The following is a 57,671-nucleotide window of genomic DNA, read 5'->3' as shown; positions in this document are numbered from 1 at the left end:
AGACCTCCCTGTACCACCAAGCTCTGGATATATTCGTTGTTCCACGCAAGGATCTGAATGTGACCCGTGCCGTGACGCCCTTGAAACCGGTGGAAGCATTGGCTAGTAGTCGTCCTGTTGTCGCCAGCGATCTTCCAGCGCTCCGGGAAATCGTGGAAGACGGTGTAAACGGCAGACTGTGCCCGGCCGGAGATCCGCAGATTCTTGCCAGCACTTTGCTGAGCCTGCTCCAAGATGAACCTGCCCGCCTGAGATTTGGGCGTGAAGGTAGGCGGGGAGTGTTGGAAGGTAGAACGTGGGCTGCGAATGCGCAACGGTGTGAAGCCAAATACAAGGAACTACTTATGAAACTGAACAAGAAGGAAACTTCGCAATGACACAGACACCGGAAACTGTGCCAGTTCCAGAAGCTGTCGCGAAGGATCTCTCCCTTGACTTGAGCCAACTGAGCCGCGTTGGTGCCCGTCCTGGATTCCTGGACTATCTAGTTCAACTTTGGGACTTCCGCAGCTTCATCATTTATGATGCTAGGGCGCGAGTAAAAAGTGGTACGCGCCGTGACAAATTAGGTAGTGTTTGGCTCCTACTAAATCCCATTTTTAATGGAGCGACGTACTTTGCGGTTTTTGGACTACTACTGGGTACTGGTAAGGGTATTCCAAACTTTATTGGTTATCTAATTGTCGGTATGTTTTTGTTCCAAATGACATCCGCAGCTATCACTGGTGGTGCTCGTTCTATCCAACAAAACCGGGCACTAGTCCAAGGTTTTACTTTTCCGCGTGCAGCTCTCCCTCTCGGAGTAAACATCCGTGAGGCGCTGGTCAACGTGCCTCTGATCATAGCCATGCTTCTGCTGGTGCTGCTGATACCACCTACAGAACCAATAACTTGGCGTTGGCTACTTATAATACCTGTTTTAATTCTGCAGTTCATTTTTAACCTTGGTTTAGGGCTTATCCTCGCTCGGTTGATTGCACGTGTTAATGACGTCGCTCACTTACTACCTTTCGTTTTAAGGGCGGTAATGTACTTGTCGGCAATCTTCTATTCTTATGAGCGTTTCATTGACAAACCAGTCGTTTTGAATGTTATGCAAGCGAACCCAGTCTTCATCATCATCGATATCAGCAGGGACAGTCTTTTGTATGGCAACACTCCTTCGTTGCATTCATGGACCGTGCTTACAGCATGGTCGTTAGCTGCACTAATAATCGGTAGTATCTACTTCTGGAAAGGTGAGGAGTCATATGTCCGTGGCTGATTTGCTGGCGGGTCTCCACCCTGTCCCCTGTGTCGTAGTAGACAAGGTTGCTGTGCGGTACCGTGTTCCTTCAACGGAGGCTCCAAAGGACATCAGGTACCCCCACATGAAGCTCATGCGCATGCTCAACCCCCTATCTAACACCGTAACGGTTCATGCAATCAAGGAGTTGTCCTTGGTTATAAATAGGGGAGAGTCGGTTGGGGTCATAGGCCGGAACGGATCGGGCAAAAGTACCCTAATGAAGCTTGTTAGCGGTCAAGTTCGACCATCCATAGGTGCAGTTCACGCATCCAGTACCCCTATCATGCTCGGAGTGAATGCGGCTTTGGTACCTGAACTTTCTGGAGATCAAAATGTAGTTCTTGGTTGTCTGGCCATGGGACTTAGCCACGCGCAGATCGCAGAACGTTTTGATGAAATTGTGGAAGTATCTGGCCTCGGGAAGTCCATCCATCTGCCGATGAAGTCATATTCTTCTGGTATGGGTTCCAGGCTCCGATTTGCCGTTGCGGCATCGGCTAATCCTGAGATTCTTCTTGTCGACGAGGCATTGAATACAGGTGATGCACAGTTTGCCGCTCGGAGTAAACAACGCATGGATCAGCTACGTTCCGAGGCTGGCTGCGTACTTCTAGTTAGTCACAGCCTGCCGACTATCCGACAAATGACTACTAGGACAATCTGGTTGGACAAGGGGGAACTGATCATGGATGGTTCGTCAAAAGAAGTTACGAAAGCGTACATGGTTTTTACGAAAGATCTAGCCAAGGGGAACCATGATTCCGCAACTAGGTTCCGTGCCGAAACGCAAGCGTCTTTGGAAAAAATAAACATAGTTGATACGTCGCGTAGGAAGAAAAAGGGGGCCTGCTAAATGTATTCACTTGCAGAAATACGTATTGCTCTTTGGCATCTGACGAACGGCGGCGTAAACCAGGTTCAAGAGTGGCAAGCTCGACGCCGTTCTGAGTTGGGATTCGCTTCCCCGAGGGACGCCAAGGGCGTCGAAGGAGGCTGGATAGGGAGCGGACGTAGGCGACGTCTAACCTTCGCAGATGCAGTTCTTCCGCAGGACTCAGTGAGGCGAAAGGATTTGAAGGTAGGCGTAATACTCGATTCATTTTCTGCTCTGGCTTTTGGCTTCGAGTGGGAATCCGTGTCATTAGATCCAAGGCATGGATCTCATCAGTTGGATGGTATGGACTTGGTATTTGTTGAGTCTGCTTGGGCGGGTAATGACAAACTCTGGACTGGGAAACTAACAAGTAAATCGGGTCCGTCTCAGGAACTTCGTGGTCTTTTGAATGCTTGTAAAGAGAAGAGTATTCCGACAGTTTTCTGGAATAAGGAAGATCCGCCGCACTACGATGATTTTCTTCCGGCGGCTAAGCTGTTTGATTTCGTATTCACTTCGGATGAAAGTCGCATCGAATGCTATATTGAGGATCTTGGTCATGATCGAGTAGACGTGCTATCTTTCGCGGCACAACCGGCCGTGCACAATCCTGTGAGGCCATCTAAAGGATGGCACGTTCGTGACGTTGCTTTCGCAGGTATGTATTTTTCTCATAAATTCCCAGAACGCCGTGAACAGATGGATTTTTTGCTTGGCGGCGCAATGGACGTCTCGACGAAGATGAAAACGGGACTAGAGATATTCTCTCGATTTTTGGGTGGAGGTCCGCAATACCAATTCCCGGTACCGCTCGATTCACGTGTTGTAGGTTCGCTGACCTACCAGCAGATGTTGTCAGCGTACAAAGCGTATAAGGTATTTCTCAACGTAAATTCTGTCGTAGAATCTCGCAGCATGTGTGCCAGACGAATTTTCGAAATCTCGGCAGCGGGGACTCCCGTGATTTCCGCTCCAAGTGAAGCGATAAGAAATTTCTTTAGCGATTTGGAGGTGCCCATTGCTGTCACACGAGAGGAAGCTGGCCACCTCACTCGAGCGCTCGTCTCTAACAGCGAACTAAATGACCGGACCGTACATTTGGCTCAGAGGCGTATATGGCGTTTTCATACATACTCCCAGCGCGTGGAAATGGTCTTAGAACGTGTTTTGCCGAAGCGGACCAAAAGCATAGCCTTCCCTAGCGTTTCTGCGCTGGTTTGCACCATCAGACCTGCGCAGCTTGAACAGATATTCAAGACTGTTGGCAGCCAAGAGGGTGTCCGTCCGCAGCTAGTTGTGCTGACCCATGGCTTTGAGATCCCGATGGAAGATATTCGGCATTTGCAAATGACGTACGACTTACCTGACGTTGTAGCCCTAACTGCTCGTATCGATGTGTCCTTAGGTGAGTGCTTGAACCGCTGCGTTGCCGCTTCTAGCGGGGAAATTCTCACAAAAATGGATGACGACGATTATTACGGACCCAACTATCTCGCCGATCAGCTGTATGCATTGAGTTACTCGCGAGCCGACATAGTTGGGAAGCAAGCGCACTATATGCACCTAGAGTCGTCGAACGCGACTATTCTAAGATTCGGTCACAAGGAGCATAAATTTACAAGCTTCGTAATGGGCCCCACGATCATGGGCAACCGTAGCGTGTTCATGCGGGTACCCTTTCCAGATGTGCGTTCGGGTGAGGATACTGGCTTTCTCAGGAAAGCAAGAGAAGCTGGAATGAAAATCTATTCCGCAGATAGATTCAATTTCTGTCAAGCACGTAACTCGAGCGGTCACACGTGGAAGCTACGCGAAGTCGAAGCTCTCGCGACGAGCGAGCTAAAGTTCTATGGCCAAGCCACGGAACATATAACTATTTAGTGGAGAATCATGAAAAATATTAACACGGTGGCAGTTATCGGATTGGGCTATATAGGGCTACCGACAGCAGCGATCCTTGCTACCCATGGCTCCGAAGTAATTGGCGTTGATATCAACCAGTCTACAATTGCGGCTGTAAACCGAGGAGAAGTGCCTTTCGTCGAGCCAGACTTGCAAGCACATGTTTCCAGCGCGGTATCGCTGGGGAAGCTGCGGGCTACAAGTGAGACACCATCGGCGGGGACGTATGTAGTTGCTGTTCCTACACCCTTCAAAGCGGATCGATCGGCTGACCTTAGTTTCATCGAGGCAGCGGCAGCAATGATTGCCGACCAATTGGTTGGTGACGAACTCATTATCTTAGAGTCGACTTCACCTCCTGGAACAACCCAGTATATGGCTGAATACATAATTTCCCTGCGGCCGGATTTATCACTTGACGGGGAAGGTGGACGAGCTGTAATTCATGTGGCGCATTGTCCTGAGAGGGTATTACCAGGCCGAGTCATGATTGAACTGGTCACAAATGATCGGATCATCGGCGGCCTCACATCAACTGCGTCAATTCGCGCTAAGGACCTTTACTCCACGTTTTGTCAAGGAGAAATGCTTCTTAGTGATGCCAAAACGGCAGAGTTGGCCAAGCTTGTTGAGAATTCTTACAGAGACGTTAATATTGCATTCGCAAATGAACTATCAATGATCAGTGAAGAATTAAATGTTGATGTATGGGAACTAATTCGATTGGCAAATCATCATCCCCGAGTAAATATTCTACAACCTGGTCCTGGTGTTGGTGGTCATTGCATTGCTGTGGACCCGTGGTTCATAGTTGCTGCTACGCCGGAACGGGCGAAACTCATAAGGACTGCTCGGGAGGTAAACGATTCTAAGCCCGACTGGGTTTGTGACAAAGTTCTAGCTGCTTTAAGCGATATGCCGATATCAACTCAAATTGGAGTACTTGGGTTATCATTCAAGGCAAATATAGACGACATTAGAGAGTCACCGGCGGTGCAGATTGCTATACAGCTTGCTACAAAACTACCGGAGCGTACTATCAACATTGCTGAACCTCACATTGAAAAGCTCCCGAGGCAATTCGATGAACTAGATAATGTAAAATTGGTTGACCTAGAAATAGCGATAGAAAATTCGAACATTATCGTTATACTAGTTGATCATGACGCAATTAAGTCTTTGGACCTTAGAGCAAAAACGGGGCGTAAAATTATTGATACACGTGGTATCCTAAGTCAAAATATTGCAGGACTAAATCTTGAACTGGTAGTGTAGGTACAATGCTCTCATTTGCACTGTTGAAAAAGAGTCGGCTGATTCAATTCACAACTGCGTCCGTAATATTTTTCTCAGTATTTGCTATCCTATATGTTTTCGCGGACTTCAGAATATTCTTATTTTTTGTGATTATATATTTATTGTTGATGATTACCGTTTTGATGACCAGAGTTGTCCAGCTAGAGTGGAGGACTACAACTACGGAAAAATCAGAAACTAAACGCAGACTTGCCAACGAGTCGCTACTGAATGAAATGAGACTCGAAATTCAGCGTGAGCTCCACGAAGAACTTAGACTAGGACGAGCGAAGTTACCGGCTAATTCAAGGTCAGCCAGGGATTCATTCCGGCGGTCCACCAAGATAGGGCCATCGGATGGTCCCGTTGTTGGTCGCTTGGCAGCAGCCGTAGCAGAGACAAATGAATATGACAACAGACTATTTGAGCTCTTGAATCCGGGGAAACAATGTGTTGTTGCGGGCATTTTGTCAGCAAATCTGAGACACGCGCTCGAGGATCACTATTCGGTTTGCGAAGTCCTTCCAGGTGTAGTTCAGCAACAACTTAGCGATTCGAATGCTTCAATGCTAGTTATCGATCAGCATGCCTTTCAAGAGGGGGCATGGTTTGGAGCTGACTCAGCATCGGAGTCTCTCTTGAACGCACAGATTATCGAATCGATCGAACTTGCGAAGACTCTTGACATGATTGTTTGCTACATATCTACGGGTGCCGTGGCAAGACCATACTCCAATAGTATTAGATCTGTAGCGGACGCAGTCTTCGGGGCGGATGCCGAGGATACGGATTGGTCGGAATCTATTGGAGTCCGCTTCGTGACAATAATCGATAGTTATGTATCAGCAATTGATGGCAAGTCCAAAGAGGTTTTTGTATGAGTAATCCTAAAATGAAACGCAGAAGAATATTACTTTATGGTGATATTGATCTGAATACAATTGACGGATCAGCTATATGGCTGCTGTCGATGGTAGAAGCTTTGTCTTGCACCAGTTCACATGTCACCGTGTTACTCAAAAAAAACGCTGAGAGAAATGGATTCTTAGACAGGATTGAGAGTTTATCGAATGTCAGCATAGTGCAGCCTTTTGCTGAGCATGACCACCTTTCAAAGACGGAACTATCACCACGTGATGCGGCTCAAAAGCTGCTTGAAATCGACAGAACACTGCATTCTGATGTTGTCATCTGCAGAGGATCCATAGTTAGTGGTCATGTCGCGGGTTCTCCTGCATTAGCAGCGAAGTCATGGCTCTACATGACTGATATACCTCATCCAGCCCAGCAAATTAATGCCCGACGTTTAGAGCAAATTCGAAAAATTGCGAATTCCTGTAGGAGGATGTTCGCCCAGACTCGAGATGCTCAGTCATACCTAGAGTCAATTGCACCAGAAGCATGCGGAAAGACCCTAGTCCTCACACCGATGGTTCCTGACGAATATTTTAGAGTGAATTTCGATTCACCGTGCGGGGAGGCGATCCGTCTGGTTTATTCCGGCAAGTTCGCCAAGGATTGGCGGACTTTGGAGATGTGTGAGCTCCCCAAGCTCTTGTCTAATGAAGGAATAGATAACGAGCTGACGATGATTGGTGACAAGTTTCAAAGAGACCCGCACGATGTGGAGTGGGCATCACAGATGGAAGCATCTATCCAAGGGGACGGATTGACATGGCTCGGTGGCATGTCGCGTGACGCCGCTGTTAAAGTTGTCTCAGGCCATGACATTTCCTTAAGCTGGCGTAGCCAAAAGATGGATGATAGTTTTGAGATTTCTACTAAAGTTCTCGAGGCTGCTGCACTGGGTGTACCACCCCTAATTAATAGAAATGCCGCTCATGAGGAACTCTTTGGGGTTGAGTATCCCCTATATGTAGAGAAGGACGATGTTAAAGAGGTGGTAGATGTTTTGGCTGAGCTCGGCCACGTACCTACCACGCTTCGAGAGCACGTGAGGGAATGCGTGGGTGAATATTCCATCAGCGCATCTGCACGGAGGTTAGAGGCGTATTTCACGGCTTCGGAGCCTAATTATGAGTCAGTACCAAGACACGTGGGAAAGGTTCGTGTTGTCCTTGCAAGTCATGATTTAAAATTTGCAGGCGAATTAGTAGATATGTTATTCGTTAGGGATGACATTGAATTAAGATTTGACCGATGGCCCTCCCTGCATGTGCATGACAAAGAGGCGTCTGAAGCGCTTGCTGAGTGGGCTGACGTGGTTATCTGCGAATGGGCGGGTCCAAACGCTGTATGGTACTCCAACAATAAGCGAAATAGACAAAAGCTCATTGTCAGATTGCATATGTTTGAACTTAGAGGACCTTGGCTCCAGAAGATTGCAGTTGAAGCGATAGATACCCTCATCTGCGTTTCGAGTCTATATGAGGAACGGGTTCGGAAAATGGAAGGATGGGCTCGGGCTAATATAAAAGTGATACCAAATTCTGTAAATAGTTTAGATCTCAATCGTCCCAAGTTGGCCCATAGTGAATTCCGTTTGGGCTTGGTTGGAATCGTACCTATTCGTAAGCGCTTGGACAGAGCCGTTGAGCTGATGCAAGGACTTCTCGAACGAGACGAACGATTCACTCTCCATGTCAAAGGTCGTATGCCTTGGGAGTATGACTATGAGTGGAAAAAACCCACTCAGCAGATGGTCTACAGGGAAATTTTCAGTGATATCGGTGCTGATAAGAGATTGCTCAGGTCGATAGTCTTTGAGCCATTTGGCGCTGATATGGGATCGTGGATGCGCAAAATTGGATTTGTGCTGTCACCCAGCTCAGATGAAAGTTTTCATTTGGCTCCTGCCGAAGGCATGGCTAGCGGTGCGGTTCCGATCTTCTGGGATCGTCCAGGGGTGGACGGAATCTTCGGGGATCGCTGGAAAGTACAGGACACCTCTGAAGCAGTAAATCGAATTCATGCACTCGCTTCGAACGAAAGTCAACGTTCGCGGGAAGCAGAGGCGGCCGTAATTTTTAGTCAGCGATTCGATGTCGATAGTCTTGAAAGCATGTGGCTAGCTGAAGTTCTGGAGCTTCAAAAATGAGTCTCCATTTCTTGGTTATTGTGTGCACTTTTGCCCTACTTGACACTTGCCGGCTCTCTGAATGCTATTGGCAGAACTGCAAGTTGACAGTAATCGATGACTTTGTATCGGATTGAATTAACTTACGCTAAAATGATTTGAGTTCTTCCAACACCAGGTAGTTTAGAATACACGCTGTAGTAAACTAGTCAAATAGGATTTGTAAATGTCACGTAGAACTCTTGAGGGTTACACTGGGATCAAACAGACTACTTTCAGTTCTATTGATACATTTGAGGCAGCGTATTCTCCCACTGGAGTTATCACTATCGATTATGACGGTTATCCGCTGGACGTTCTGAACGTGTTTCGCGGCGCTAAAACCACGCTGATTGTTTTCCACTCGTCATTGAATGAGAAGATGCAAGTGCTACCCGTATTCTCCGGTCAGCGTTTGGCCGAAGACCACAACATGAACCTGATTTCGTTGTCTGATCCCTCACTCTGCTTTGATGACTCGCTTAATTTGGCGTGGTTTCTTGGAAATAGAAAGCAGTCCCTTATCAGTGATATTCCAAGAATCATTGGGACTATTATGAAAACACATTTGGGGTCAAAGGCTATTTATTTCGGTTCATCTGGTGGCGGATTTGCCGCTTTGCTGCATAGTAGGTTGGAACACGGTGCGGTAGCAATTGTGGCAAACCCTAGAATTGACCTCAATGCTCGACCGAAACAAGATCTTGGCTTATATTTGCGGAGCTGTTTTCGGGCCTCAGGAAGAACTGCGGGTCATAGAATCATGCGTGAGAATATTGTTATGAATGTGTCTTCATTATACAAAAAAAATAGTGAGAATGTTATTGTTTATATACAAAATGTTAGAGATAGGTACTACCTGCGCGATAATATGCTCCAATTTGTTCAATCTACGAGCGGTAATGTAAATTTGAATTTGTTATTGTCGGACTTCGGTGTTGGGCATAGACCGGTTCCGCGACAAGTTCTGGACGGCGTTATCTCTGCGGTGGTTAAAAGAAATGATTCATTAGAAATGAATCTTTCAGAAATTGGATTCCGTAATAGTCCGTCTCTTCTGACTGTCGATCAGTGGATTTCAGATTTGCTCGAAGAGCCACTCGAGTCTTAGGACTTCAACATCCCCAGAGACTGGGATGCCACGAATTCCTTGGAATCGGCATTCCTTCCTCCGCGTGGCGATAATCCGGCTCTTGGTGGTTCGTGGGGATTCGGGTTCCCGGGTGAATGTCATGCCATCGTCCGGGCGGCACTTCTTAGGTGAATAACTGATTTGTAGTTGTTTCGGTTGCGGTAGCCGCGGGCGGTGCGTTTGATGTGCTTGATGGAGGTGTTGTTCGCTTCGACTTTTCCGGTAGTGGCGCCGGTGACGATGAGGACCTCGCTCTCTTTCCATCACCGGCAAATGGTCCGCCAAAGCCTGGTCGTCTCCGGTTACTTCGATGCTTGCACCAACTCTTCGAGGCGGTCTTTGGCCAGCTCGGCATCTTCTAATGAAGCAGTTTGCAACAAGACCCGCACTTGTTCTTTTACTGGCTCTCCGCGGTTCGTGGTGAAATCCACTATTGTCATGGATGATTCACCGCTGTTCTGGCGGCGCTCCTGAGCATAATACGAGTCGTGTAGTTGGCGCTATTGACGGCTCTCCGTGGTTCGTGGTGAAATCTGGTTTCGTGTCACTGAACGGGCTCTCCGCGGTTCGTGGTGAATTCTGGTTTCGTGTCCTTGAACAGAGGTGGCTCGTAGCCCTGTTGTGATGGATGTTCTTGACGCATTCATCGATGACAGGACTACGAGCCTTGACCGAGCTTACTTTGGTGCACCCTGATGCTGCCACCACGATCTTCAACCTTGAGGACTACCGGGTTCTAGGAACCCAGATCCTTGACCATGGAAAGCGCCGAATTTACGTTGAAAGCACCGTCGAGTCAGGCTGCCCTGGCTGCGGTGTCATTGGTGGCCGCCGCCATTCGAGGCGATGGCAACGAGTGCGTGACATCCCCGTGGCCGGCCCGGTCGAAGTCCTCTGGTGCAAGTACCGATACTTTTGCGATGAGGCATTCTGTGAGCGGAAGACTTTTTCGGCTCTCCGCGGTTCGTGGTGAAATCCACTATTGTCATGGATGATTCACCGCTGTTCTGGCGGCGCTCCTTAGCATAATACGAGTCGTGTAGTTGGCGCTATTGACGAAGCCGCGGCCGGTCCGCTTGATGTGTTTGATGCTGGTGTTGTTGGCTTCTACTTTTCCCGTGGTGGCGCCGCTGACGATGAGGACTTCGATCTCTTTCCACCACCTGCAAATGGTCCGCCAAAGCCTAGTCGTCTCAGGTTGGTTGGATTCCTTGACGAGGCGTTCAAGGTGGTCTTTAGCGATCTCGGCGTCCTCCAACGACCCCGTGCGCAGCAGTGTTCGCACTTGTTCTTTTACGTCCCACGCGGTCTTGAGTTTCCCTGTCGGATCGTCGGTGGCGAAGACCTTCTCCAACCGCACCCGGGCTGGCTCGGAAAGTGAATCACCGGCTCGTAGGAGCAGCATTCGGTGTGCCCAGGCTGGGTCCACGGCTCGGCCACGACGCCCACGCACCTGATGGGAAAGTTGCTGCCTGACTTCTGTCAACGCCTGGTTGGCGAGCTGGATGAGGTGGAAATGATCCACGGAAACGGCGGTGCGGGGCAGCCACATCCGCAGCGCTTTTCTAAAAGCTGCTGAGGGATCGATCGCGACAACTTGAACGCCGAGGCGCCACTCCAGGGGCCGCTGGATGAGCCATGCACCGACCCCGGTGTGGTCTCGGCCGTCAACAACACCAAGGATCTGCCCGGTATCCAGGTCAACAATCGTCGTCATCCACGGTTCAATCCGCTGCCACGCGTTGGTCTCTGTGTTCTTGAAGAAGCGGACGGATCGGAAGCGGTGTTCATCAATGCCGAGCATCCTTGGCCGCAGCAGATCGACGTTGGGAAGTTTGGTTGCTGCCACACTCAACGCCTTCTGAACCAACCACCACGACACCCCGTGGGCAGTGGCGGTTTCCGTTGCGGCGCGGCCAGAGTCAATGACTGCTCGCACGAGAGCACTACGGAGTCGGCTCGTGGTGCGTGCCCTGGCCGGGACCTCGATCGTGGCTTCAAAGAACGTTTTGCGAGGGCACAATGTTTCGTCGCAGAACAGTCGCCGCTTGGCCCAAACAACCTCCACCGGACCGGCGATGGGGATGTCCTTGACTCGTTGCTGCCGGCCAGAATGGCGACGGGTGCCAATGACCCCGCAGCCAGGACACCCGGATTCGGCGGTGCTTGCTATCTGAATTCTTCGTTGGCCAAAACTCAGGATCTGGGTTTCAAGTACACGGTAATCGTCCAGATTGAAGATCGTGGTGGCAGCATCAAGGTGCACCAAAGTAAGCTCGTTCAAGGCTCGTAGTCCTGTCAAAGATGAATGCGTCAGAACATCCATCACAACAGGGCTACGCGCCACCTCTGTTCAAGGACACGAAACCAGAATTCACCACGAACCACGGAGAGCCACTTTTTCTGAGTCCACGCTCGAGGTCCCTGCCCGGGCTCGCTCCACCCGCCGGCTCCATGGCGCACTCGTTGCTGCGGTCATCTCTTCCGGGCGGGCCGCAGCGGAGACAGCCATCGCCCATGGAGTCTCTTGGTGGCTAGTGCAAAAAGCATTGACCACAGCGGCGACGAAACTTCCCAACGTTGACCTCCTGCGGCCAAGGATGCTCGGCATCGATGAGCACCACTTCGGCGCCGTCCGCTTCTTCGAAAATACGGAAATCAATGCGTGGCAGCGGATCGAGCCGTGGATGACGACGATCGTTGATCTGGATACCGGGCAGATCCTAGGTGTTGTTGACGGGCGCGACCACACCGGGGTCGGGGCTTGGTTGATCAAAGGACCCTTGGAATGGCGACTCGGCGTTCAAGTCGTAGCTATTGATCCCTCGGCAGCATTCAGGAAAGCGCTACGGATATGGCTGCCCCGCACCGCCGTCTCCGTTGACCATTTTCATCTCATACAACTCGCGAACCAGGCACTGACAGAGGTGAGGCAGGCGCTCTCCCATCAGGTGCGGGGTCGTCGTGGCCGGGCTGTGGATCCTGCCTGGGCGCATCGGATGCTGCTCCTACGCGCCGGCGATTCCCTCTCAGATCAGGCCCGGGCACGGTTAGAGCAGGTCTTCGCCACCGATGATCAGACCGGGAAACTCAAGGCAGCGTGGGATGTGAAGGAACGAGTACGAACGGTGCTGCGCACCGGCTCCTTGGAAGACGCCGAGCTGGCGAAGGAACACCTCGAATATCTCGTCAAGGAATTCCGTCAGCCTGAGACAACACGGCTGTGGCGGAATATTTGCCGGTGGTGGAAAGAGATCGAAGTCCTCATTGTCACCGGCGCGACCACAGGGAAAGTCGAAGCCAACAACACCAGCATCAAACACATCAAAAGGACCGGGCGAGGCTTCGTCAATAGCACCAACTACACAACAAGGATTATGCTCAGAAGCGCCGCCAGAACAGCGGTGAATCATCCATGACGACAATGGAATTCACCACGAACCACGGAGAGCCACTGGACGAAGGTGGCTCGTAGCCCTGCTGTGATGGATGTTCTTGACGCATCCATCGATGACAGGACCACGAGCCTTGAACGAGCTTACTTTGCCGCACCCTGATGCTGCCACCACGATCTTCAACCTTGAGGATTACAAGTGGCTCTCAGGCTGCGCAAAATACCAGCCATTGACGAGCTCGCAAAGAATTTCAGTAGGCGCCACTTGGCTCGGTAGCTATTTAGTCATGAATAAGAAGGGGGTACTTACTGCAGATTTGAGGGCATCGCTGCGGGCTGCCCAGATCTGGAGGATTCCAGTACTGCTTCTGCTACAAGGAGAGTGTCTTGTCCTTCGGCCATGGTGACTACGTCATTGCGCAAGCCCAGCACGGCGTCACGGAATGCTTCGTGTTCAGTGCGTAATGGCTCAGGCTTGGCGATGGCCAGGCGGGTCACATTGCCCTCGGAAACACCACGGAACGCTGCCATGGACTCCCATTCAGTAGCGACTATCCCGTTCTCGAAAAATGTTAGATCAGCTGTGACAGTGTCAGCTACGAATGCACCTTTTTCACCGGTGACAATCGTCAGGCGTTCCTTCATGGGTGAAAGCCAGTTGACAAGATGGTTGGTGATCACACCATTGGCGAGCTTGCCTGTTGCGGCCACCATGTCCTCGTGGGGCCGGCCACTACGTGTTGTGGTCTGGGCAAATATTGATTCAAAGCGGCTCTGGGCCAGCCATGCTGTGAGGTCTATGTCATGCGTACCCAGATCTTTGACCACACCAACATCAGCGATACGCGAAGGGAACGGTCCTTGTCGGCGGGTGGCAATCTGGTAGACCTCACCCAACTCGCCATCAGCAATTCTGCTGCGCAGCGACTGCAAAGCGGGGTTAAAACGCTCGATGTGCCCCACAGCGCCAACAAGACCCTTGGCTGCGAAAGCTTCCACTAAGCGTTGACCTGCTGGCGCACTGGCTGCAATCGGCTTTTCCACTAATGTATGGATTCCAGCTGCGGCTAACGCTAAACCCACTTCTTCATGCATGCCCGTGGGGACGGCCGCCACAGCCATATCCAGTCCAGCAGCGATGAGTTCCTCAACACTACGCAAGAGAGGCAGTTCTTTAGCCACCCCATGTGGATCGCCATAAACGTCAGCTACAGCAACAAGCTCAATACCATCAACTTCGCGGATCACTCTGGCATGGTGGCGACCCATCATCCCTAGACCGATCAGTCCTACTCGCAGATTCGCCATGCTCACGCACCTGACTTCACGATAGTGTTCACAGCACTGACAATACGGGCTAAATCATCTTGGCTCAGTGAGGGGCGCACTGGCAAAGACAAGACTTCCTTGGCCGCTATCTCGGTATTAGGCAGGTCTTCTACACTATTGAAAGAAGGAAGCCGGTGGTTAGGAGCCGGATAGTACACACCGGAACCAATGTTGAATTCGCTTCGTAACCGCGCATGCAACTCATCACGACCCTGCGGAACACGAATCGTGTACTGGTGATAAACGTGCTCTGCACCGTCCGCCACCTTCGGTGTTCCCACACCTTCAAGATTAGCACTCAGGAACGCGGCATTAGCCTGTCGCTGTCTGGTCCAGTCCATGACTTTCTTCAGCTGCACCCGCCCAATAGCTGCGTGTAAGTCCGTCATGCGATTATTGAAACCAACCAACTCGTTTTCATACTGAGTCTCCATGCCCTGATTACGCAGCAGACGCAGGTTCCGCTCCACCGTCGCATCCGCGGTCGAGACCATACCGCCCTCACCAGAAGTCATGTTCTTCGTGGGGTACAGGCTGAACATCCCAAACTTACCGAACGTGCCAACTTTCTTCCCGTTCAGGGCCGCACCGTGAGCCTGCGCGGCGTCTTCATACAAATCGATGCCATGCTTATCGGCAAGAGCTACAAATGCTTCAGCGGCAAAAGGGTGCCCGTACAGGTGCACGGGCATGATGCCCTTGGTCTTATCCGTGATCAGTGACTCCACATGAGCAACATCAAGTGAGTAGTAGTCAAGCTCAATGTCAGCAAAAACCGGTGTTGCACCAGTCAACGCCACAGAGTTACCCGTTGCAGCAAAAGTAAAGGACGGCACAATGACCTCGTCACCGACTCCAACACCGGACGCTAGCAACCCTAAGTGCAACCCGGAAGTACCGGAATTGACTGCCACACTGGCCCGGCCATCAAGGAGAACCTGAGAAAATTCCGTCTCAAAATCGGCCACCTGCTGGCCCTGCGCCAACATACCTGACGCCATAACGGCCTCGACCGCTGCCCGCTCCTGGGCACCAATGATCGGTTTTGCTGCGGGAATGAAGTCCTGGTTCATACTTTGTCCTCTGCCTCTTTCAGGAGATTTTCATCTTCAACATATTTTGTGCCAGTTTCTGGACATACCCAGAATCCATCATCGAAAGCCAGCGGGAACCCGGCCTTTCCCACCCAGCCTAAGCGGCGAGCAGGAACCCCCGCCATCAACGCAAACGCAGGAACGTCTTTAGTCACCACGGACCCAGCCGCGATCGTGGCCCAACGGCCAATCCTTAGCGGTGCAATGCACACTGCCCGGGCGCCCACCGAGGCCCCATCTTCAATCGTGACACCTACCGGAACCCAGTCATGGGCACTCTTCAGCGTCCCGTCAGGGCTCACTGCCCGCGGATACGTGTCGTTAGTCAACACCACTGCCGGACCGATAAACACCCCGTGGCCCAGAACTGCCGGTTCATACACCAACGCGTAATTCTGAATTTTTGTATTAGCACCGATATGAACCCCGTTGCCAACATAGGCCCCACGACCCACGATGCAGTTCTCCCCAAGGACCGCGTCTTCACGGACTTGGGCCAAATGCCAAATCTTTGTGCCTTCGCCAAGAATTGCCTGCTCTGCAACATCGGCACTAGGGGCAATAAAAGTCATACTGATTCTCCTGATCACGATAGGATATGGCCCGTAAAAAAACCTTAGGCCTTGCCAATGACGCGGTAAGTGACGCCTTCCCACTTCTGAGGCGAGCTTACCCGGCGCCCGTCGATAAAAGCCTTCACACCCGGCAGATCCGAAGGAGTCAAAGCCTGATACTCGACATGGTCAGCCTGCACCACTGCAGCATCAACGCGCTCACCTAAGTGATACGGCACAAACCCAAGCTGAATAAGTTCAGTATCTGTGTACATAGGGTCATGGACTAAAGCAATTCCACCACGCCGGCTGATCGCCTCAACGGCGTCAAACACCCCTGAGAACGCAGTTTCTTTAACACCCCCGCGATAGGCAGCCCCCAGCACCACCACACGTGCCCCACTCAACTCCCCGAAAGCACCTTCAAGAAGGCCAATCGTGTAATCAGGCATCGCCGCGTTCGCCGCACGTGCTGCCCTGACAACTGTGGCATCAGGATCATTCCACAGATACAAGCGAGGATAGACCGGGATGCAGTGCCCACCAACCGCTATACCCGGCTGATGAATATGGCTAAAGGGCTGGGAGTTCGAAGCTGCAATCACCTGGTAAATATCAATCCCAGTTTTAGCCGCGTACCGAGCAAACTGATTCGCTAAACCAATATTCACATCACGGTAAGTAGTCTCAGCCAATTTAGCCAGCTCAGAAGCCTCAGCAGAGCCAAGATCCCACACACCATTGCCCCGCTCCAGATCGGGACGTTCATCAAAGTCCAGAACCGACTCGTAAAACTCAATAGCCCTAGCGGCACCAGCCTCTGAAAGCCCACCCACAAGCTTTGGATACTTACGCAAGTCAGCAAAAACACGCCCAGTCAAGACACGCTCAGGGGAAAACACAAGATGGAAATCTTTGCCCTCCACAAGTCCGGAACCAGCCTCCAAAGCCGGCTTCCACCGGTTACGAGTAGTTCCCACCGGCAACGTTGTCTCATAAGCGACAAGAGTATTAGGACTCAAATGACGGGCAAGCTCCGCCGTGGCCGCATCCATCCAACCAAAATCAGGTTTAGCCTCCGCATCAACAAACAACGGCACAACCAGCACCACAGCATCAGCGCCAGGCACCGCCTTGGCATAATCCGTCGTCGCCCGGAGCCTACCGACAGGGACCAATTCAGATAACTTTTCTTGTAGCTGCCCCTCACCAGGGAACGGCTCCATGGCAGCATTCACCAAGTCCACAACGTTTTGATTGACATCAACACCAACCACCTCATGGCCCTTAGAAGCAAACTGGACAGCCAACGGCAAACCAATCTTACCCAGTGCAATAACCGCAATCTTCACGTTGTATATAACCTAATCTATTGATCGAAAATAGTCTGAGGTGAAACCCGAAAAATAATGTCAACCGCATAACGGTATACCTAATACGATTGGTACCATAGTAACCTGCTGTGGAGTTTGCAGAACAAGCCCAATTAGGAGAACTTCAGCTAGTAAGGCTGAGTACGGTCTCGGTCCTAGCTCTCCAAGAATGGGATTCACGAACCGCACGAAAATCAAAATGTTCAATATTCTTAACAACACTTGTAATACAGTCAAAAATATCATCCTCAGAACGGGAACAGACTCGACCGATACCCTCAACAATAACAAATTCAGCTATAGCCATATCTGAAAATGTCACAATTGGGAAACCTTTTTCAATCATGGTCATAGTCTTGTATGGAAAACTGAATTTTGCGTAGGAACTACTGAGGAAAATTGTGCCGACAGAACGCACTGTAGTGGGAATATAGTCCTGAAAGTCACAATGTAAAACACGAATATTACTATAGCCAGCCAAATTGAATTGCAATAAGCTTTTATCAAAAAGTGCTCTGTCGCTCTTTCGGATGACAAAATCAAAAAAGTATAACGAGGGCTCAAAGCGATGAATTGATGAAAGAAACAAATCCATATTATAGACATCACCGATCCCACCGCTGTAAACAATCGTTACCGACTCAGGATTAACGTTGGGTGACGTTAGATGATTCTTATCCCAGAAGTTGCTTTCAGATACGCCTGGCTGCAGCGGTGCCCAAGGCGTAGAAATAGAGACCTGATCACCCAAGAGTTTTCTAAAACCTTGAATAGACTCCAGGTTAGGGGCATACAGCATGTCAGCAAGGTGTGCGACTCTTCCGAGCTCATGTAGGCCACGAGAGACGGTGGTCATTTGTGTGCTCGTCATCAATCCATTGGCTCCAATTTCAGGATCTAGCCAATGTAAGTCGCGAACAAACCAACCTATAGAGCAACCATTTAGTTTCAGAATTTCAAGTAACACTAGAAGTTGGGAAATAACATCATATGTTGCAATAGGAGATGTCGAATTTTCCCCGTAAAACATATTTGCTTTAAATCCAGATTCAATTAACCAGCGAATATAGAATATTTTTCGTCGTAAAAGTTTAGCATTTGAGGTAATGAGTACAGTCGGACGATTTTTGTATATCGACTCGGCCATATTTCTAATTCTTAGTGGACGAGCACCGTTAGCACGATTCTCGATAGGTGATACTGTAAAGTAAAGATCGAATGACTTTTCAACTGATAAACGAGGAGTTGACTCATAAAACCAAGGATAATTGTATTGCATATCTCGCTCCAAAGACGCCACAGGACTAGTGAGTGGCACTCGTATATGAGCACCTGCGGATCCGCCTTCCTCTGTCGTCAGATCGCCCACTAAACGATTTATGAGTGAAACAGCGTTGGCATAATTTGGAAATTCGTCTTTACTAAGAATAAGGCTCGTATTAAATGTATCTTCCGCATATAAATATTCTGCATCTTCTGAAAGACCAGCTAATATAGAATTTCCGTTCCTTGAATCACCAATCAAAATGGCGTGTGAGCAATCTCCGATTCTGTAACGCATTGTAGCGGGGAATGTTCGACCGGTAGAAAGATCTAACTTCGTATATAAATCACGTGCTTTGATGCGTTTTATTTCGAAGCCATGACTCAGTAACTGCTCTTGGTATAGATTTATGCGGACTTCCAAATCGCTATCTGTATCAACAGTAGGTTCAATAATGGCAATTTTCGTATTCTTGCGGTTGTGGTCCAATATTCGATTTTTTGGTTGAATGAAGAGAGGATAAACAAAGTGCGGTACTTCTGATCCATGGGCACTCGCTTTATCCATTTCCCAGGTATCTTCAAAAAAGAGTCGTTTAGAGTTCGTTACAGCCTTCATAAATCTTTCAAGCAGACCCGTGCGCCTAATACTGAAGTCCAGTTCGCCCTTCATAACCAGCGCAATCACGTCGTGGGAGTCAATATTTGAGTTTGCGTATATTATGGCCTCAATACCAATAGCGAAGACGTGATCAATTTTATGTGTTTCTATCAGTTGACTAAAATAGCGAGACAGTAATAAGTGTTCACTATTAACAAATGTCTGACTTATCCAAGTGTTAGCAGGAATTATATTTTCTGGATAAAATCTATTCTCTACAATATCGTAGAAAATGACGAAATCTTCACTGTGCTTGAGGGCAGTAAAAAGATTCCCTTCTACAGCACCAATTTGGCTGACAAAAATGAGACTACTCATCGTCTTGAACCACCAAGAATTCCCATAATTTCGGCCTCACGTTTCACAGTCTGTTGTTCGCCGCATTGTGACCTAGCCCTGAGAGCTGCTGCTTTGGACAATTGGTCAAACAATGCGGGATTTTCAAATATGCGTATTATTTCGTCGGCCATAAATTGTGCATCCTCTGGTGGAGCAACCACTCCGGTATTTGAATCTATAAATTCTGGAATTGCCGTCACTGAATTTGTCACAGCAATAAGACCGGACGACATAGCCTCATCTCTGGAAACGCCTTGAGAGTCAAGGCGGCTGGGGACTAAGAATATTCCATTTGTCTTATGGAGAGCTGCTATCTCCTCCTGCGAAACAAACTTCTGTTGAATTGAGACGTTTGATTGATTGACAAATGCATCTTGGAATTCGTGGAAATATTTTCCATTACCTATTATAGTTATTTTTAATATATGCCAGTACTTTGATCTCTGAAGAATACGAAGACACCCGATGGCTAAATCGTTGCCATATTTTCTTGCGTCGGCACTCCTTACCCATAAAAGATTATATCTTTGATTAATATCCTTGGGCACAAAACTGAAGAGTTTGGTATCAATAAAATTGTGCACTATTTCAGTTCGTTTTTTTGGAAAAGTAAGTTCCATGTCTTCAGTGACAGCATCTTGCCACCACTTAGAAACAAAGATAAATTTTCTCGGGCCATATTGATGACCAACCACATGCTTCCAGAATCTTTGAAGTTGCAAGGTTCTTTCAATGTTTCCGGTGAGTTCCTCGGTTGTGTTGTATTCGAAGATTCTGCGTACCCACCGATTTACTTCGTACCCATGAAGATAGACAAAGAGGTTCAGGTCTTTGAGGAAGGGATTAAGAACGTTCCACATTTCATGGTTGAGAAAGTGAACGCTAACCGACTCATATTCTTGTGTAGAAAGTAGATACAAAAGTTCATTTACATAGCCGGATAGAACTTTTACATCTTTATATTCATATATTTTTTGGGGTAAACGTTTTCCAAAAGCGACAACGTCAACCTGTGCACCGTATTGTTTATAGTATTCTACTCGGCGGTGAACGAAACCATTACCGTATTCCGCCCCATAGTTCGGATATTCGTTTGCAATAATTAGATGTTTTTTTCCTGCAATACTGTTGTAGTCAACATAGGCTCTACCGATATGAAATTTTGAGTCTACGTTAGTATCGTGGCTGTTAGGTCGCTCTATCTTGGAAGGTTCAATTTCCGAAGACAAAGCCTTTTTAAGATGAATATTTTCTAAAAAAAGATAGGTGATCAGCTCAGATTCGGTATAAGTCGCACCAATTAGATTTTTATTTATAAGATGAGTTGGCATGATTGACTTCCCGTTACATACTGATATTGTCTATTTTTCATAAAATAGTTGTAACTACGAAGAAAAATCGGGAATTCGCTCACCCAGATTTAGCATATGCGCGATAGCACTAACCGTGCGTTCAGCAGCCATACCGTCGCCATAAGGATTAACGGCCGTTGCCATCTGCGCGAAGTACGACTGGTCTGTCAGCAGCCGTTCAACTTCAGTGACAATGCGGTCTTCGTCAGTGCCGATAAGTTTGACTGTGCCAGCGACCACAGCTTCAGGACGTTCGGTGTTGTCCCGCATGACGAGAACCGGTTTACCAAGGCTTGGGGCTTCTTCCTGGACACCACCTGAGTCCGTGAGTACGATGTGCGCCAGCGAGATCATTCTTGTAAATTCGCCATAAGCCAGTGGTTCTGTAATTATGACGTTTTTTTTGTGTTGGACGGCTGGCAATACAGCTTGTCTAACAACAGGGTTCTTATGCGCCGGGAACACGATCGTCATATCGGGATATGCGTGGGCGATGCGTGCGAGCGCTCGCCCAACGCCGCGCATTGCATCGCCCTGATTCTCTCGACGATGGGTTGTTACCAACATTATCTGCTTGCCACTTTTTGCCAGAGCCTCTAGAACCGGATCTGTAAAAGTGATCTGCTTATCAACAGTGGTCAGAAGGGCATCGATGACTGTGTTTCCAGTGACCACGATATCGGCCTTGTTGACGCCTTCATTTAGGAGATTCTGTTTGCTTGTGCTGGTAGGAGCAAGGTGAAGACTGGCGATCTGTGTGGTGATCTTTCGGTTTGCTTCCTCTGGAAACGGTGAAAAAAGGTTGTGGCTCCGCAGACCCGCCTCGGCGTGGACGACGGGGATGCCACGGTAAAAGGCAGCCATTGCACCTGCTGTCGAGGTCGCAGTATCTCCTTGAACAACTACGACATCGGGTTTGGAGGCTGCAAACAACTTATCAAGACCAGTGATGGTGCGTGTGAGTATGTCAGAAAGGGACTGGCCAGGCTGGTGGATATCGAGATCATGAGTGGGGACGATGCCGAATAGTTCATTGACCTGATCCAGCATTTCGCGGTGCTGCCCGGTGACTGTTACAACGCAGTCGAAAATATCGGACTTCTGTAGTGCTGCAACAATTGGAGCCATCTTGATGGCTTCCGGACGAGTTCCGTATATTGGCATGACAACAGGCATAGTTCCCCCTAAGGAAAAAGTTAGATACTTTTTATGGAGTTTATCTGACGATTAGATTTTTGTGAATTTGGTGTGCTGCCTAGCTATTTCTGGGTGTCAGTTGATGCGGGCCGGGGGAATCACACTCGGGATTGCTGTAAACGGTGAGGAGACCGCCGGTTTCTATGACGAACCGGCGCAGCCACTGCCAGGTGGAGAATTGCGGGGTGGTGGATGCCATGGTGACCTTGGAATCAACGCATTGACTCATTAGGTGGCCAGCCCGTTCAATGTGGTATCTGGAGGTCACTACGGTCATTGTTTTCCAGTGGTGTTGTGTGGCCAATTTGCCCAGCGCCGTCGCCTCGCCTCGGGTATCCATTGGGGAAGGGGTAAAGCACACAACGTCGGGATAGATTGCTTGGTTGCTGTGAGTGTCACAGTACTCATCCGCGCTTGCATTACCGGGGGTGTCAGTCTGCGAGATGACAAGATACTTGGCGCCAAGTTCGGAGCGCAGCAGCATCGCATCCAAGAGCCTTTCCTTACTAGCCCCTCCCAACATAACTACCGCATCAGCATTTTTTGCCGAAGCGGGATGGACGTTGTAAAACAGTTGATAAGCCGTAAGGAGCCACGCGAGGAAGAGTGCCGCGAGAAATGCCCCAACAATGAAGATGGTTTTCTTACGGGGCATGTGGAGTGCGGGCATCGGCCCATTCTAACGGGAGCGGGTGACAGCTCTGTGCCAAGAGATGAAGGGAGATGAATTTAAGCGGCGGCGACGGCTCCCTTTGGGAGCGCCGCCGTCGCCGTTCAATCGTGGGGTTGTTGCCTAAAACGTGAAGTTCAAGATAGTCGCCGTTCCGGAGTTTAGTGGGACAGAAACGGACTTCTGGCCGGGCTTGAAACCGGGAATTTTTCCCTGTTCTTCTGCAGTTTGGCCTGCAGACTCAAGGCCGTCAATCTGTGTCTGGTCCTGAGCGGCGAGTTCAGGACCAGCCAACTGGGTCATGGTACCGGTGGCGGCCTGCTGCGGCAGTTTTAGGGTTATGTTAACCGGCGTCTGCTTCTGCGGGTCATTCTGATTGATGACCATGACACCCATGGTGCCGTCAGCGTGCTTAACCGGGTAGGCGTAGATGTTCTCATTACCGTCTACTTGGGATTTCAGGAAATCTCCGGAACCTAGTTTGTTGACCATCATAATTCCGTAGTATTGCGGACGCATGGTCACTATGCCGTTGGGTTGGCGGTACGGACCGCTGTCACACAACGGCGAGCCCGGTGCGCCGCCTTTGCACGCCTCGAGGCCTCCGTGGAAATCTAGCTGGGTCACGCCTTCAGCTGCCGAGCGCATCGCATAGTTGACAGTCCACAACGCGGAAGCGTGAGTCTTGAGTGTTTGGTTGGAGCCGGGACACGCGGAAATGTTCGCTTCCGAGTTCCATACCGGAACATTGTGACCTGCCGCGGCCTTCACTGCAGATGCCGCGTAGGCGGCGCTGTCGTCACTGAGCTGACGCGAGAGGAGGATAGGAATGGTCCGCGCTCGGTCTGAATTTGCGGCGTCACTGCATTCGTGCAATGGGTAGTTGTGATAAGTCAAAGCACCTTGGTTCGGCAGATTCAGCGCTATATAATCTTTCCACCAGCCATCGTTATAAACTTCGGGTCCAACCACTTTCACCTCAGGGGCTGCTGCGGCTATTGCGGCAGAGTATGCACGGGCTTCTACAGCCCAGTCTTCAAAGGTGAAGTCAGCAGGTCGCAGAGCCAGGTATTTGTTCTCAACCCGGTTGTAGCCGTTGGGTTCGTTGCCCAGACTGATACCTACCAGGCGGTCACCAAGGATTTGGTGGGCATACTTTGCGAAGTCCGCAGCCCGTTCTGGGTCGTAATGGCCCATGTCCACAGCCAGCAGAGTTCGGGCGTTACCTTGGTCGAGGAGATGTTTCAGGTTCGTCAGAACCTCGGGGGTTACTTTGACCACTTTGCGGATGTCTTTGGGGTAGCTGGGGACGACTTCCCAGTTCGGGATGGGCTCATCCGTGGACGTCCAGAAAAATCTGCGGTCAACGGCCTGTGCGCCAAAACGAATAACTGGATTGCCTGACATCTTCAGGATATCCACAAGGTTCGACTGGTCAGGGTTCATTTGCATGTCGACAAGGTGGTCGGTATCCAAGGACAATCCCGCTAAGCCCTCAGGCATGATTTTCCCAGAGGCGTCCGCACCGACGGTGATGGTGGTGTCCTGTATGGGCTCGGTGGCAGTGGTAGGAATCTCAGGCTGAACGTAGTCCGGGCGGTCGAATTCAGGGAATGTCTTTTCTGTTGCCGGGGCAGCAGTAGTTGCCTTTGCGCTGGTAATGACCGGCGCCTGCGTTGTTTCCTGTGGGGAAGTAGCAGTCAAGTTGGTCAGCAACGGAGTGCCGACAAGGACGAAAGCCACCACGGCCACAACTACCACCGCGCCAGATACTGTGGCGGCAACCACCCGTTTGTGTCGCGGCCCGTTCTCAGGAGTCCGGTGATGACGCCCCTCTGCCACGGTAGCTTCTGGAACTTCTGGAACTTCTGGAACTTCAGGAACTTCGGGTTCTTCGGGGGATGGAGGGGTGCTGCTGGGCGGGGTCATAAAGGCTCCAAGAATGGCGTGGTCAAATTCGGACCTCCCAAACTCGGGTCCTGCAAGAGTCTATCTGTAGGTAGTAAAGTCCGCGGAACCGATCAGGGCAGGCCGGTGCGTTCAGGCCCCACCACCCACCTGGTAATCAGACCGTTGTGCTGTCCTAGCGTGGGAGCCGGAGAAGGTGCCACGGAACCTGTGAGGCGCAATGGCGAGGCCAGTGTTTTAAAGCCGTCCGACTCGGTTGCCACGTTGCCGCGGTACTCTGAGTGCTCGCTGGTAAGGGCTTCATTGACGGTGTGCACCTTGGCAACCGGTACGTGATGAGCCGTGAGTAACTCGATTGCCTCATCATCTGTAAAAGTACTAAGGGCCTCCTCCAAAGCGGCACGAAACTCCACAGGGAATTCATTGCGACGCGTTTGTTCCTTGAAGCGCTCATCCTCAAGCCAACTGGCACGGTTCAGGGCTTCGGTGAGACGAGGGAACAAACGGTCACCGGCAATGGCGATGGCGATGGAACCGTGCCCGGTTAAATAGGTGCTGAAGGGGGTGGACATGGCATGGTCATTGCCACAGGCTACGGGCTCCTCGCCATGCAAGGCGCGCATGCCCACGGACTCCAACACAGAAATGAGGCTGTCAAGCATAGCCACGTCGATGTGCTGGCCCTTACCCGTTGTGTGACGTTCGTTGATAGCTGCCAGAGCCGCGATGGCACCATACAAGCCGGGGATCACATCGCCAATGCTGATGCCGACTCTTGTTGCTTCCCCATCCGGCCAGCCGGTGATGGACATCAGCCCGCTCATGGCTTGGGCAATCAGATCGTAGGCGGGAGCCTTTTGTAGAGGACCGCCTTGGCCAAAGCCTGAGATGCTCACAATGACAATCCGCGGGTTCACTTTCAGCAGCTGCGCGGCAGATAGTCCCAGCCTGCCCATGACACCAGGACGGAAGTTCTCAATGACAATGTCAGAACGGCGAACCATGGCAAGGAGCTGTTCACGTTGCTCTTGAATTTTGAGATCCATGGTGACACCGTACTTACTGCGGTTAAACAGTCTGTAGTACGCAGACTCCCCGTTGTACCAAGGACCGAAGTGGCGGGAGTCATCCCCGTCGGGACTTTCAACCTTAATAACCTCCGCGCCCAGATCTGCAAGGATCATGGCACAAAACGGACCGGCCAATACTCGGGAGAGGTCTAAAACCCTTAATCCTTCCAATGATCCGGGGCGGTTCAATGCGGCGGGGTCAGTGGTGGCGTCGGAGAGGTTCGCGGAGGGCATGAGATTCTGATCCTTTGAAAGGTGACCGGACTGACTGTCCAGTAGGTGTTATATCAATCACAGCACCTTTGGCATCAAATAGTTGCTGGTGGCAGAGCATCTCATCTGTGATCCCAGACGTAGTGCAGCTATCATAAACGTATGGGCTTTAAGAATTTGCCGCAGGTTCCGGCCGCCAAGAACGTACTGTCAGTGCTTCGCTACGTCGCCTCTCAAGGTGGGGCGGTGGGTGCCGCAGCGATTGCCCGTGATGTGGATCTACCCCGGTCCACCACCTATCATCTGCTGGCCGCTTTGGTGGATGACGGGTTCGTGGTGCACCTTCCTGAAGAGCGCAAGTATGCGCTGGGTGTCACGGCCCATGAGTTAGGTACCGGTTACAGCCGCCAAGCGCCACTGCACCGTCTTGCCCGGTTCCCCATTGCCCAGTTGGTTGAACGCACCAAGCGAACAGCGCACCTTGCCGTGATGCACGGGCGCGAAGTCATCTACCTCATTGAGGAGAGAGCTAAGCGGCAAAGTGCGCTTGTGACCCATCCTGGCGTCAGACTCCCTGCGCACCTGACGGCTAGTGGACGGGCCATGCTCGCCTCCATGTCTACTGACCAACTAGCGGCCCTGTATCCGGGCCCGGAGGCGTTTCCAACCAGGTATGAAACTGGTGTGCACTCTGTACCGGCACTAAACGAGCTGCTGGAGAAGATACGTGAGCGGAAATTCTCTTGGGAGCAGGATGAGGTCACTGACGGTTTCTCTTCTTTGGCTGTTCCTGTCCTGGATAGGAGTGGTTTTGCCGTGGCCAGTGTGACCCTAACAGTGGCGAACCGGCCGGCGCTCAGCCCCGCAGCGGCAGCACGGAACTCTAAGGAAGGAATTATCCAAGAACGCACAGTGGAATTGGAGGACCTGGCCACCAGATGGCTACCAGAAGTAAACCGGTGCGCCACCGAAATTTCCCGCCGACTGCGCCCCACTGGGTAGCGTGCTGGGAACCAGCAGTAGCTAATGAGAGCGATTTACCAGCCAGGCATCCACGGCCCGCAGTACCGCCGCCTCTGCATCCCGGGAACCAACAGTGATGCGGACACCCTCGCCGGGGAAACAGCGAACTCCCACGCTGTGCGCTAAACAAGCCGCCTCAAGCGCCTCGGCTTCCTCGGCCACCGGCAACCAAAGGAAATTCGAGCCGCTGTCAGGAAATACTAAGCCCCTGGCTGTGAACTCAGTGGATAACGCTATGCGGCCCTCGCGAACCGTGGCGACATTGCGTTCCATGGCCTGGCGGTTGGCAAGTGCTGCAACGGAAGCTGCCTCAGCAATAGCGTTCAGGCCAAACGGTGGTGATGCGGCCCGGACATGGGCTGCCAGTTCCGGATGTGCCACCATATACCCAGCCCGCAGGCCAGCCAGCCCGTATGCCTTGGAGAAAGTCTGCAAGATGACAAGATTGGGGTGAGTTGCCAGCAAGTCAAGACTGTGCTGGGAGGAGGCATCGGCGTCGTCAGTGAATTCGAGATAAGCCTGATCCAGTACCACCACCACTTGCGAGGGAATGGCCGCCAACATGTCCTTGAGCTCCGAGGATCCGATAACAGTTCCGGTGGGGTTGTTGGGGCTGCACAGGATCACGGCGGCGGTGGTGTCGGTGACTGCGCTGGCCATAGTGCTGAGGTCATGGCAGTGCTCGGCCGTCAATGGAACCTCAACGCAGCTGGCCCCGGTGAGGCGAACCAAAATGGGGTACGCCTCATAGCTGCGCCAAGCAAAAACGACTTCCGTACCCGGCCCGGCGAATGCCGTCAGCAATTGTTGCAGAACGGCGAGGGAACCACCCCCGGTTACCAATTGCTCCGGGGCCACACCCAATCTAAGACTCAGTGCATCGATTAGATGTTCACCGGTCAGCGTGGGATAGCGCTGGCAATGGCTGGCCGCTTCTGCAATGGCGGCCAGCACTGCCGACGACGGCGGGAGGAACGATTCGTTCGATGACGCACGCCACATGGGCGGTATGCTTCCACCTGCCTTGGAGTAGACCGGTAGTGCCGCAACCAGCTCGCGGGGCTGCGGTAGAACGGCTGGCTGTGGCGCTGTTCTCAGGTGGTTATTCATCAACAAGTCCTCTTTATGGGTTCGGCACTGTGGTCAGAGCGAGGCTCGGGGCGGTGAAGGGGTGCTAGAGAGCGGCAGCGGCAGGATCGGGGGAGATCTCATCATCGGCCGGGTAGATCATCTCCGCTGGAGGGTGATTGAAGCGCTTAGCCACTGGGTAGTAGATAGCTGCCGTCACAATGAGACCCACAATCCAAGAGATGTCAGCGCCACCGAGCAGGGGAGTGATGGGGCCCGTGTACATCGCCTGGGCGAGGAACGGGATCTGAATGATGACGCCAAAGAAGTACGTCAGTAGCGCTGGCACATTCCACGCGCCGTAGCGTCCCTTAGGATCGTAGAGTGCCGGGACATCAACCTTCTCCTTCGAGGAGAAGTAGAAATCAACGAGGTTGATGGAGCTCCACGGGATGAACACCATCAACAGCAACAGAACAAAGTTCTTGAAGTTGGAAATGAAGTCATCGGAGGCAACCAAGGCGATGATGACTGAGACGGTGATGAAGCCAATAACATAGGCAAAGCGCACCCACGGGGCAAAACGTAGCTGGCGCGTGAAAGAGCTGACGGAAGTCAGAATCGTCATATAGCCGCCATACGCGTTCAAAGTGTTGACTGTCAGCTTTCCCACCACAATCACGATGTACATCAGCACAGCGATAACACCGCCGCCGGAGAGGTTACCCACAAACCCAACCTGCTCATCAATGAACGCGTGGCCGGCTGCCATAGGGATGGAAGCAAACAGCGCACCAAGCGTCATGGACCATTGAGAACCCAAAACGGCGCCAGAGAAGCAAGAAAAGAACGTTTTGCGGGCCGGTGTATTGGCCGGGAGATACCGGGAGTAATCAGCAACATAGGGACCGTAGGTCAGCTGCCAGCCAGCGCTTAGAGAGATCGAAAGCAGGAATGTGGGGATGGCGAACCCGCCCACTCCCATGACAGCGCCGACGTCGTGCATCAAGAAAAGCCGGATGGCCAAATAAGTAAAACCGATTATGCCCACAATGGTAGAGATACGGCCCAGCAGGTGAATGTACTTATAACCCAGGGTGGCCACGAGTACTGTCAGAGCGCCGAAGATGATGACACCAACTGCGGGGTGATTAGTGGGAATGATCTGGTTCACGGCCTGCCCGGCCAATACAGCGCCGGTAGCGGCAAAACCCAAGTACATAACGATCACCAGAATCAGCGGGATAACCGCGCCGAACACGCCAAACTGGGCGCGACTGGAGATCATCTGAGGCATACCCAGCTTGGGTCCTTGAGCTGCGTGCAGGGCCATGACAGTGCCACCGAGCAGGTTACCGATGAACAGGCCAATGATGGCCCACAAGGCTTCAGAGCCGAAGATCACCGCCAGGGAACCTGTAACGATGGCCGTGATCTGCATGTTTGCCCCAAACCAGAGAGTGAACTGGCCAAAGGGCTTCCCGTGGCGCTCGCGGTAGGGCACAAAGTCGATTGACCTGCGCTCAATGGCCGGCCCGCTCTTTCTCACCGTTTGAGTTCTTGACATTTCATTCCTCCGTTGGAATTTGTGTGGCCCGTGGACTGGTTTGCTATGTCAATCTGAGCATGACTGAGTAGAGCGGAGTAGCTCAGCTCACCAATCTCGTCTGTGATCCCAGACGAGTGGCTGATTTGTGTGATCTGGGACATAACCGGGCCCGGCTAGGGCTATGTTCGAAGCAGTTGGTGGAATCAGAGGCGCGTCTCCTCTGATTCACCCAACGGGCTTTGCGCCTGCTCGATTGCAAAATAACGACCACCTTTAGGAGAATTCCCTTGACTGACACAACAAATACCACCGAAAAAAGCGAGCTGCCCTACGCTGATGGAGACTTTTTCCACTTCGAGAGCTTGCTACCGGTTAATGAGCTGGACAGGCTGAACACCATTAGGGACTGGATGGAAGAACACGTACGCCCCATTTCCCGTGACTTCTGGAACCGCAGCGAGTTTCCAGTGCACCTGATTCCCCAGGTTGCCGAATTGGACATGATCAGCCCTGTACGCCGTCAAGGACACTCGCACCTACTGGCCGGCATGGTGACAGCAGCAATCCACAGGGTTGACGCCTCCTTTGGGACGTTCTTCAGCGGCCACGACGGGCTGTTCACCGGCTCCATCGAGTTGCTCGCCTCTGAGGAGCAAAAAGCAGCGTGGTTGCCAGATATATATGCACTGAAAAAGACAGGAGTGTTCGCCATCACCGAGCCCCTCGCTGGCTCCGATGTTGCCGGTGGCACGCAAACCACAGCAGTACGTGAAGGTGAGAACTGGATTCTCAATGGAGAAAAACGCTGGATTGGAAATTCCACCTTTTCTGACTACGTGATTGTTTGGGCCAAAGATGTGGCCGACGACCAGGTCAAGGGCTTTTTGGTTGAAACCAAGACTCCCGGATTTAGCGCCACCTTAATTGAAAATCGTATTTCCTTGCGTGCAGTTCAAAATGCGGACATTGTCTTGAAAGATGTTGTGGTGCCCCACTTCTTTAAGCTTGTAAACGCGAATAGTTTCCGCGATACCAACAAGGTACTCAAAACAACACGTGCCACCGTGGGTTGGCAGGCAGTGGGAATTCAGCTAGCAGCTTTTGACGTGGCCCGGAAATACGCCGTAGAACGGCACCAGTTCGGCAAACCTATTGCCAGCTTCCAGCTAATTCAAGAGCAACTTGTCACCATGCTCTCCAACGCCGAAGCTTCCATGGGCATGATGGTCCGCCTGGCGCAAATGGAAGATGAGGGGACCACTCGCAACGAACATTCAGCAATGGCCAAGGCGTTCGTGACTAAGTGCATGCGCGAAACAGTCGCGTTGGGCCGGGGCATCTTGGGTGGAAACGGGGTTTCGGTGGACTATGAGATGGCAAAGATTTTCTGTGACGCTGAAGCGATTTACACCTACGAGGGAACCTATGAGATAAACACCCTAGTGGCAGGCCGAGCCATCACTGGGATCGCCGCTTTCGTCTAGAACTGCAGTTCTTTGTTCCAGATGTTTGTTAGCGTTAACGGTGGCGGCGCAGTGCGCGGTAGTCTTGTTCAAGGTGAGCCGGGAAGTCTGGTCGGCGTAATATTGTCGACCTCAAAAGGACTCTTATGAAGCAAAAACCCGTTAAAACTGTTCGTGGCATTGTCTTAGGCCGTGGCAGCTACACCGAAGCGCTGCGCATTGGCGAGATCCTGCGGAAAGAAACCGTTGGCGGCATTCTGCTGGTTGCCGCCGCCGTCATAGCAATCATCTGGGCCAATTCGCCCATTTCCGAAGGCTATTTCGCCTTGCGCGATTTCAAGATCGGTTACGCACCATGGCATCTGGAGCTCAGCTTAGGGACGTGGGCAGCTGATGGCTTACTGGCTGTGTTTTTCTTCCTGGTTGGTTTGGAACTCAAGCGTGAGTTCATAGCGGGGGATCTGCGAAAGTTCAGTAAATCCATAGTGCCTGTGGCCGCAGCCGTGGGCGGAGTGGCGATACCGGCGGTAATTTACGCGGTCATCAACCTCAGCAGCCCCGATACGCTCCGGGGGTGGGCCATCCCCACAGCCACTGACATTGCCTTCGCTGTGGCCGTGCTGGCCATTATTGGATCTCATCTACCGAGCGCTCTACGGATCTTCCTTCTAACCTTGGCTGTTGTGGATGACCTCTTGGCCATCAGCATCATCGCCGTTTTTTATACAGATGAGATCCAAGTTGGGCCGCTACTACTGGCTCTCATTCCGCTGGCCCTTTACACTCTTTTGGCGCAGAAATACCGTCGCTTCTTTGGGGCTAAAGTCTGGACTGCTTGGGCAATCCTGCTTCCATTGGGTCTTATCACTTGGGGGTTGGTGCACGCCTCCGGCGTTCACGCAACTGTGGCCGGTGTGCTGCTTGGTTTTGCCATTCCTGTGATTCGATCACAAGCAAATGGCGGTCCCGAGGCGGGCCCGGGATTGTCGGAAATTTTTGAGCACCGCTTCCGCCCCATCTCAGCAGGTATTGCCGTTCCGGTCTTTGCTTTCTTCTCAGCAGGAGTAGCGATCGGTGGGTGGGACGGTCTGGTGTCAGCCGCAACGGACCCTGTTGCTATTGGGGTTGTGGTTGCGTTGGTGCTTGGGAAGCCAGCCGGGATCATGGGCACCACCTGGGTGTTGACGAAGTTCACCAGGGCATCTCTGGACCGTTCGCTGAAGTGGATTGACGTCTTTGGGGTCTCGCTGCTGGCAGGAATCGGTTTCACCGTCTCACTTTTGGTGGCGGAACTGAGCTTTGGGCAAGGTAGCCCCCATGATGATCACGCCAAGATCGGCATTCTCCTAGCCTCGGTGATCGCTGCTCTTCTTGCCTCGGCCATACTGACAACCAGAAACCGTCAATACCACGCGGTGGAGCTAGAAGAGATGGTTGATGATAACCATGATGGTATTCCGGATGTGTACGAGCACAATAACGACTAGCACTGATCTTTAGGCATGAGCCCCTCCCTGTGGGAGGGGCTCATTTTTATTGGATGATCACGGCCCTCGACGTACTTCAACTATATATTGACATTTATCAATATAGAGTTAAAACTGGTCATATCGACAATCATCAATCTAGAGTTCTAATGGCGAGGAGCCCTGTGAATACGCAGACCACAACCTCTGGTGAGCAGGCTGTAGCAGGCAAACTCTCCACCCTGGATACGTTCCTTCCTGTGTGGATTATTGCCGCCATGGCCGCAGGTCTGTTGTTGGGACGTTTTGTGCCAGGCCTGAACATGGCGCTGGATGCCGTGAAGATTGGCTCCATCTCGCTGCCGATCGCCATAGGGTTGCTGGTCATGATGTACCCGGTGCTGGCAAGGGTGCGCTATAACGAGACGCGCCGAGTCTTGGCGGATCGTAAGCTACTGATCACCTCCTTGGTGCTGAACTGGGTACTGGCCCCAGCTTTCATGTTCTTTTTGGCTTGGATCTTTGTCCCGGACCTGCCTGAATACCGCACAGGGCTGATTATTGTGGGCTTGGCCCGCTGCATTGCCATGGTCATGATCTGGAACGATCTTGCCTGCGGAGACAGGGAGGCCGCGGCGGTTCTTGTATTACTAAACTCCGTCTTCCAGCTGTTTGCGTTTGGTGCTTTGGGCTGGTTTTACCTCCAGGTGCTGCCCGGGTGGCTGGGACTTCCGACGGCGTCCGCTGACTTTTCATTCTGGGCCATCACCGCCGCCGTGCTGGTCTTCTTAGGGATTCCGCTGCTGGCAGGGTTCCTGACCCGATCCATTGGCGAAAAGACCAAGGGGCGGTCCTGGTATGAAGAAACGTTCCTCCCCAAGCTGGGCCCATGGGCGCTCTACGGACTGCTCTTCACCATTACTTTGCTGTTTGCTTTACAGGGGAAAACAATTACCTCCCAGCCCCTGAATGTGGCGCGGATAGCGCTGCCGTTGCTGGTCTACTTTGTGGTCACCTTCACCGCAGGCATGATCATTGGCCGGAGTCTAAAACTCGGCTATGCCAAAACCACCACCTTGGCTTTCACGGCTTCGGGGAACAACTTTGAGCTCGCCATTGCCGTTGCAATTGGCACCTTCGGGGTCACCTCCGGTCAGGCCCTGGCAGGTGTTGTGGGCCCGCTCATTGAAGTGCCTGTTCTTGTGGCTCTGGTTTATGTGGCTCTGTGGGCCCGTCGCCGCTTTTTTACCAACTGAACCAGCACTAGCGCAGCCCCACAAGTGCCCCAAAATTTCCGTCATTTTTACCAAGGAGTATGAATTCGTGAGCGCTACCGAAACTAATAAGTTACCTTCCGTTCTGTTTGTCTGTGTGCACAACGCAGGACGTTCCCAGATGGCTGCCGCTTATCTAACGGCCCTGTCTCACGGGGCAATCGAGGTACGCTCCGCTGGTTCTGCCCCGGCGGCCTCTATCAACCCGGCGGCCGTGAGCGCCATGGCTGAAGACGGGATCGACATGGCCGCCCAGATCCCCAAGGTCCTCACCACTGATGCGGTGGAGAAGTCCAGCGTAGTTATCACCATGGGCTGCGGCGATGCCTGCCCCGTGTTCCCCGGCAAGCGCTACGAAGACTGGCAACTCGCCGACCCTGCAGGGCAGGGGCTTGAGGCTGTCCGCGCCATCCGTGATGAGATCAAGGCCCGAGTCCTTGCCCTCATTTCCGTACTCCTGCCCACTGAACCCCTGCCACCTGAACCCCTGCCACCTGAGTTGCCGGTGGCAGTCATTGGGGCTGGGCCTATTGGTTTAGCCGCTGCAGCGAATCTGGTGCAACGCGGGCTTACGCCCCTGATTTTTGAATCAGGGGAGCACGTTGGTGCCGCCATCCGGGCGTGGGGACACATTCGCTTGTTTTCACCGTGGCGGCACAACATCGATCCGGCCTCCAGACGCCTGCTAGAAGCTACTGGCTGGAGTGAACCCCGGCTGACAGCCTTGCCATATGGCAGCGAACTTGTGCAGGAGTATTTGGCACCGCTTGCTAACATCCCGGCTATCAAGAATGCCCTGCATTTTTCTTCCACTGTCACAGCAGTGAGCCGGGTAGGTATGGACAAGACGCGTTCAGGTGGCCGTGCCGAACAGCCTTTCCTTATCCGGGTGGAATCAGCTGACGGGTCTGTACAGGACCACCAGGTCCGGGCCGTGATTGATGCTTCCGGCACCTGGGCGCAACCCAACCCGTTGGGCCAGAGCGGATTGGTTGCTGCAGGGGAGAAGGAAGCTACCGCAGCAGGACTCATCACAACACCCTTGCCAGATGTCACCGGCACAGCGCGCGCCCAATTTGCCGGAAAACACGTTTTGGTTATTGGCGCCGGGCACTCGGCCGCAAACACGTTGCTAGCTTTAGGCCAGCTGGCCAAGAACGAGCCGGGCACCCGAATCAGCTGGGCCGTCAGGGGCCCCGATGCCTCGCGCCTCTACGGTGGTGGAAACCTTGACGGCCTGCCGGCCCGCGGCCAACTCGGCAATCGCCTGCACCAGCTCGTCAAGGATGGCTACATCGACTTGCACACCTCCTTTGTAACCACATCCTTCTCTTTCTCCAGCGTGCCCGGTGCAGCTACCTTCGGTACGGAAACCTCCAACATGGAAACTTCCGGCGAAACTGGGGGAACTCTGCAAGTCACAGGTAACACTGTCAATGGTGAGGTAACCCTTGAGGCAGATGTGCTGATCCCCGCCACCGGGTTCCGCCCGGACCTGGACATCTTGCGAGAACTTCGACTGGAGTTGGATCCTGCTGTGGAAGCACCCCGGGACCTTGGGCCCTTGATCGATCCCGAATTCCACTCCTGTGGAACGGTCCCCGCCCATGGTGCCAAGGAACTGGCGCACCCCGAGCAGGAGTTCTACATTGCGGGTATGAAATCCTATGGCCGGGCCCCAACCTTTCTGCTTGCTACTGGCTACGAGCAAGTCCGTTCCATTGTGGCTGCCCTCGCCGGAGATCTCACCGCAGCTGATCAGGTGCACCTTGAGTTACCCAAAACAGGTGTTTGCTCCGGCGCCTAAGTGCTCCTTGAGTCACGCTAGTGGTGAGTGGTTCGCAAAAGCCGGGCACGCGGCGTCGTACATCCCTGGTAATAACCGCCAATTGTCTTGTATGGCAGACAGCGTGAGGTGTGGGTGCCTAGGATTGCCGGGCTGAGCGGGGTTTGATGAATACATAAGCAAATGCGTAAGGGTCTTTGGGCCCGGACAAAGATCCCACAGCTAAGGAACATCATGGCAACGATGCATGACCCATCCCGCTCCATCAGTGCAGCACGCGGCACCGAACTCTCCGCCAAATCGTGGCAAACCGAGGCGCCCCTGCGTATGCTCATGAACAATCTGGATCCTGAAGTTGCCGAACGTCCCGAGGATCTTGTGGTCTACGGCGGGACCGGCCGCGCCGCCCGCTCCTGGGAGGCGTATGACGCCATCGTTGCCACCTTGAAGACGCTGGAAGACGATGAGACGCTTCTGGTTCAGTCGGGCAAACCCGTGGGTGTGTTCCGCACCAATGTGTGGGCGCCCAGGGTGCTGCTGGCCAACTCCAACCTGGTGGGGGATTGGGCCACGTGGCCGGAATTCCGCAAGCTGGAGGCCGAGGGCCTGATGATGTACGGACAGATGACGGCCGGCTCATGGATTTACATTGGCACCCAGGGGATTCTGCAGGGCACCTTTGAAACGTTCGCGGCCATTGCCGAGAAGCGCTTTGGTGGCACGCTGGCTGGAACGCTGACCCTGACCGGTGGTTGCGGTGGCATGGGCGGAGCTCAGCCGCTGGCCGTGACACTCAACGGCGGCGTCTGCTTGATTGTGGATGTCTCCGCTGAGCGTCTCCAACGCCGCGTGGGCAAGCGCTACCTGGATGAGCTGGCTCCTTCCTTGGATGCGGCCCTTGAGCGTGTTCTTGAAGCCAAGGCTGCTAGGACCCCGCTGTCCGTGGGCGTGGTGGGCAACGCCGCCGAGATTTTCCCGGAAATTCTGCGCCGCCATCAGGCGGGGGAGTTCATCGTTGACATTGTCACCGACCAGACCAGCGCGCACGATCCGCTCTCCTACCTGCCCACCGAATTCTCCGTGGAGGAATGGGCTCCGGAGTCCGCGGCCGACGCCGAAGGGTTCACCAAAAAGTCCCAGAACTCCATGGCCCGGCACGTCCAGGCCATGGTGGAATTCCAGGACGCTGGCGCTGAAGTGTTTGATTACGGCAACTCGATCCGCGATGAAGCACGCAAGGGCGGGTACAACCGGGCCTTTGACTTCCCCGGCTTTGTGCCGGCGTACATTCGCCCACTGTTTTGCGAGGGCATGGGCCCGTTTCGCTGGGTTGCCCTCTCCGGAGATCCCGAGGACATCCGCGTGACGGATGAGGCGCTAAAGGAATTGTTCCCGGAAAACGCCCACCTGCACCGCTGGCTTGACGCCGCCGCTGAGCATGTTGAATTTGAAGGCTTGCCGGCGCGTATTTGCTGGTTGGGCTACGGCGAACGGGCCAAGGCCGGTGTCATGTTCAACCAGCTGGTAGCGGACGGTAAGGTCTCAGCGCCGATCGTGATTGGCCGGGACCACCTTGACTCCGGTTCAGTGGCCTCACCATACCGCGAGACCGAATCCATGAAGGACGGCTCCGACGCCATTGCCGACTGGCCGTTGCTAAACGCCATGCTCAACACCGCCTCCGGCGCCACCTGGGTTTCCATCCATCACGGCGGTGGCGTGGGCATTGGTCGCTCCATCCACGCCGGTCAGGTCTCCGTTGCCGACGGCACACCGCTGGCTGCGGAAAAGCTGGAACGCCTGCTGACCAATGATCCCGGCATGGGCGTGATTCGCCACGCCGACGCCGGATACGAGCGTGCGCTGGAGGTTGCCGCCGAGCGCGGTGTCCGCGTCCCCATGCAGGAGCAGTAAGCCCGCCCCGCCCTGCCGAGGTTGGAGATAATGACACCTCTCCACTACGGTCAGCATCGGTCCGGAGGCCTTGCTGACCGAGGCGGTAGCTGGACAGGGCAGGGAAGGTGAGTGTCCGGCGTCGTGCGTCAGCGTTTCCAGTTATATGGGGTGGTTGTGGATACCTTGACCAGGCCGGAGCGCTCGAGGATGGGGCGCGAGTATTCCGTGGAATCGCTGTGCACGAATTTTTTGCCCATAGCCAGTGCCGAACGGACTCGTGCGGTGGTGAGGGCGCGGTATATGCCTCGGCGGCGGTAGGGCTCGAGGGTGGCCCCGCCCCAAATACCGACAAAATCGGTGCCGGTGACAGGTTCCAACCGGCCGGCGCTGACCATGCGTCCCTCAGCTTCAGCCACCCAGAGCTCCATACCGTCCTTTCGACCCAGACGGGATAGAAGAGAGTCAGCGGCACGCGTGTCAACGGATTCGCCAAATGCCTCATCGGCCATGGCGCTCATGGCGCGCACATCCGCGTCGGAAGTGATTTTTCGTAGTGTCACGCCGCTGGGCAACGCAGCATCCGCGGCCAAGGCGGCAAGGGGCCCGATCATGATGGACTCCGGATTCTCGGCAACAAACCCACGAGCCAGCAGTGCCTCGTGTAAGCCGGGCGCTTTATCATGACCGCGAGACTTCCATTCCACGCGGTTGATCACCGGATCTGCTTCGAAATATTGCAACGCTTTCGTGACAAGTGCGCTGATCGCTGGGGCATCTGCGTCGGCAAGGTCTTGATAGGTGACAAAGCCGCGCCCACCAGCGAAAGTGACAAGCCGCAGTGGACCCTCAATCATCACGTTGCTGGCGCTGGGGGTTTCTGAGTCCGTCCGAAGTTGATCGTCATAGGCACTGAGGTACTGCTCTTTAATTGTCATTGGTTTCAGTTTCTCAGGCTGTGGGCCGGTGACGCAATGCCCGGAGCTGACGTTTTTGGGAGTTTTAGGGATTTCTGGGGGAGGCCAAATGCGCCCCGGTTGGGGCGCCACAGTGCGGAATCCAAGAATGTCCCACCCTGACGCTACGGTTAAAGCATGACTCTCACAGTGGCCAACCTCTCCGAGTCCGAGCTCCTGGCTCGGATTTTTCCACGCCTGCACGCCGGCAGTTCCATGGTGCTGGGGCCCGGGGATGACGCCGCCATCATCTCCGCGCCAGACGGCCGCATAGTCATCTCCATCGACACCCAGGTCCAGGATAAAGATTTTCGTCTTCTCTGGCCCAATGGCAGCACTTCCAGCGGATTCGATGTTGGGTGGAAGGCTGCCGCGCAAAACCTCAGCGACATCAACGCTATGGGTGCAGTTGCCACGGCCATGGTTATCAGCCTCACCCTGCCAGGCGGCACTCCGGTCAGCTGGGTGGAGCACTTGGCGGAGGGTTTGAGCGCGGCGATCCTAGCCCTTGGTGCACCGGGGTGTTCGGTGGCTGGAGGAGACCTTTCAGGCGGCAACGAATTGGTGGTAACAGTGGCAGTGACTGGCTCAATGGAGGGCCTTTCCCCGGTCCTGCGAAGTGGAGCTGGGCTAGGAGACCAAGTAGCAATCTGCGGCAATATGGGGTTTTCGGCAGCCGGCTGGGCCCTGCATGAAAGTACTCTGAACCCTGCTCAATACAGTCCGGCACTGATTGCTGCCGCTGAACTTTTTGCCCGGCCCCAACCTCCGTTGGCTGCCGGGCCCGCTGCAGCATCAGCCGGTGCCACGGCCATGATGGACATCTCCGATGGCCTCCTGCGTGACGCCACACGGATGGCCAACGCCAGCAACGTTAGCGTGAACTTGAACGGCAACGTATTGAAAAAGTTTGCACAAAAATTAGATGAATGTGCGCTGGCATTGGGAGCAGATCCGCTGCAGTGGGTGTTGACAGGGGGCGAAGACCACGGATTGTTATCCACATTCCCTGCCGGTGCAACACTCCCGCCAGGCTTCGTTGGGATAGGCTCTATAGTGTCCATCGACGCCACCAAACCGGTAGTGACTATTGACGGACGGAACTTCAAAAGCGCCGTGGAAGGCGCTCTGGGATGGGATCATTTTGCAGTCTAAGATCGCCGCAACTGCGCCCGTAGTTCGCCGATGGTTGGCGATGGCCGAGCAAACGTTGGCTAATCATAGCGACCGCCTCAATGCTATTAATATCTACCCGGTGGCCGACGCCGACACCGGCACTAACCTGTACCAAACGGTCCGGGCGGCGGCCCAAGCAGTCTCTGAGTTAGCACCCTCGGATGTGGGGGTCACCATGGCTGTTGCCGGGCGAGCCGCGATGGAGCAGGCTCGAGGAAATTCTGGGACACTACTTTCAGTTTCTCTTGTTGCCATGGCTGAGCCGCTCATTGGTGCCCAACGGCTCAGCGGGCCATTGATGGCAGCTGCCTTGCACCGAGCTCAAATACGTGCCTGGAGTGCTTTGAGTGAACCAATGCCAGGCACTATGCTCTCTGTCTTGGAGGCAGCATCCAGAGGTGCAAACTCAGTAGAGGGCGCCCATAACGGCGATGAATCTAACCACGCTCTGGCGCAGACTATTGACGCTGCGGTCATAGCCGCCAGAGAAGCGGTAGTGCTCACCGAGTCCCAGTTAGGAGTGCTCAGCGATGCTCGCGTAGTGGATGCTGGTGGAGTGGGGCTGCTGCTCATCTTGGACTGTTTGCGGTCCGTAATTATGGGTGAGCCGCTGCAAGAAGACCTGATGGACGGCCTCTCAGGCTACAAAGTCCAAGATCCTAACATTGCTCTGTCCATGCCGGAACAAGAAGGTGTTGAAGTCATGTGCACCATTACGTTAAGCCCGTTGGCGGCAGCAGGACTGCGCATGGAGCTTGGCGATCTAGGTGATTCGGTGATCATGAGCGCAGTCTCTGAAGAAGCTGATGACATGGGAGCCTACCCGTGGCGCCTACACGTTCATGTCCCTTCGGCTGCTGTGGCTTTGGAAGCTATCCGGGCTGTGGGTGATCCAAGCAATGTGAGCATCTCAACGCTATCGGCCCGTGCTCCTGAGGATGCCCATGAGTTCTACTGATCCGGGCGTTCCAGAATCAGGGGCAGCAAAACCGGGCAACCCGTATTCAGATCTTCTCTTGGAGCTGGGTCGGCTGGTGGGTGCCACCACCGCTAAGCAGGTAGCCAAGGGGCTGGACATCACCACTGTGGGGCAGATGCTCCACCAGTTTCCGCGACGCTATATTGCCCGCGGAGATCTGACAGATCTTGACCAGCTGCAGGTGGATGAAGAGGCCACGATCCTTGCCCGGGTGGTGGATTTGCGGACCCGTTACATGCAAACCCGCAAGGGCACCATTAGCGATGTGGTTATCACCGACAACTCCGGCCGGCCCTCCTCCCTGGTCATCAGTTTCTTCAACGGGTTCAAGGCCAAACAGGAATTGAAGCCAGGGGTGCTGGCAATGTTCTCAGGCAAAGTGGGCAGCTACGGTGGACACAAGGTGCTGACCAATCCAGGGTATGTTTTGCTGGCCGATGATGAACTGGCCGAACACGAAGTGGAAATACACGCCTCCAAACCCGTGCCGCTCTACCCAGCCACCGCCAAATTCCCCAGTTGGAAAACAGAACACGTCATTAAAGTGCTCCTACCCATCTTGGACTTTGCCATGATCCCGGACCCTGTGCCCCAGCACATCGCGGCACGAGAAAAACTCATGCCGCTGGCAGAGGCCTACGATGAAATTCACATCCCCTCAAGCATGGATACCTGGCCGCGTGCCCGTAAGCGCTTCCGTTTTCAAGAAGCGTTGGCGTTGCAAACCGCTTTGGCACAAAAGCGAGCTGAGGCGACTCGCTTGGACGCCACCTCACGAGCTGCTGTCAGCGGCGGCCTGTTGGATGCCTTCGACGCGCAGTTACCCTACACACTCACGGGGGGCCAGAGGGAAATTGGTGCTTTGGTTGCCACTGAGATTGCCGCCGGCCACCCCATGCATAGGCTGCTGCAGGGGGAGGTTGGTTCCGGTAAAACCGTGATTGCTTTGCGCGCCATGCTCCAAGTGATCGACGCCGGAGGTCAAGCCGCATTCTTGGCCCCAACTGAGGTTCTGGCCGCCCAACACCTGCACTCCATCTCGGCTTTACTGGGCGCTTTGGGGGCGGGGACGCTTATTGGCGGGCAGCACGCTACAAAGGTGACATTGTTGACGGGATCCATGCCTGCTGCCGCTAAGAAGAAAGCTCTCTTGGCTGCAGCCTCGGGAGAGGCCGGCATTGTGATTGGCACGCATGCGCTGCTTTCAGACAACGTGCAGTTTGCTGACCTTGGCTTGATAGTGGTGGATGAACAGCACCGCTTCGGTGTGGAGCAGCGTGACGCCCTCCGTGCAAAAGCTCTGAAACCTCCGCATGTATTGGTTATGACGGCCACCCCCATCCCCCGAACTGTTGCTATGACGGTGTTTGGAGATCTTGAGGTCTCCGAGTTGACCGAGCTTCCTGCCGGCCGGGCACCCATTCTTACGCATGTCTCACCGCTGTCTGAGCATCCCGGCTGGGAACCCCGGGTTTGGTCGCGAACGCGGGAAGAGATCGACGCCGGCCACCAGGTCTATGTTGTGTGCCCCAAGATTGGGGAGGCTCCGGACGACGACGATGTACCCCCCGCCGAGGGTGACACACGCCCCATGGCCGGGGTGTTAGATGTTGTGCAGTATTTACGTCGGGTACCGGTACTGGCGGGAACCCGCATTGAGGTCCTGCACGGACGTTTGGATTCCGCTGATAAACAGGGAACCATGGCTGCGTTTGCCAGGGGCGAGATAGACGTGCTGGTGGCCACCACCGTGATCGAGGTTGGCGTGGACGTCCACAACGCCACGCTGATGGTAATTCTCGATGCTGACAGGTTTGGCATCTCGCAGCTGCATCAGTTACGCGGACGCGTGGGACGTGGCGGGTTGAAGGGTACATGCCTGCTGGTGACCAGCCTGGAAAAGGATCATCCCAGCCGCAAACGCCTGGACGCGGTGGCAGCAACCACAGATGGTTTTGTGCTGGCAAAACAAGATCTAGAAATGCGCCGTGAAGGTGACATTTTGGGGGCCAGGCAATCAGGTGGGGGTTCTGGATTGCGTATGCTCAGTGTGCTGCGGGATGAGGATTTGATTGAGCGTGCCCGGCAGGACGCCACTGAAATTATCAGTAAAGACCCCGAACTGGCGTTTCACCCGGCTTTAAAGCTGGAAATTGAGATGTATTTGACCGAGAAAAATGAGGCATTCCTTGAACGTGGCTAGTCACAGCGGGGCCAAAGTATGAGCCGGATCGTTGCCGGAGCAGCTGGCGGATCTCCGCTGGTTTCGGTGCCAGGAGAAGGCACCCGTCCCACGACGGACCGGGTCAAGGAAGCACTGTTCTCAAGACTTGAATCGATGAATATGCTCTCAGGCACTAGGGTGCTTGACCTGTACGCTGGCGCTGGCTCTCTAGGAGTTGAAAGTGCCAGCCGCGGTGCAAGCTCGGTTGAGCTTGTTGAGTTCGACGACAAAGCCGCTGCCGTGTGCCAACGCAATGCCGAACTGGTCAACAAAGTAGTTGGCGCCAAAGTTGTCACAGTGAAACGGGCCAAAGTGGAATCATTTCTGGAGCGCGCAGCCTTGGCTGGCGTGGATCAGTGGGATTTGGTGTTCATGGATCCGCCGTATCCGTTGACCGAAACTGAACTCCAGCTGGTCTTAGGGCTGCTGGGGCCACGCCTGAGTGCATGCGCCGTGGTGGTTGTTGAGCGTTCCGCCCGGACACCCGAACCTTCATGGCCGCCGCTGATGGAGCGATTTGCGGAGAAGAAGTACGGGGAAACCCGGCTATGGTTTGCTGAGCCTGCGCAACTCCGGTGACCCTCCCCGCCGCTTTGTTGAGGTTGGAGATGATGACATCCCGGAGGAACGATGGGTGTCATCATCTCCAACCTCAACAGCACAGACGGGTGCGCATTGGCTCGTTAGCTCGCCAACGTGAACGGGCAACAGTCGAACAAAATCAAGCATTCGCCGGGTGAGGACGGCCCAGGCTGCTGATTCAACCGGTGAACAGCGGAGCCAACGCCAAAGTGAGGGCCGCTGCGGCAACCATCACCACTGCGGTTGAGATGGCAGCAAAAGCTCGCCGCTTGTTGCGTTCGGAATTATCAACAACGTGGTTCATATGTCGGAAAGACTGCTGGGTAACGCTGCGCCTGCCCGTTGGGGAGCGCGTTGCTGAACGGGACATTGATCTCCAGTAATATGCGGCAAATCCTCCGGGTGCTGACCGGAACCGTTGCCCACTCTACCAAGATGGTCCAAACAGCTTAGAACACAGCCGGTGTCATCATCTCCAACCTCAACAGCGCAGGCGGGTGAGGCTAGCCTGTTAGCTCGTCCAGTTCCACACCGTTGAGCACTGTGGCTGGGTGTGGGCCGGCCGCTACGAGTGACTCCGCCCAACCGGTTGGCCACGCTCCATTTGTGCCCAGCAGGATGATATTTCCGGGATAACGCCGACTAAAAAGCATGCTTGTCCCATAAGCAGCCACATTGTTCATGGTGGCCTGCAACGCCTTCGTTTGGCTGGTCACCAATGTGAATCCGGGTTCGTCGCCAACATTGACAGCCAGTAGTCCATCCGGAGTCAGCCTGGTTGCAGCTTCGCGATAGAAGTCTGCGCAGGCCAGATGCGCTGGTGCTCCGGGGCCGCTAAAAATGTCCAAAATGACGACGTCGAACTTTAGCTCCGGTGGCAGCTGCGCCAACTCTTCACGGGCATCACCAATATGAGTTGTCAGCTCGGTTCCTGCAGGCAGAGGCAACTGCTCTAAAACGAAGTCAAGCAATTCGCGTTCCAACTCCACAGCATGCTGTGTGGACCCCGGCCGGGTGGCCTGGATATACCGCGCCAAAGTCAAGGCCCCAGCACCCAAGTGCAGTGCCGTGATCGATTCGCCGGCTGGCTTAAACAGGTCAATAGCATTGGCGATCCGGCGCAGGTATTCATAGAAAACCTCCTGCGGAGCGGCCATGTTTACATGTGACTGCTCCGCACCATCGATGCTCAACACCAGGGCGTTGGCGTGCCAAGGGTCGGGCTCAATCGTGGCGTGCACGCCACTGGTCCGCAGAAAACGGCTACGGGTTTTCATCAGAGTTTTGCCTGCAAGGTACTAAGGCGTTCGGCAGCTTCTTCCAATAGTGATTCTTTCTTGCAAAAGGCAAAGCGCAAAAGTGAGCGCGTGCGCTGGGCGCCCTCGGGGTGGCAAAACACCGGAACCGGGATCGCTGCCACGCCGATGAGTTCGGGCAGTCGCCGAGCCAGCTCGGTGGCGTCGTTGACACCCATTCTTTGGGTATCCGCATTGATGAAGTAGGTCCCTTGCGGCATGTACACATCGAACCCGGCCGCGCGCAGTCCCGCACCGAGAACGTCGCGTTTGCGGGCCAACGTGGCGGCCGCGTCGGTGAAATAGCTTTTATCCATGCGCAGACCAGCAGCAATGGCACTTTGGAAAGGCGTGCCCGAAGAGTAAGTCAGGAACTGCTTAACGGTGCGGGCGGCGGCAACCAACTCGGCTGGCCCGGAGAGCCAACCAATCTTCCAGCCGGTGAAGGAAAAGGTCTTGCCGGCGGAGGAAATGGTGAGCGTTCGTTGGGCCGCACCCGGCAACGTGGCAACGGGTATGTGCCGGGGACCAAAGGTCAGGTGCTCATAGACCTCATCGGTGAGGATCACGGCGTCGTACTTAATAGCTAAACGCACCACTTCACTGAGAACTTCCTCCGGAAACATGGCCCCGGTGGGATTATGCGGATTGTTCAGGATGACCATTTTGGTGCGGGGACTGAAACTGTTTTCCAAGACGGCCAGATCAGGCATGAAATTCGGTGCAAGGAGGGCAGCAGTGGTGTGAGTGGCTCCGCTGAGCCCAATCATGGCGCCATAGGAATCATAGAAAGGCTCAAAGGTGAGGACCTCGTCACCTGGACCGGTCAACGCCAGAACTGCGGAGGCGATGGCTTCCGTGGCGCCAGTGGAAATAATGATTTCCTGCTCAGGATCCAGCGTGATGCCGTAAAAACGCTCTTGGTGCTCCGCGACGGCGCGACGCAGATCCAGAATGCCTTTCCCGGGAGCGTACTGGTTGTGACCGGAGGCGATGGCTTCTTGGGCAATGCGGCGCAGTTCTGCCGGGCCGTCCTCATCAGGAAATCCCTGACCTAAGTTGATGGCCTGGTGTTGGGCCGCCAGAGTGGTGATTTCCTCAAAAATTGTGACGCCTAAGGAGCCGTCCGGGCCCATTAAGTTGGCACCTTGGGCTGTGCGCTGCCAGGGCGAGATCATAAGTGCTCCTTCGTTGCGGATGGGAGGTGATCCCCAAGTATTGTCTCTTTGACTAGGCTACCGGCCGGGGCGTTCCGCGCGAGTCCGGCGTTACCGGTCGGTACATGCCCACAGCTGGCGGACACAGAGGCGAACAAAGAGAATTTGTGCGCAATCTCAGCTAGATTCTTCTATATGCGACGTGCCGTATGCCCCGGATCCTTTGACCCCATCCACAAGGGCCACATCGAGGTGATTGCCCGTGCGGCCGGACTTTTTGACGAAGTCATTGTTGCCATCTCCACCAATTACAACAAAACCTACCGGTTCACGCTCAATGAACGTCTGGACATGGCCAAGAATACGTTCTCAGCGATCTCAGGGATTCTTGTGGAGCCGATGGGGGAGGGCCTGCTTTCCGACTACTGTCATGCGCGCGGGATCTCGGCCATTGTAAAAGGCCTACGCTCCTCCTCGGACTTTGACTACGAGTTGCCCATGGCCACGATGAACCGCCAGCTCTCAGGCGTGGAAACTGTTTTTCTGCCAGGGGATAGCCGCTACCTGCATCTGTCCTCCACCTTGATCAAGGAAGTCCACACTTTGGGCGGTGACGTCTCCGAGTACGTCCCGCGTGCCGTGCTGCGTCGAATTCAAGGCGCCGCGGGCCCGGACACCCGACCTGTGACAACGCTCCGAACGCAAGACTAGCTCTACTTGTGCGCACGGTAAGCGGCGAATGTGGCGCCACAGTGCTTGCTGCGCGCCGTTGGCCGCTCGCGGTGCGCAGAATTTGAATTCACACGGACTCAGCAGGGCGCCGTAACGCTCATTGAGAGTTACATCACGGACGCCGCGGCTGAATGGGTTCGCTATGCAAGCCTCATCTGTCGTAGACTGGGTAAGGCCAATTGGCCTCTGGTGCCGATCATTTTGATGCCCGGCAGCTTTCGGGCTAAGATGGTGCGTCGGTCATACGTTTTTACAGGAGTTCTCATTAGCGAAACCACGTTGGGCAAAAAGTCCAACCATGGCACGCCCCTTACCGTCAGTGTCAGGGAGCTTGGGCGAAGCCCGGGCAGCATGTGGAAATTCGAGGAACGTGTACCTGTGCCGGAAGATTTTGGCACTCCGCTCATTGGCGCGACGCCTGGGTCCATTTTGGATCTGGAACTCCGTTTTGAGGCCGTCCATGAAGGAATTCTCGTGTCGGGAAACGTGCTTGTCGATGTGACAGGTGAATGCTCCCGCTGCTTGGAGACGTTCGAGGATGACCTTGAAGTCGATGTGCAAGAACTTTTCTTCTACGAGGAGCCGTCCGCGGAATTCCTTGAACAAGAAGAAGATCAGCAACGTTGGGTCGAGCACGATTCTATCGATCTTGAACCGGTGTTGCGGGACGCAGTGGTAACCGCCCTGCCGTTCCAGCCGGTGTGCCGGGAAGACTGCGAGGGTCTGTGTTCCGAATGCGGAATACACCTTGCGGATGAGCCGGGGCACCACCACGAGATCCTGGATCCTCGGTGGGATGTCCTACAGGGCTTAACCGGCGAAGATAACTAGCAAATAAGTTTTTACTTGTGGGCACATGCCTGCGAGTTATCGAGAGAAAAGAGTTTGCCGTGGCTGTTCCGAAGCGGAAGATGTCCCGTGCCAATACGCGCGCACGCCGTTCCCAGTGGAAGGCCACCGCGCCTGCTCTGGTAAAAACCATCGAAAACGGACAGGTTGTTTACAGCCTCCCGCACCAGGCCAAGGTCGTCACCGACTCAGCCGGAACCGCACTGTTCTTGGAATACAAGGGCCGTAAGGTTGCTGACGTCTAAAACGTCCGTGCGGCCAACAGGTCCGTTCGATTAATTAATATTTATTGCAGGAGTGCCATGTCCGCAGAAATTCCATCAACGGAACTCACGGACGGTCACATTCTGCTTTTGAAGCGTCTCGGTGTCACTATTGATGCCGGGACGCTTCGTCTTGCCCTAACACACCGTTCTTACGCGTATGAAAACGGTGGCATCCCCACTAATGAGCGCTTAGAATTCCTCGGCGATTCCATTCTGGGTTTCTCCGTAACTGATGCGCTGTACCGAGATCATCCCCTCTTGCCTGAAGGGGACTTGGCCAAGCGTCGCTCGGCAGTTGTCTCTACCCGCGCGTTGGCCAGCATTGGCCGCTCCTTGGGCCTGGGAGAATTCATCTACCTGGGTCAGGGTGAGCGTCTCACCAAGGGCCGGAATAAGTCTTCCATCCTGGCTGACACGATGGAAGCGCTGATCGGGGCCACCTACATCACCCACGGCATTGAAACGGCCCGCGCACTGGTTATGCGCCTCGTGGGTCCTTTGCTGGCCGATTCCGCTGTGCTGGGTGCTGGCACGGACTGGAAAACTAATATTCAGGAAATTTCTGCAGCCCGCCAGTTGGGCGCTATTTCCTACGACATCACGGGCGTTGGCCCCGATCACGACCGTTCATTTACCGCGCGGCTGATTGTGGGTGGCGAGCATTTCGGCACCGGCACTGGCCCCTCCAAAAAGGAAGCCGAGCGTTCAGCTGCCGCCGCCGCCTGGATTGAGCTGCAGAGCCGCTTTGGTGAAGATCCTTCTGGGAAGCACGACGGCGGAACCTCCTTTGCGGGGGAAGGGGCACCCGCTGCTTCTGGTGAATAATGCCTGAGCTGCCCGAAGTAGAGGTGGTACGTAGAGGCCTTGAACGGTGGATCGCTGGGCGGAGTATCAACGGTGTTTCCGTGGTGGATCCCCGCTCAATCCGCCGCCATTCCCTGGGCGTGGAAGATTTCCGTGGCAACTTGCTGGGGACTACTGTGCTGGATGTGGTGCGGCGTGGAAAGTTCCTTTGGATGCCGCTCACCGATGATGCCTCCTCATCCACGCCCCCGCATACGGCGTTGGTAGCGCACCTTGGCATGAGTGGTCAGCTGCTGGTTGAATCACCGGAACAACCACACGAGAAGCATCTAAAAGTACGCCTTTCTTTCTCCGCACGTGATGATGCTCCGGAGGAGTTGAGATTTGTTGATCAGCGGATATTCGGTGGTTTATTTCTCACCTCACTGGTGCCTACAGCCGATGGGTTGCCCGGGGGATGTGGGCTGGGCTCAGACGGCGAGGGCTCAGGCAGCAACGGAGCAGGCGGCACTTTAGCAGGCGGCACAGTAGCCGCTGTAGAGGCAATGATCCCTGACGCGGTCGCGCACATTGGCAGAGACCCGTTGGATCCCTACTTTGACCTAGAGTCCTTGCATCAGAAACTCCGGGCACGGAAAACAGGCCTGAAGCGTGCACTGTTGGATCAATCTCTGGTCTCCGGCATCGGCAATATTTATGCTGACGAGGCTCTGTGGGCTGCCAAAATGCACTTTGGCCGGCCCACGGATACGCTGCGCCGTCCCGAGACGGAACGGATCATCCATGCCGCTCGCGACGTCATGGACCGGGCGTTAGCCGCCGGAGGCACCAGTTTCGATGCGTTGTATGTCAACGTCAATGGCGCCTCCGGCTACTTTTCCCGGTCACTGAACGCCTATGGGCGCCAGGGGGAGATTTGTTACCGTTGTGATTCGCTGGGCTTATCTACACGGATTCGCCGTGACTCGTTCATGAACCGGTCTTCCTACAGTTGCCCCGTCTGCCAGCCCCAACCTCGTAATGCGCGGCTTTAGGCAGGCCGGAGGAGTAGCAGGCCGGAGGAGTAGCATGTTCAGTGAACCAGGCGGGCCGGACTAGAAAACCACCACGAATCTGGTGATGGCATCTTGTAAGATGTTCACCATTCCCGTTTCGTTTTCCATGGTGGAGCGTGATTTCAGCGCTGTGTCCGGGTGATCTGTGATGATGCCGTCAACACCGCCCCGCAGGAACCCTGTTTGCTTTGAGGCTTTATTCACTGTCCACACCATGAAACCAAGACCGGCATTGGCTGCCGCCTCCTGGATGTCAGGGGTGGCCGTCCATTCCTCCACCACAATGAAGTCCGCGATGGTGTCTGGGACGTCAACAGCGGCGAAGGCCATCGTGTATCCAATTGTGAGGTCGGGGCGTAGGGTCTTGAGGCGGTGCACGCTGGGTTTGTCGAGTGAATGATAAATGTTTTGCTGGAGGGCGCCTAGGTCTTCGAGCTCATTGACCAGCTGCTGAACATGGTCTTCGGGTTCGGCGCCACTGAATTTGATCTCAAGAAGAAGCTGCATATTAAGCTCTTGCGCCCGGGTGATGTACTCGGCAAGGGTAGGGATGCGATCTTCGTTGTCCTCCAAATCCCGGACAGTCATCGCTGTTAGTTCCTTGAGCGTGAGGTCCTTGACTGCCAGGTCTTTTCCTGTCAGGCGTTTAAGGTTGGCGTCATGCATAACCACGAACTGCTGGTCCTTACTTTGCATGACGTCCATCTCCACCAGATCCGCACCGGCACGGGACGCGGCCTCCAGCCCACTGATGGTGTTCTCAACGCCGCCATCGGAAAAGCCTCGATGAGCGAGCACCAACGTCTTTGGGTGATCCGCAATTTTCTCCATCGAAACTATGGCGCCTGTGCCCAAAACGAGGGCGAGGGCTAGTGCAGCCGTAGTGATGAACAGCGGGGCCCTGTTAGATGTTTTTTTGGCTGGCGATGAACCAGCATCCGGAACGGCGGCAGCCAGCATCTCCTGCCGCAAATGCTCAGCCGGTAGCAAGTAAGCGCGACGGCGCAGGAACACTACCAGCACCGCAGATACCAAGGTGGTAACCAAACCAGTGAGCAGCAGCGCAACTACCTGTGCCGCCCCCAAACTATAAGCTGCCACAACAGGTGATGCCTCGGGTGAGAGTGCATCGCTGATGGCTGTGGGGATCAGAGTAACAAGGGCCAGCGCCCCTGTGGCCAAGCTGGCACCCAGGAGGACTGCGGCCACCGAAATAACCAGAACTAGTTCTTGTAAACCGTGAAGCAGTTTCCAACTGAGTCGGCTTGATTGCCCGCCAGTGGCATCAGTGAGGACAAAGAGGGGAACAGTCAGTGCAAAACGCGTATTGAGAATTCCTAGCACCAGTAAAAAGATCACCAGGATGGCAGCGGATGGAATGCTCTTAAAGAGTTCGCCAGTGATGAAAGGTGGAATGGCGATGCCCTGGATGAAGGCTGATGTGAATCCAAAACCCGTTAGTGGAAGTAGGAGGAAGAGATAGCAAAGTAGCGGGAACGACGACGGCCGGATAAGTTTTCGCGACACCCTCCCCACCTCTCCCAGTACCTCGCGCACAGAAAGGGTGCCAGGACCAGTCAAACGGCTCAAAATCACCACAACAATTGTGAACTGCAGGGCCATCAGCCAGAAGGCGAGCGTGCACAATAGTATGATCAGACCCACCGTCAGCGGCAGTCCGGCGGTGCTCGTTAGGCCGCCAAGATCAAGAGCCGTCATTCCACTGGCGCGTAGTGCCTCACGGAAAAGCCAGCGCAAAATGGGAAAGGCTACGAGCAGCACAACTAGCTGCATGGCAAAGACGATACCCAGAAGACGGGCCCCGCCCTTGCGGACTAGTGCAAAGCCGCTGGCTATGTCACGGCGGACAGAGGCCCAAAATGGTATTCGGGTGGTTTTCACCGTTGACGGACCTTCCTGTACGGATGAGTGCTGACACGTTCGGTGATTTCGGAGATGAGTTCAGCGCGTGAGGATTTCTTTCGGGCCCCGGCTATGAAGCGGCGCGTCAAGCGGGCAGCACTACCTAAGTTCATGGGGCGTCCCTCGATCCCGTACAGCTGACGAGCCCAATCGGGGAGCATGAACAGGATGCCGTCCTGGACAATGATGCCTGCCCAGACTTTCACGGGGTTGCCCTTGAGGTTGGGTTTGCGAAGGCCCTTGGCCAGCTCCGCCGCCGGCAAGGTTAGAGCCATCCAACTTTTTTGCTCATCCATGTAGCTATCGAGTTCGGCGCGGGTGGAGGAAAGGATGCTCGGGTCGATGCCAACAAGCTCTGCTGCCTTGTGCTGCTCTTGAATGAACGTGTCTTGCTGGTCAATAGTCAGGTCGGGACCAAATGCATCGGCACCCCGCAGGACTCCCCAGACAACAGTGTTGTGGGTCCACACGAGCCAGTCGTGATTATCTGCGCGAAGTTCCATACCTGTCTTGGGATCGGTCCAGTGAGCATGCGCGTGCATGCGGCGTACGGAGGTGCCAGCGGCGTCCGCATGGGCGCGGTCGCCAAAAATGGTGGTGTCAATGTATCGGCCGGTGCGTTCGGCACGGCCCTCCATATCCGTGGCGTAACCGCTGGTCTGATCGAAGAGGCGCATCATCATGGGGTTTAACGCCTGCATCAGTATGGCTGCCACGCCGCCCAGTTTGGAGGAAGGGTCGGAGAAGAGTATCCAGCTCACACTCTCCGGTCCAAAATACCCCTCATCAGTGACTGTTGCTGCGGCGCTTGTTGTATCTGTCATGGTCCCTCACAGAGTCCTTTAAAAGGACACCCGGCACGGCAGCTACACAGCTGAGTCTGTGTGTTAGCGGGTGTCAGTGTTCAACCAAACTACCAACGACAACGCGGTATAAGTGGTTGTTTTGGGAAAAGCAGGTAGTGTCCGTGGCGGCTCCTCTGCGCCGCACTCGCAGCTTCACGTTGGAGGAGGCCTCCGGGGTCCGGTGCAGCTGCGAAACAAGTGGGCTCGGTGGGGGTTCCCTAGGTAGGCGTACAAAGTGGTTTTTCCAGTCACAGTGCATGCTGGCGAGAAGTGATCCGATGCTGGGGAAAGCCCAAGGTGTACGTGAGGCCCAAGTTATTGAACCGGAATTGTCCTAGCATCGCAGCTAAAAAATCGCAGCAAAAACCAGAGAAATGCGGGACTGCGTAGCTCTTAGGGGAAGAATAAGTAGCAATTTATCAATACTGCAGGGCAGCGCCCGCCCATGGCCAACCCGCCCATGGACAACCCGCCCATGGACAAGGTGTCAGAAGTGCTAGCCCAAGGGAAGCAGCTGACGGCGATCAGTCACAGCCAACTTGGTATAGGCCCGCTGAAGATGACCCTCAACTGTGCGGGGAGATAAATAAAGTTCCTCCGCTATTGCAACATTGCTGGCCCCGGCAGCCGCCCTGACGCAAACCTCGCGCTCACGTTCTGTTAACAAGGCTAAGTTAATGCGCGTGCGCTCCAGCGCTGGAGTGTTCACGCCGGCAAGTGGGCGAGACAACTCCGCTGATACCCCCAAAAGCCGTGACGCCAGTGCCCGGTGACCCCTATCCCGTGCAAGATTTGCCGCTCGTTGCGCCAGCTCGGCCGCGTACAGTGGCCGCTCACAAGCCGTATGTTCAGCGATGACATCCTCAACAGACTCTGGGTGGGCTCCCAGTACCTCCTCATACCGTTGCAGAGTGCCCGCAAGGGCGCCTTCCACACCCTTCGCACAATGACTGAGAGTGCTAATGTCATTGTGCAGACCCAACCGCCAGGCATCGTGGGCTAGTCGCAGAGCCAGCAAATGACGGCCCCGCTTTTGAGCATCCAGGGCCAGCCTCTTCCAAACTTGGGTGGCAGAGCTTGGACCGTTGAGGTAAAGATCCGCTGTAAGAAGGGTACGTTCGGCGTCTGCTCGGAGCCCATGGCCGCCGGTGACAGGGGCTGCGTGGAAGAGTGCATAGAACTCGGTTGAGCGCTCGCGGTCATCCACCATAGCTGCGGCTGCGGCACCGTACGCGGCAATCAGGCCGGTGAGGTGATGCGGGTCTATGGGTGAGACCAGGGCCAGAGCCTGCCCGCTCAGGTCCAGTGCTTGTGCCGCGTCGCCCTTCTCCAACGCTGTGCTGGCCTGCGCTGTAAGGAAAACTGCATGGTCCACGGCGAGGTCAGTCCAGTCAAGCCTGTGGCTGATTTCGGCAAGACCCGCGTGGGGATTCCCGTGAGAGAGACTGGCCACATGGATCGCATGCAGGATTTCTCCGCGTGCCGTGGGTGAGGCGGATTGCCATAGGCTGCCATCGATCAGGTTGCCAATCTCGCGCAAAGCAGTTGAGGGCATGCCACAATAACTGGTCTCGACTAACAGTTGGCTGTGGATGCGCAGCCGCAAATCTGGTGAAAGAAGCGGGTTTTTCGCATCCGCAGCCAGAGCCTCACGATCCGTTACGTGGTTTCCCACTAAGTGTAGAAGACGGGCGAATGCGTGGATTTCTTCGTTGTCGTTGGGGCGTGGCGCCAGCTGAGCGAGCGCCTCTTTGAGATCGCCTAGGCCACTGAAAATAATCCAAGCTGCGCGTAGGCGTGCGGCGTCTACTCCGAGCTCGAGCAGTGGAGCAAGGACTGCCAGAGCCGGCCTTGGCCGCCCCGTCTCATGGAGAGCTTCGGCCCGGGTGATCATCAAAGCGGTACGGGAAGCGTCGTCGGACCATGTTTGGAATCTCTGTTCATCAACGATCCGCGTCAACACCAGAACCGCGTCAAATTGCCGTGCATGGTTGGCTAGTTTCGCATCTTCGAGCAGTTCCAGGGGGCTGCTGAGTACGTCAAGGTCTTGGCTGTGTAGGGCTAAAGAAATTCTTGTGTGTGGGTGCATATCAGCACGGGGCAGGGCGGTGCGGATGCGGGCTGAATGTGCTCGTAGCGTGCTTCGTCCCAAGGTGGCTAGTACGGTGTGGGGAGTCAGCGCTGAATCAAGGGCCACTCTTGAGATAACTGGTGCACCGGCTGTGCTCCCACCATTGGAGCAGATGTGGATTAATCCGGCGTCATGGGCCTGGTCCAGCAGTTCTGCGGGAATGAGCAGGTGAGCGACGTCTTGTGGGAGTTCCCCGGTCAGGGCCAGCAGCTCTACGGCTTCCCGGAGTTCTTTGGGTTGTTCGGAGAGTCTTGTTGCAATGAGGTCCGATATTCTGCTTCCTCGAGGACGCCATTGGCTGCGAAGGGTCCAATAGGCTTTGCTGCGAGTCAGAGAGTTATCGCCCTGGGCGTCCAAGGCTAGTTCCCGTAGCTGGAGTGCATTACCCCCTGAAAAAGCCAGAAGGGTGCTGGCCGTACTGGTGTTGACACGGCCTCCAAACAACTCCTCCAACAACACCAACGCATCAAGGGTGTTCAACGAGGCCAACTCAACTCTATGTGCCTGCGCTGACACAGCGAGCCGTCGCAGTGGTGCTGGAAATGCGGCAATGGTGCGGGCTACGCACACCAACGGCAGAACACTGCTGGCCGCAAGTTGAGCGAACGCGGCTGTGCTTTCTAAATCGATATCCTCGGCGTTGTCCAGCAGCACTGTGGAGGGCCGAGAAGCCAGGCTGTGGGTCAGGGAAGCCATGAGATGTGCGGGGGAGGCGATCCGCGGCGCGGCCCCAACGAACGGCGCGGTCCCTGCAAATGAGGGCGGCCCAGTAAAAGGGGCAGGCCCGGCAAGTTGGGCGGCCAAGGTGGCCAGTGCGGCAAAGGGAACGTCCCGAAGTACGGGAGTGCCCGTGAGCCTGTACACCGGTTTGCCGTGCTGGGTGTGTGTTGCCAAGACACGGTTTGCAAACGCCGTGCGGCCACTTCCGGACTGTCCCAGCACAATAAGTACGCCACCGGCGGCTAGTGCCCGGGCAGCTTCACTTTCGAGTTTTATCCGTGAGGGCAGGGCCGTGCCGCGGGCAGCTTGAGAGACGTTCACGCACTGATTGTAGTGAGCATTGTTTGCCTATGAGGTACGCCACGCTGTGATTACAGGTAGTGGCCCTGCCCCCGAACCACGGCTTCCTTGTGGTAGGGCTGAAATTAGCTTGTGCGGTAGTACTGCGCTAAACGGGCCAGGCCTTCATCAACTGTGACTGCCGGGGTCCAATCAAGCACCGCTTGAGTGTGGCGTTGGTCGAACCAGTGGGCAGTGGAGAGCTGCTCTGCCAAGAAACGGGTCATAGGTGGTTCGTCATGGACCCAGCCCCGAGAACCGGCCGCGCTCCATGCTTTTTCAATCACGGAGCCCGCACCACGAGCCAACCAACCTGGCACGGAGTAGACAGGAGCTGGCACTCCGGCGGCGGCACAGATTCCAGCGATGAGTTCCCCCACAGCCCGGGGTTCACCATTAGTGACAACCAACGCTTGTCCGTGGGCGTAGTCCATGCGTTCAAGGCCGCGCACGATCGCCTCGGCGGCGTTATCAACATAGGTGGTGTCAATGAGTGCCCGGCCCCTATCCAGTAGGGGGAGCCTGCCTGTACGGGCGCGTTCCACTACGCGTTCCACCAGTTGAGTATCCCCGGGACCCCAAACCACATGCGGACGGATGGCCGTGACCCTGAAAGTGGGGGAGTCCTGTGCAAGAGCGATTTGTTCGCCAGCAGCTTTGGAGCGTGCATAGTGCCCACGGGCAAACTCGGGATTAGCTGCGCCAGCGGGCGCGCCCACAATCGAAGAGCCAAAGTGGGCTACTGAAGGTGAGGAAACAAACACAAAGTCCCGGACGCCTTCGTGTTGAGCAGCCGCAATGAGTTGACGTGTGCCAACGATGTTTGTTGAAACGAATTCGTTCCATTCCCCGGTGAAGGAGACCTTAGCGGCCAGATGAACTACTGCATCCATGCCGGCAACTGCGCGTGCGCCAACGTCGGGGTCAACCACAGAGCCCTGCATCGATTCCCACGGGGCCTGAACCGCACGGCGCTGCAATGTTCGCACTCCGAAACCGCGTTCATGGAGCAGGGTCGCAACGGCTCGTCCCAACAAGCCGCTGGTTCCTGTCACCAGAACGCGGCGCTGGCGCTTCGAGCTGGTGGTAGCTGAGGGATTGTTGGGGGAGGCAGAATTTTCCAAGGAAGAGTCGGCGGTCATGGACGCCCTGGCTTCTCACCGGATAGCATTCTTCCGGCCCACCGCGAGAGCTTAGCTCGATCAATTTTTGAGTTGTGCCGCACATCGGTGGGCATGGAATCTATGACAAGCACCGCAGCCAACGGCAAGTCAGTGCTTTGGGCAGCCGCCCTGATCTGGGTGGCCAGTGCGGTTGGCGCCAGCCCGGCGCGTTTGACGGCGGGGTTCGTTTCAACAATGGCAACTGCCGCCTGAGTGCCCTTGGGACCAACACCAACTATGGCTGCACGGGAAACACCTGGCACCAGTTCCACGGCCTGTTCGGGCGCGACAGGAGTTTTCACACCGGTGGCGGTGGTCAGGATATGCTCCATGCGGCCTTCCACCCAGAGCCGGCCATGGGCATCCAGATGACCAACATCGCCACTGCGATGCCAGCCGGGGATGGAAGTACTCAGTTCCTGAGTGATCCACAAGCGGTCGTAACGCTCTTTCACGTGCGGTGCACTGACCAAAATTTCCCCTGTTACGTAGGCGGCAGTGGTGGGCTCAGGCACCACAACACCATCGGCGTTCACAGGGGCAATCGCAATGGACGCGCCACTGACGGCCGTACCCACGCACACACCATTTCCCGCGCCCGCGGCACGAATGCCGGGCAGGTCAATATCGGTAAGCGGCAGCGCTTCGGTCATACCGTACGGGGTGTGCAGCTCAGCGTTCGGGATAAGCTGCTGAACGCGTTCCAGCAGAGGTTGTGCTAAAGGTGCCCCTGCAGATAAGACCAGTCCGACGTCGGACAGAGACTTGCGCTGCGTAGGGGAGAGTTCCGCCGCGGTCCCCACAACGTTGACAAGGGCCGCTGGCGAGGCAAAGACAACCGTCGCCTTGATAGCTGCTGCGGCGTTGGCCAGTGCGTGAGCGGTCAGAGTGCGCGGTGCGGTGACATCCATGTCTGGGGTGACGGTGGTGGCACCAAGTGCCGGGCCCAAAAGTGCAAAGGGTGCGAA

At 54.6% G+C, this 57,671-nt stretch carries 47 protein-coding genes and 3 pseudogenes (2 of these 50 running past the window's edge); 26 read left to right on the top strand and 24 right to left on the bottom strand.

Annotation, left to right across the window (positions count from 1 at the left end):
• The 8 genes from QMG40_RS03465 to QMG40_RS03430 form a co-directional block, all read left to right on the top strand.
• Nucleotides 1-377 carry the 3' portion of a glycosyltransferase family 4 protein gene (locus tag QMG40_RS03465; protein ID WP_283527935.1) on the top strand. The gene continues 1,378 nt to the left of window position 1, outside the view, so only the last 377 of its 1,755 coding nucleotides appear in the window; its start codon lies off the left edge, out of view; it ends in the stop codon at nucleotides 375-377.
• The gene (locus QMG40_RS03460) at nucleotides 374-1,264 is read left to right on the top strand and encodes an ABC transporter permease (protein WP_283527933.1); all 891 of its coding nucleotides are present in this window, start codon (nucleotides 374-376) and stop codon (nucleotides 1,262-1,264) included. The genes QMG40_RS03465 and QMG40_RS03460 overlap by 4 nt, the downstream gene beginning before the upstream one ends.
• Before the next feature lie 106 nt (nucleotides 1,265-1,370).
• On the top strand, nucleotides 1,371-2,141 hold the full coding sequence (locus tag QMG40_RS03455; protein WP_349361589.1) for an ABC transporter ATP-binding protein: 771 nt from the start codon (nucleotides 1,371-1,373) through the stop codon (nucleotides 2,139-2,141).
• Nucleotides 2,142-4,043, top strand: coding sequence for a glycosyltransferase family protein (locus tag QMG40_RS03450; protein WP_283527931.1), 1,902 nt, complete (start codon nucleotides 2,142-2,144; stop codon nucleotides 4,041-4,043).
• Nucleotides 4,044-4,052: 9 nt separating this feature from the next.
• Nucleotides 4,053-5,339, top strand: a complete 1,287-nt coding sequence (wecC, locus tag QMG40_RS03445; RefSeq protein ID WP_283527929.1) for a UDP-N-acetyl-D-mannosamine dehydrogenase — start codon at nucleotides 4,053-4,055, stop codon at nucleotides 5,337-5,339.
• Nucleotides 5,340-5,344: 5 nt separating this feature from the next.
• Nucleotides 5,345-6,241, top strand: coding sequence for a hypothetical protein (locus tag QMG40_RS03440; RefSeq protein WP_283527927.1), 897 nt, complete (start codon nucleotides 5,345-5,347; stop codon nucleotides 6,239-6,241).
• On the top strand, nucleotides 6,238-8,418 hold the full coding sequence (locus tag QMG40_RS03435) for a glycosyltransferase (RefSeq protein ID WP_283527925.1): 2,181 nt from the start codon (nucleotides 6,238-6,240) through the stop codon (nucleotides 8,416-8,418). Before QMG40_RS03440 ends, QMG40_RS03435 begins: the two co-directional genes overlap by 4 nt.
• A gap of 205 nt (nucleotides 8,419-8,623) precedes the next feature.
• Nucleotides 8,624-9,547: a hypothetical protein gene (locus tag QMG40_RS03430; protein ID WP_283527923.1), complete on the top strand. Its 924-nt coding sequence runs from the start codon at nucleotides 8,624-8,626 to the stop codon at nucleotides 9,545-9,547.
• A 119-nt stretch (nucleotides 9,548-9,666) separates the two neighbouring features.
• On the opposite strand, the gene QMG40_RS17380 is transcribed toward QMG40_RS03430, so the two are convergent.
• Nucleotides 9,667-9,810 (bottom strand): transposase, encoded by a 144-nt coding sequence (locus tag QMG40_RS17380; RefSeq protein ID WP_459252956.1) that lies wholly within the window; start codon nucleotides 9,808-9,810, stop codon nucleotides 9,667-9,669.
• A gap of 60 nt (nucleotides 9,811-9,870) precedes the next feature.
• Nucleotides 9,871-10,008 carry a hypothetical protein gene (locus tag QMG40_RS03425; RefSeq protein WP_283527921.1) on the bottom strand — a complete coding sequence of 46 codons (138 nt, stop codon included), beginning with the start codon at nucleotides 10,006-10,008 and terminating at the stop codon, nucleotides 9,871-9,873.
• A gap of 194 nt (nucleotides 10,009-10,202) precedes the next feature.
• On the opposite strand from QMG40_RS03425, the gene QMG40_RS03420 reads away from it, so the two are divergent.
• Nucleotides 10,203-10,541 (top strand): transposase family protein, encoded by a 339-nt coding sequence (locus QMG40_RS03420; protein ID WP_283527918.1) that lies wholly within the window; start codon nucleotides 10,203-10,205, stop codon nucleotides 10,539-10,541.
• Between the two features lie 12 nt (nucleotides 10,542-10,553).
• Here the strand turns inward: QMG40_RS03420 and QMG40_RS03415 are convergent, their stop codons facing one another.
• The gene (locus QMG40_RS03415; RefSeq protein WP_283527916.1) at nucleotides 10,554-11,852 is read right to left on the bottom strand and encodes an ISL3 family transposase; all 1,299 of its coding nucleotides are present in this window, start codon (nucleotides 11,850-11,852) and stop codon (nucleotides 10,554-10,556) included.
• Nucleotides 11,853-11,919: 67 nt separating this feature from the next.
• Between QMG40_RS03415 and QMG40_RS03410 the strand changes: the two are divergent.
• A pseudogene (locus tag QMG40_RS03410) lies at nucleotides 11,920-12,987 on the top strand (ISL3 family transposase); the annotation flags it as partial.
• 281 nt (nucleotides 12,988-13,268) lie between these two features.
• Here QMG40_RS03410 and QMG40_RS03405 read toward each other — a convergent pair.
• The 10 genes from QMG40_RS03405 to QMG40_RS03360 all read right to left on the bottom strand — a co-directional run bounded on the left by QMG40_RS03405 (nucleotide 13,269) and on the right by QMG40_RS03360 (nucleotide 26,006).
• Complete coding sequence (locus tag QMG40_RS03405; RefSeq protein ID WP_283527912.1) at nucleotides 13,269-14,270, bottom strand: Gfo/Idh/MocA family protein; 1,002 nt, start codon at nucleotides 14,268-14,270, stop codon at nucleotides 13,269-13,271.
• 2 nt (nucleotides 14,271-14,272) lie between these two features.
• Entirely contained in the window at nucleotides 14,273-15,364 is a 1,092-nt protein-coding gene (locus tag QMG40_RS03400; protein WP_283527910.1) for a DegT/DnrJ/EryC1/StrS family aminotransferase, read from the bottom strand.
• The gene (locus QMG40_RS03395; RefSeq protein ID WP_283527908.1) at nucleotides 15,361-15,957 is read right to left on the bottom strand and encodes an acyltransferase; all 597 of its coding nucleotides are present in this window, start codon (nucleotides 15,955-15,957) and stop codon (nucleotides 15,361-15,363) included. The genes QMG40_RS03400 and QMG40_RS03395 overlap by 4 nt, the downstream gene beginning before the upstream one ends.
• 44 nt (nucleotides 15,958-16,001) lie before the next feature.
• Complete coding sequence (locus QMG40_RS03390; protein ID WP_283527905.1) at nucleotides 16,002-17,291, bottom strand: nucleotide sugar dehydrogenase; 1,290 nt, start codon at nucleotides 17,289-17,291, stop codon at nucleotides 16,002-16,004.
• Between the two features lie 145 nt (nucleotides 17,292-17,436).
• The gene (locus QMG40_RS03385; RefSeq protein WP_283527903.1) at nucleotides 17,437-19,554 is read right to left on the bottom strand and encodes a glycosyltransferase family protein; all 2,118 of its coding nucleotides are present in this window, start codon (nucleotides 19,552-19,554) and stop codon (nucleotides 17,437-17,439) included.
• Nucleotides 19,551-20,906, bottom strand: coding sequence for a glycosyltransferase family 4 protein (locus QMG40_RS03380; RefSeq protein ID WP_283527901.1), 1,356 nt, complete (start codon nucleotides 20,904-20,906; stop codon nucleotides 19,551-19,553). The genes QMG40_RS03385 and QMG40_RS03380 overlap by 4 nt, the downstream gene beginning before the upstream one ends.
• Before the next feature lie 54 nt (nucleotides 20,907-20,960).
• Entirely contained in the window at nucleotides 20,961-22,103 is a 1,143-nt protein-coding gene (gene wecB, locus QMG40_RS03375) for a non-hydrolyzing UDP-N-acetylglucosamine 2-epimerase (protein ID WP_283527899.1), read from the bottom strand.
• A gap of 79 nt (nucleotides 22,104-22,182) precedes the next feature.
• Nucleotides 22,183-22,794 carry a YdcF family protein gene (locus tag QMG40_RS03370; protein ID WP_283527897.1) on the bottom strand — a complete coding sequence of 204 codons (612 nt, stop codon included), beginning with the start codon at nucleotides 22,792-22,794 and terminating at the stop codon, nucleotides 22,183-22,185.
• A gap of 123 nt (nucleotides 22,795-22,917) precedes the next feature.
• Nucleotides 22,918-24,723: a hypothetical protein gene (locus tag QMG40_RS03365; RefSeq protein ID WP_283527895.1), complete on the bottom strand. Its 1,806-nt coding sequence runs from the start codon at nucleotides 24,721-24,723 to the stop codon at nucleotides 22,918-22,920.
• 92 nt (nucleotides 24,724-24,815) lie between these two features.
• Entirely contained in the window at nucleotides 24,816-26,006 is a 1,191-nt protein-coding gene (locus QMG40_RS03360) for a CaiB/BaiF CoA transferase family protein (protein WP_283527893.1), read from the bottom strand.
• Between the two features lie 141 nt (nucleotides 26,007-26,147).
• Between QMG40_RS03360 and QMG40_RS03355 the strand changes: the two genes are divergently transcribed.
• Nucleotides 26,148-26,987: an IclR family transcriptional regulator gene (locus QMG40_RS03355; RefSeq protein WP_283527891.1), complete on the top strand. Its 840-nt coding sequence runs from the start codon at nucleotides 26,148-26,150 to the stop codon at nucleotides 26,985-26,987.
• 21 nt (nucleotides 26,988-27,008) lie between these two features.
• On the opposite strand, the gene QMG40_RS03350 is transcribed toward QMG40_RS03355, so the two are convergent.
• Together QMG40_RS03350 and QMG40_RS03345 are read right to left on the bottom strand one after the other, a co-directional pair.
• On the bottom strand, nucleotides 27,009-28,118 hold the full coding sequence (locus QMG40_RS03350) for a histidinol-phosphate transaminase (protein ID WP_283527888.1): 1,110 nt from the start codon (nucleotides 28,116-28,118) through the stop codon (nucleotides 27,009-27,011).
• A gap of 64 nt (nucleotides 28,119-28,182) precedes the next feature.
• Nucleotides 28,183-29,643, bottom strand: a complete 1,461-nt coding sequence (locus QMG40_RS03345; RefSeq protein ID WP_283527886.1) for a purine-cytosine permease family protein — start codon at nucleotides 29,641-29,643, stop codon at nucleotides 28,183-28,185.
• A 269-nt stretch (nucleotides 29,644-29,912) separates the two neighbouring features.
• Here QMG40_RS03345 and QMG40_RS03340 point away from each other — a divergent pair, with 269 nt between their 5' ends.
• The 6 genes and pseudogenes from QMG40_RS03340 (at nucleotide 29,913) to hutU (ending at nucleotide 37,528) form a co-directional block, all read left to right on the top strand.
• Nucleotides 29,913-31,109, top strand: a complete 1,197-nt coding sequence (locus QMG40_RS03340) for an acyl-CoA dehydrogenase family protein (protein ID WP_283527884.1) — start codon at nucleotides 29,913-29,915, stop codon at nucleotides 31,107-31,109.
• A 125-nt stretch (nucleotides 31,110-31,234) separates the two neighbouring features.
• Entirely contained in the window at nucleotides 31,235-32,575 is a 1,341-nt protein-coding gene (gene nhaA / locus QMG40_RS03335) for a Na+/H+ antiporter NhaA (RefSeq protein ID WP_283527881.1), read from the top strand.
• A gap of 149 nt (nucleotides 32,576-32,724) precedes the next feature.
• Entirely contained in the window at nucleotides 32,725-33,810 is a 1,086-nt protein-coding gene (gene arsB, locus QMG40_RS03330) for an ACR3 family arsenite efflux transporter (protein ID WP_283527879.1), read from the top strand.
• A pseudogene (locus tag QMG40_RS17375) lies at nucleotides 33,770-34,261 on the top strand (arsenate reductase ArsC); the annotation flags it as partial. The gene arsB and the pseudogene QMG40_RS17375, both read left to right, overlap by 41 nt.
• A 54-nt stretch (nucleotides 34,262-34,315) precedes the next feature.
• Nucleotides 34,316-35,626: pseudogene (locus QMG40_RS03320) on the top strand (NAD(P)-binding protein); the annotation flags it as partial.
• Between the two features lie 222 nt (nucleotides 35,627-35,848).
• The gene (gene hutU, locus QMG40_RS03315) at nucleotides 35,849-37,528 is read left to right on the top strand and encodes a urocanate hydratase (protein WP_283527877.1); all 1,680 of its coding nucleotides are present in this window, start codon (nucleotides 35,849-35,851) and stop codon (nucleotides 37,526-37,528) included.
• A 128-nt stretch (nucleotides 37,529-37,656) separates the two neighbouring features.
• Here hutU and QMG40_RS03310 read toward each other — a convergent pair whose 3' ends face one another.
• Nucleotides 37,657-38,445: a GNAT family N-acetyltransferase gene (locus QMG40_RS03310; protein WP_283527875.1), complete on the bottom strand. Its 789-nt coding sequence runs from the start codon at nucleotides 38,443-38,445 to the stop codon at nucleotides 37,657-37,659.
• 156 nt (nucleotides 38,446-38,601) lie between these two features.
• Between QMG40_RS03310 and thiL the strand changes: the two genes are divergently transcribed.
• From thiL to rsmD, 4 genes are read left to right on the top strand one after another with little or no spacing between them, the layout of a single operon-like run.
• Nucleotides 38,602-39,618 (top strand): thiamine-phosphate kinase, encoded by a 1,017-nt coding sequence (gene thiL, locus QMG40_RS03305; protein WP_283527873.1) that lies wholly within the window; start codon nucleotides 38,602-38,604, stop codon nucleotides 39,616-39,618.
• Nucleotides 39,608-40,597: a DAK2 domain-containing protein gene (locus QMG40_RS03300; protein ID WP_283527870.1), complete on the top strand. Its 990-nt coding sequence runs from the start codon at nucleotides 39,608-39,610 to the stop codon at nucleotides 40,595-40,597. Before thiL ends, QMG40_RS03300 begins: the two co-directional genes overlap by 11 nt.
• The gene (locus QMG40_RS03295) at nucleotides 40,584-42,821 is read left to right on the top strand and encodes an ATP-dependent DNA helicase RecG (RefSeq protein WP_283527868.1); all 2,238 of its coding nucleotides are present in this window, start codon (nucleotides 40,584-40,586) and stop codon (nucleotides 42,819-42,821) included. The genes QMG40_RS03300 and QMG40_RS03295 overlap by 14 nt, the downstream gene beginning before the upstream one ends.
• Before the next feature lie 18 nt (nucleotides 42,822-42,839).
• Entirely contained in the window at nucleotides 42,840-43,421 is a 582-nt protein-coding gene (rsmD, locus tag QMG40_RS03290; protein WP_283527865.1) for a 16S rRNA (guanine(966)-N(2))-methyltransferase RsmD, read from the top strand.
• Between the two features lie 181 nt (nucleotides 43,422-43,602).
• On the opposite strand, the gene QMG40_RS03285 is transcribed toward rsmD, so the two are convergent.
• The 3 genes from QMG40_RS03285 to QMG40_RS03275 all read right to left on the bottom strand — a co-directional run bounded on the left by QMG40_RS03285 (nucleotide 43,603) and on the right by QMG40_RS03275 (nucleotide 45,897).
• Nucleotides 43,603-43,728, bottom strand: coding sequence for a hypothetical protein (locus tag QMG40_RS03285; RefSeq protein ID WP_283527863.1), 126 nt, complete (start codon nucleotides 43,726-43,728; stop codon nucleotides 43,603-43,605).
• Nucleotides 43,729-43,927: 199 nt separating this feature from the next.
• Nucleotides 43,928-44,701, bottom strand: a complete 774-nt coding sequence (locus QMG40_RS03280) for a spermidine synthase (RefSeq protein WP_283527861.1) — start codon at nucleotides 44,699-44,701, stop codon at nucleotides 43,928-43,930.
• Nucleotides 44,701-45,897 carry an aminotransferase class I/II-fold pyridoxal phosphate-dependent enzyme gene (locus tag QMG40_RS03275; RefSeq protein WP_283527859.1) on the bottom strand — a complete coding sequence of 399 codons (1,197 nt, stop codon included), beginning with the start codon at nucleotides 45,895-45,897 and terminating at the stop codon, nucleotides 44,701-44,703. Before QMG40_RS03275 ends, QMG40_RS03280 begins: the two co-directional genes overlap by 1 nt.
• Nucleotides 45,898-46,071: 174 nt before the next feature.
• Between QMG40_RS03275 and coaD the strand changes: the two genes are divergently transcribed.
• From coaD to QMG40_RS03250, 5 genes are read left to right on the top strand one after another with little or no spacing between them, the layout of a single operon-like run.
• Complete coding sequence (gene coaD, locus QMG40_RS03270; protein WP_283527857.1) at nucleotides 46,072-46,587, top strand: pantetheine-phosphate adenylyltransferase; 516 nt, start codon at nucleotides 46,072-46,074, stop codon at nucleotides 46,585-46,587.
• A 30-nt stretch (nucleotides 46,588-46,617) separates the two neighbouring features.
• A complete protein-coding gene (locus tag QMG40_RS17370) occupies nucleotides 46,618-47,439 on the top strand; it encodes a YceD family protein (RefSeq protein WP_459252942.1) in 822 nt (273 codons plus the stop codon).
• 59 nt (nucleotides 47,440-47,498) lie between these two features.
• Nucleotides 47,499-47,702, top strand: coding sequence for a 50S ribosomal protein L32 (gene rpmF / locus QMG40_RS03260; protein ID WP_044579357.1), 204 nt, complete (start codon nucleotides 47,499-47,501; stop codon nucleotides 47,700-47,702).
• 57 nt (nucleotides 47,703-47,759) lie between these two features.
• Entirely contained in the window at nucleotides 47,760-48,548 is a 789-nt protein-coding gene (gene rnc / locus QMG40_RS03255; RefSeq protein ID WP_283527854.1) for a ribonuclease III, read from the top strand.
• The gene (locus QMG40_RS03250) at nucleotides 48,548-49,561 is read left to right on the top strand and encodes an Fpg/Nei family DNA glycosylase (RefSeq protein WP_283527852.1); all 1,014 of its coding nucleotides are present in this window, start codon (nucleotides 48,548-48,550) and stop codon (nucleotides 49,559-49,561) included. The genes rnc and QMG40_RS03250 overlap by 1 nt, the downstream gene beginning before the upstream one ends.
• A 60-nt stretch (nucleotides 49,562-49,621) precedes the next feature.
• On the opposite strand, the gene QMG40_RS03245 is transcribed toward QMG40_RS03250, so the two are convergent.
• The 5 genes from QMG40_RS03245 to QMG40_RS03225 form a co-directional block, all read right to left on the bottom strand.
• Nucleotides 49,622-51,484 carry a glycerophosphoryl diester phosphodiesterase membrane domain-containing protein gene (locus QMG40_RS03245; protein WP_283527850.1) on the bottom strand — a complete coding sequence of 621 codons (1,863 nt, stop codon included), beginning with the start codon at nucleotides 51,482-51,484 and terminating at the stop codon, nucleotides 49,622-49,624.
• A complete protein-coding gene (locus tag QMG40_RS03240) occupies nucleotides 51,481-52,329 on the bottom strand; it encodes an oxygenase MpaB family protein (RefSeq protein WP_283527848.1) in 849 nt (282 codons plus the stop codon). The genes QMG40_RS03245 and QMG40_RS03240 overlap by 4 nt, the downstream gene beginning before the upstream one ends.
• 517 nt (nucleotides 52,330-52,846) lie before the next feature.
• A complete protein-coding gene (locus QMG40_RS03235; RefSeq protein WP_283527846.1) occupies nucleotides 52,847-55,522 on the bottom strand; it encodes a helix-turn-helix transcriptional regulator in 2,676 nt (891 codons plus the stop codon).
• A 104-nt stretch (nucleotides 55,523-55,626) separates the two neighbouring features.
• Complete coding sequence (locus QMG40_RS03230; RefSeq protein ID WP_283527844.1) at nucleotides 55,627-56,682, bottom strand: NAD-dependent epimerase/dehydratase family protein; 1,056 nt, start codon at nucleotides 56,680-56,682, stop codon at nucleotides 55,627-55,629.
• A protein-coding gene (locus tag QMG40_RS03225) for an alpha/beta fold hydrolase (protein WP_283527842.1) crosses the window boundary here: on the bottom strand, nucleotides 56,679-57,671 show its end. 1,707 nt of this gene lie beyond the right edge of the window; 993 of the gene's 2,700 nt are visible here — the last part of the coding sequence; its start codon lies beyond the right edge, outside the window; the stop codon is at nucleotides 56,679-56,681. The genes QMG40_RS03230 and QMG40_RS03225 overlap by 4 nt, the downstream gene beginning before the upstream one ends.

Origin of the sequence: Arthrobacter antibioticus, from assembly GCF_030063205.1 — a bacterium.
In the GTDB taxonomy this organism is placed as follows: Bacteria; Actinomycetota; Actinomycetes; order Actinomycetales; family Micrococcaceae; genus Specibacter.
The sequence above is the reverse complement of the archived record's forward strand: the minus strand, read 5'-3'. Positions and strand labels throughout refer to the sequence as shown.

What these genes read in the sequence shown, in the direction of transcription:
- QMG40_RS03460 (WP_283527933.1), top strand. Translation starts at nt 374, where the DNA reads ATGACACAGACACCGGAAACTGTGCCAGTTCCAGAAGCTGTCGCGAAG.
- QMG40_RS03455 (WP_349361589.1), top strand. Translation starts at nt 1,371, where the DNA reads ATGAAGCTCATGCGCATGCTCAACCCCCTATCTAACACCGTAACGGTT.
- QMG40_RS03450 (WP_283527931.1), top strand. Translation starts at nt 2,142, where the DNA reads ATGTATTCACTTGCAGAAATACGTATTGCTCTTTGGCATCTGACGAAC.
- wecC (WP_283527929.1), top strand. Translation starts at nt 4,053, where the DNA reads ATGAAAAATATTAACACGGTGGCAGTTATCGGATTGGGCTATATAGGG.
- QMG40_RS03440 (WP_283527927.1), top strand. Translation starts at nt 5,345, where the DNA reads ATGCTCTCATTTGCACTGTTGAAAAAGAGTCGGCTGATTCAATTCACA.
- QMG40_RS03435 (WP_283527925.1), top strand. Translation starts at nt 6,238, where the DNA reads ATGAGTAATCCTAAAATGAAACGCAGAAGAATATTACTTTATGGTGAT.
- QMG40_RS03430 (WP_283527923.1), top strand. Translation starts at nt 8,624, where the DNA reads ATGTCACGTAGAACTCTTGAGGGTTACACTGGGATCAAACAGACTACT.
- QMG40_RS03425 (WP_283527921.1), bottom strand. Translation starts at nt 10,008, where the DNA reads ATGACAATAGTGGATTTCACCACGAACCGCGGAGAGCCAGTAAAAGAA.
- QMG40_RS03405 (WP_283527912.1), bottom strand. Translation starts at nt 14,270, where the DNA reads ATGGCGAATCTGCGAGTAGGACTGATCGGTCTAGGGATGATGGGTCGC.
- QMG40_RS03400 (WP_283527910.1), bottom strand. Translation starts at nt 15,364, where the DNA reads ATGAACCAGGACTTCATTCCCGCAGCAAAACCGATCATTGGTGCCCAG.
- QMG40_RS03395 (WP_283527908.1), bottom strand. Translation starts at nt 15,957, where the DNA reads ATGACTTTTATTGCCCCTAGTGCCGATGTTGCAGAGCAGGCAATTCTT.
- QMG40_RS03385 (WP_283527903.1), bottom strand. Translation starts at nt 19,554, where the DNA reads ATGAGTAGTCTCATTTTTGTCAGCCAAATTGGTGCTGTAGAAGGGAAT.
- QMG40_RS03380 (WP_283527901.1), bottom strand. Translation starts at nt 20,906, where the DNA reads ATGCCAACTCATCTTATAAATAAAAATCTAATTGGTGCGACTTATACC.
- wecB (WP_283527899.1), bottom strand. Translation starts at nt 22,103, where the DNA reads ATGCCTGTTGTCATGCCAATATACGGAACTCGTCCGGAAGCCATCAAG.
- QMG40_RS03370 (WP_283527897.1), bottom strand. Translation starts at nt 22,794, where the DNA reads ATGCCCGCACTCCACATGCCCCGTAAGAAAACCATCTTCATTGTTGGG.
- QMG40_RS03365 (WP_283527895.1), bottom strand. Translation starts at nt 24,723, where the DNA reads ATGACCCCGCCCAGCAGCACCCCTCCATCCCCCGAAGAACCCGAAGTT.
- QMG40_RS03360 (WP_283527893.1), bottom strand. Translation starts at nt 26,006, where the DNA reads ATGCCCTCCGCGAACCTCTCCGACGCCACCACTGACCCCGCCGCATTG.
- QMG40_RS03355 (WP_283527891.1), top strand. Translation starts at nt 26,148, where the DNA reads ATGGGCTTTAAGAATTTGCCGCAGGTTCCGGCCGCCAAGAACGTACTG.
- QMG40_RS03350 (WP_283527888.1), bottom strand. Translation starts at nt 28,118, where the DNA reads ATGAATAACCACCTGAGAACAGCGCCACAGCCAGCCGTTCTACCGCAG.
- QMG40_RS03345 (WP_283527886.1), bottom strand. Translation starts at nt 29,643, where the DNA reads ATGTCAAGAACTCAAACGGTGAGAAAGAGCGGGCCGGCCATTGAGCGC.
- nhaA (WP_283527881.1), top strand. Translation starts at nt 31,235, where the DNA reads ATGAAGCAAAAACCCGTTAAAACTGTTCGTGGCATTGTCTTAGGCCGT.
- arsB (WP_283527879.1), top strand. Translation starts at nt 32,725, where the DNA reads ATGGCGAGGAGCCCTGTGAATACGCAGACCACAACCTCTGGTGAGCAG.
- hutU (WP_283527877.1), top strand. Translation starts at nt 35,849, where the DNA reads ATGGCAACGATGCATGACCCATCCCGCTCCATCAGTGCAGCACGCGGC.
- QMG40_RS03310 (WP_283527875.1), bottom strand. Translation starts at nt 38,445, where the DNA reads ATGACAATTAAAGAGCAGTACCTCAGTGCCTATGACGATCAACTTCGG.
- thiL (WP_283527873.1), top strand. Translation starts at nt 38,602, where the DNA reads ATGACTCTCACAGTGGCCAACCTCTCCGAGTCCGAGCTCCTGGCTCGG.
- QMG40_RS03295 (WP_283527868.1), top strand. Translation starts at nt 40,584, where the DNA reads ATGAGTTCTACTGATCCGGGCGTTCCAGAATCAGGGGCAGCAAAACCG.
- rsmD (WP_283527865.1), top strand. Translation starts at nt 42,840, where the DNA reads ATGAGCCGGATCGTTGCCGGAGCAGCTGGCGGATCTCCGCTGGTTTCG.
- QMG40_RS03285 (WP_283527863.1), bottom strand. Translation starts at nt 43,728, where the DNA reads ATGAACCACGTTGTTGATAATTCCGAACGCAACAAGCGGCGAGCTTTT.
- QMG40_RS03280 (WP_283527861.1), bottom strand. Translation starts at nt 44,701, where the DNA reads ATGAAAACCCGTAGCCGTTTTCTGCGGACCAGTGGCGTGCACGCCACG.
- QMG40_RS03275 (WP_283527859.1), bottom strand. Translation starts at nt 45,897, where the DNA reads ATGATCTCGCCCTGGCAGCGCACAGCCCAAGGTGCCAACTTAATGGGC.
- coaD (WP_283527857.1), top strand. Translation starts at nt 46,072, where the DNA reads ATGCGACGTGCCGTATGCCCCGGATCCTTTGACCCCATCCACAAGGGC.
- rnc (WP_283527854.1), top strand. Translation starts at nt 47,760, where the DNA reads ATGTCCGCAGAAATTCCATCAACGGAACTCACGGACGGTCACATTCTG.
- QMG40_RS03250 (WP_283527852.1), top strand. Translation starts at nt 48,548, where the DNA reads ATGCCTGAGCTGCCCGAAGTAGAGGTGGTACGTAGAGGCCTTGAACGG.
- QMG40_RS03240 (WP_283527848.1), bottom strand. Translation starts at nt 52,329, where the DNA reads ATGACAGATACAACAAGCGCCGCAGCAACAGTCACTGATGAGGGGTAT.
- QMG40_RS03230 (WP_283527844.1), bottom strand. Translation starts at nt 56,682, where the DNA reads ATGACCGCCGACTCTTCCTTGGAAAATTCTGCCTCCCCCAACAATCCC.